Origin of the sequence: Mesorhizobium sp. LSHC412B00, assembly GCF_000503035.1 — a bacterium.
Lineage (GTDB): Bacteria > Pseudomonadota > Alphaproteobacteria > Rhizobiales > Rhizobiaceae > Mesorhizobium.
In genome coordinates this window covers 57,672-115,342 of sequence record NZ_AYWB01000017.1, presented here as the reverse complement: position 1 = coordinate 115,342, position 57,671 = coordinate 57,672, and the positions used below count along the sequence as shown (strand labels likewise).

Sequence of the window (57,671 nt, the reverse complement as noted above, 5' to 3'; positions counted from 1 at the left end):
GAAGCTCCGACTCCCCTTCGAACTCGATCGACCCGTGGATCGGGTCCTTGATCATCTTGGTCATGAAATCCTCCTCAGTCGAAAATTGCGTTATCTAAATCCAGTCATATTCTGCCAGCGAGCCGGTTTCACGCCGACGGAGAGTGAATGGCAGCGCCGACGGGTCGGACGCGGCGACGTCGCGGTCAAAATCGGCGCGACCGTAATTCCGCGGGTAGTATGAAAAGCTCTTGAGCGCGAAATAGGCGTCATCGTCCATGTACCTGCGGGCCAGCCGCTGGCTCGCGGCTTCCGCGGCCTCCGCGGGAAAGTCGGCGCTGAGGTGCATGGTCGTTATCCCGGTGGTGACCGCGGCAGTCTCGTCCACCGGCTGCGCACCGAGAGCGCGCCAGTTGTCGAGCAAAACTCCGGCCGTCTTGGGCGGACCGTAGGCGATGACGGGTCCGACCGACACCCCGGCGATGGAACCGGCGTGTGCGTCGAGCCAACTCGTCGTCTCGGCCACGGTCTCCTCGGTCTCGCCCGCATAAAGCAGCACGTTGACCTTCGCCATCACGCCATGCTTCCGGCAAGCTTCCAGCAATTCCGACGCCCGACGCAGATAGCGGTCGGGGTCGCCCGTCTTGTTCATCGCCAGGATCTGGCGGGGCGAGGCGGTCTCGAGGCCCAGATCGATCACCCGCAAGCCCGAGCCCGCAAGCGAGGCCAGCGTCTGCGGGGTCATGGCGTCGACCCTTGTCTCGGTGCGCCAGGCCATGTCGAGCCCGATCCTTGCAGCTTCGTCCGCCAATCCGGCCGCCCAACGCGCAGTGGGCATGAACATTGACGACTGCAGATAGGGCCGGATCTCCTCACCGCCGTATTGCTCGCTGACCAACGCCATGGATGCGGCCAAAGCGGCTGCGTCGCCCAACTTCTCGACCTTAATGTCCCGCTCCTCGCAGAAAACGCAGCCCATGCCGCAACCGCGCGACGCTTCCACGCTGGGCTGGTATCGGCGATAGCCGTCGACGAGCAGATGGTTCAGCGTGAAACCGGGCGTCGGCTCGGCTACACGCTTCAACACGGGACTTTCGGTCAGAAGCTGCTCGATGACACCTTCGCTGAGGCCCGGGGCCAGTACGTCTGCTTCGGGCAAAAGTCTCCGAAGCCATTCGGGATCGGGTCCGACGACCCACCGCCCGCCGACGACGATGCGGCATTCGGAGTCGACCTCCTTCGCCAACCTGCAGAACGCCTGTGCCCACGGCAACGCGTAGAAACTGGGGATGGAAACCATAAGCGGATAGATCGACGGAAAGCGACCGTTCTCCCGCAACCGGCGAAACACCTCCTCGGGATCACGATGCTCGCCGTGGAAGAGAGCGACGTCGTGACCGGCCAATTGCAGCTTGGTAGCCAAAGACAGGGCGCCGTAGTTCAGATACAGCTGCCGGCGGGCCAACGCGTGGTCGCGCTTCTTGGGCGAGAGCATGCCGGCTGAGACAAAATTGACGACGCTGGATCTAATCATTCGGACCGCTTCCAAAACTCCGGCAGCAGTACATAGGAGGGCGCAATGCCGTTTGTAAGTATCGAGGGCATCGACGGCAGCGGAAAGTCATTACAGGTCGAGTATCTGACCGCCTCGCTTCTCGCGATGGACTTGCAGGTTGTCAAGACCAAGGAGCCGGACGGCGGTTGGATCGGGGCGGGGGTACGGAGCATCTTGGTGGAGCCGAGGCCTAGCCGACTGTCGCCCCTTGAGGAGATGTTGCTGATATCAGCGGCGCGGGTGGACCATGTCAGAAGCGTGATCCGCCCCGCGCTGGACGCGGGTGCCTGGGTCGTCAGCGATCGGTTCCTGGACTCGACCTATGCGTTTCAGGTCTACGGCTCCGACGTTCCCGAGCAGTTGTTCACCCAGGTCGCCGAGGTCGTCGTCGGCGGAACCATGCCCGACCTGACCTTCGTGCTCGATATCGATCCGGCTGCCGCCCTTGAGCGGCGCTCTGCCCGCGGCGGCTCGGGCGGACCGGATCCTTCCGAGGCGACCAGGGACTTCGCGCGGATCCGCGAGGGACTGCTGACCGCCGCCAAGCGCGACCCCGGCCGGTGCCACGTTTTGGATGCGGCCCAAATGCCCGGCAAGGTTTCGGAGAGGATCCTGTCGGTGGTTCTACGCGCCGGGCTCGTCGACGCAGGGCGCCACGGTCGATACGGGTTGTGAGCGAAGCGGACGTGAAGGACTTTCTGGGCGGCTACAGAGAGCATCCTGCTCGAAGTCGACGCGGGCCTGCATAACCAAGCGCACCGTCGAGTTCTACGGAAAGACGGATCTCGGTTCCGCCGGAATACTTTTTGTCAACTTCGCCCGCTCGATCAACAATCGGGTCATCGACCTTTTCGACGACGCCGTCGTGCTGCTAGAAGCGCAAAAGGTGGCCTCCGCGTGTATCCTAGCGCGATGCCTCATCTCGATGATGTACGACGTGTTGCCAATTCACGCAGAGCGGCACCAACATTTCTTGGCCCTCAATTGGCTAAACGACAGCTTTGGTTGGTCGGCCGCCCAAAAGCCGCCATTCCGCTATCGGCCCCCAAACCAGGACGTTCGGTACGCCGACTCTTGATGTCGCCTTCGAGGCGCATTTCAGACATTCAGTCTGACCAAGCTTCAGCGAATAGCTGCTTTGCGCCTCAAGTCGGCCGTTCAGCAGAACTGGGTGATCTCCCGAAAGCTGACATCGCGGCTGTGGGCAAACCGCCAGAAGTGTGTTGGTCACCCTTGCTCAGGAGCCTGGAGCCTAGCGCGGCAAAGTTCCGCGACGAGGCACCACTCTTGGATGGTCTTCACCAGTGAGAAGTGGCACAGTGTCGACTGGTGTGACCTTGTGCTAATGGGCCGGGTCACCAGTAGTCGATCGGCGGATGTTGTCGGCAATCCAATCCTTGAAGACCCCAACGAGAGGGTCGCCAGACCGGTTCGGGGCCGTCAGCAAATAATAAGTTCCTAGCTCGACGTTGGTGTCGAACAGCTCGACCAGACGCCCACTTGCGAGTTCGTCGGCAGCCATCAGCGCGTTTACAAGGGCAATGCCCTGGCCGGCAAGCGCTGCATCATAGCTGATGCTGGCGTCCGACAGGCGTGGGCCAAGAAGGCGATGACTGAGGGGCTCGCCGACAGCTTCGAACCAATTGGTCCATTGCATGTGGTTGCCTTCGTGTAGTAGCGGCGACCTGGCCAATTCGGTCAGATCAGCCGGTATGCCATGCCGGTCGAGCCAATCTCGTCCAGCCACCGGAAACATGCGGGGCCTGATGAGGTGCATCGCACCCTGGGGAAGTCGCTCGAGCACGTTGAAGCCGATCGAGACGTCGGCCTCTGCGCGGGCGAAATCGGGTTTGCTATCGGTCGCGCGAAGCTCGATATCAGCGCCTTCTAATGCGCGTTCGAGGGCGGACAAGCGTGGTGTGAGCCAGCGCGTCGCCAAGCCCGCGATGCACCATATGCGTAACTGTCCGCGCTTGTGCGATGGGCGGAGTTCGTGTGCGGCATGGGCGATGGCCCCGAGGGCCCGGGACACGGTGGCGAGGAAGCTTTCGCCCTCGGCCGTCAACTCGACGCCGCGGGGACCCGCGCGGACAAGGGTGCGACCAAGCCAATGTTCGAGGTTTCGGACGTGGCGGCTAATCACAGTGTGGCTGACGCCGATGTCTTCGGCCGCTCTGCGCATGCTGCCTGTGCGCCCTGCGGCTTCAAAAGCACGCACCATGACCAACGGGGGAAGCCGGTGAGCGTGAGGGCTCGTTTCTGGGGATTTCGGTGCCATAGGGAAGTCCGAGTGGTGCTTCTGATGCACCACGGTAGTTCAATCCATCTGCTTTTCCTAGGTGCCGTGTTGGCCGTATTTTCTCAGCAGACAAGGGGTCTCCATGACAAAGAATGCTTCTCTCCATGCTCGTCGCGGTGCTGCCATTCCGCGCGGAATTGCCAACGCCTTCCCGGTCTATCCGCAGCGCGCGGAGGGTTCTGAGATTTGGGATGTCGAAGGGCACCGCTTCATTGATTTCGCCGGTGGCATTGCCGTGCTCAATACCGGTCACCGTCATCCCAAGGTGATGGCTGCGGTTGCTCGGCAGCTCGAAGCCTACACGCATACGGCCTTTCAGGTGCTCCCCTATGAGCCCTACATCGAGGTCTGCGAGCGCCTCAACGCCTTGGCGCCGTTCAGCGGCGACGCCAAGTCGGTGCTTTTCTCAACCGGTGCCGAGGCCGTCGAAAACGCCATCAAGATTGCCCGCGCTGCGACCGGCCGACCAGGTGTCATCGCCTTTGCCGGAGGCTTCCACGGCCGCACGACGCTAACCATGGCGCTGACCGGCAAGGTCGTGCCGTACAAGAAGAAGTTTGGCGTATCCCCGCCCGGCATCTATCATCTGCCGTTCCCCGCAGAAGACCAGGGGGTTACTGTTGCCGACACGATCAAGGCGATGGATTTCCTGTTCCGCGCGGATATTGATCCGACCGATGTCGCGGCTATCATCATCGAGCCTGTGCAAGGCGAAGGCGGCTTCCTCCCTGCACCGACCGAACTGCTGGTGGCTCTTCGCGCGACCTGCGACAAGCACGGCATCCTGCTGATCGCAGACGAGATCCAGACCGGTTTCGCGCGTACTGGCAAAATGTTCGGCATCGAGAACTCCGGAGTTGAGCCCGATCTGGTGACCGTCGCAAAATCGCTGGCGGGCGGATTCCCGCTGTCCGGAGTGATCGGTCGGGCGGCGATCACGGACACGGTCGAACCTGGCGGCCTAGGCGGTACTTACGCCGGCAGCCCGGTAGCTTGTGCGGCCGCACTTGCCGTACTCGATGTCATCGTCGAGGAGAACCTGCTGGAACGCGCCAAGATCCTCGGCGGCAAGATCAAGGCCGCTCTCGATGGCTTCGCAACGCGGAACAACGTCGTGCCGATCGCCGCAGTCCGCGGCCCGGGTGCTATGGTGGCCTTCGACGTCGTGAGGGAGCGAGGCGGCTTCAGGCCAGACCCAGATGCCACCAAGCGCGTGATCCAAGCGGCTTTGGCCGAAGGCGTGATCCTTCTTTCGTGCGGTGTTGGAGGCAATACGATCCGCATCCTAAACCCTCTGACCATCAGCGATGCCCTCCTCGACGAGGGACTTGCCATGCTCGGTAAGGCTCTTGCATCTGCCAATGTCTGATCGAGTCAAAATGCGCGCCCTCAACGATCCCAGCCTTCTGAAATCACAGGCGTATATCAACGGTGCCTACTCCGGCACGCCCAGCGTGAATGTGACGAATCCCGCCACCGGGGACGTGATCGGATGGGTGCCGAACCAAGGGGCGGCTGAAGCGACCGCCGCTGTAGATGCCGCTTCTGTGGCGTTCCACCCCTGGGCCGCAAGGACGGCAAAGGAACGCAGCGTCATTTTGCGCAAGTGGTTCGACCTGATTCTTGCCAACCGCCAGGATCTTGCAACCATTCTGACAACCGAGCAGGGCAAGCCTTTTGCCGAATCCTTGGGCGAGATCGACTACGCGGCGTCCTACGTTGAGTTTTATGCCGAAGAAGCCAAGCGCATCGCGGGCGAAGTGCTGCCGTCGCATCGTGCCGATGCCCGCATCATGGTGTTACGCCAGCCGATCGGAGTGGTGGCGGCAATCACCCCGTGGAACTTCCCCGCAGCGATGATCACCCGCAAGATTGCACCAGCGTTGGCTGCTGGTTGCACCGTTGTGGTCAAGCCGGCCCTTGAGACGCCGTTGACGGCGTTGGCACTGGCCGAACTCGCTCATCGTGCTGGCTTTCCGGCAGGGACCGTCAATGTCGTGACCGGCGATGCGCGTGCTATTGGCGGCGTGCTCACCAGCCATCCTAAGGTACGACTGGTCGGCTTCACTGGCTCGACACCGGTGGGCAAATTGCTGATGGCGCAAGCCTCCACGACTGTCAAGAAAGTGGCTCTCGAACTAGGCGGCAATGCCCCTTTCATCGTTTTCGATGATGCAGACCTGGACGCCGCGGTGGACGGTGCCATGCTGTCCAAGTTTCGAAATATGGGCCAGACCTGCGTATGCACCAATCGCATTTACGTGCAGTCCACGGTGCACGACGCCTTTGTGGACAAGCTGACATTACGCGTCGACGCCCTCAAAATCGGCGACGGGTTCAGCGAGGGTGTCAATCAGGGGCCATTGATCACTGAGGCGGCGGTCCGCAAGGTCGAGGCGCATATTGCCGACGCGCTTGCCAAGGGCGCAAATGTTGCCACGGGTGGCGGCAGGCATGCTCTCGGACACACCTTCTTCCAGCCCACGATTCTTACCGGCGTGACGGCAGAAATGACTTTGGCGCAAGAGGAAACCTTCGGCCCACTAGCGCCGGTGTTCCGCTTCGAGACGGATGACGAGGTCGTCGCAGCGGCCAATGACACAGAGACTGGCCTCGCGGCCTATTTCTACGCACGGGACGTGGGCCGCATCTTCCGTGTTATGGAGCGACTTGAATACGGCATGGTCGGCATTAACACCGGATTGATCTCGACCGAACTCGCACCCTTTGGCGGCGTCAAGGAGAGCGGCAACTCCCGTGAAGGATCGTCCCACGGCATCCTGGAATTTACAGAACTCAAATATGCATGCATGGGCGGACTGGCAGCCGAGTGACTTCGCCGTATGAAGAAGAAGACCGGTCGTGATCACTTGGCCGATGGGTGGCCGCGTGGGGGCCGCGGACTGACAGGTCGCCCACCGCCCATTGATATCCCACCATGATCCCAGGACGCGTTTTGTCAGCGATCTGATTCGCCGAGCGCGGGCGGCCGTCGGGATGCCGCTTGGTCGGTGCGGGTAAGGAGACGCTGACGAATGCCGACCGCAACTTCAGCCTCGGCGTGAGAACATTTTGCACGGACCCTCTAATCGACCTTAGCGAGGTGTGAACCACCTAGCCGGCGCTCACTTGGGGTCATCCCGTAGTACTCTTTGTAGCGGACGGCGAAATGTGACTGGCTGCAAAAACCACAAGAGTAAGCAATCTCGGCAATCGGAACGGGCGACGAGCTGCGCACAGAAGACGATCTCAAGAGGCGGTCCGCTTCGCGAAGTCGAAGCCTCAAGAGCTCGCGGCCGAACGTGGTCCCGTGTATCTGAAAGACTTTGTGGACGTAGCGCGGCGAAACCCGCAACGAGTTGGCCGCGTGCTCGGGAGCTAGGTCCGGGTCCCCGAAGTGGTATGAGAGGAAAGCCGAAAGCCGCTGGAACGTAACGTCGGACACAGCCGCCGTGGTGCTCTCGGGGATGTCGCGAACGTCACGAGTCTCCAGCATGAGGCACATCAGATCGAGAATGTTGTCTTCGGTGCGTTTCAGAACGCTGGCATCGAGCGACGGCACCATATGAAAAGTTTGCAGAGCCAATTGCGCTACAATGGGCACCAGACCTGCATTTGCTACGTCTCGACGCCCGTACCTATCGTCGAGGAAGGGAAGCCGCTCGCGGATGAAATTAGCAGGCACTTTGATTGTGACATTCTGTGTTTCGTTTCCGATTTGGGTCCAATAACCCTCGGAAGAATTCAGAATATACATTTCTCCAGGTCCAACGTCGGCTTCAATGCCACGTTGGCCAAAACGCTCGCGTTCCCTTGTTGGAAAGATGAATATCACATCTTCGGTATCGGTCGACTGATGGCGACGTACAGTTCGAACGGCATTGGCCGAGAATTTTGAGATCCCGATTTTATGAAGCTGCAAGGCAGTGAGGCTGCCCTCAAACGAGGCCGGATCCGTGGGAGTGCATTCCAGTGGGAAGTAGACTTCCTGCATGTAGTCGCACCAAAGCTGTGCGCTACGACCCTGTCTCGCCTCTCGAGTTGTGAACAATGTTTTGGTTAAAGGCTGCACGCTCCACTGCTCCCGCGCACGGTCAGCAACGGTAGTAGCAAGCCACACCCCAGGTCAAGCAAGTCGGGACCCTGCGGCCTTAATCCAGGCATCAATCGGCCGCGGGTCATCGCCAACGGTGCAGACCCACAGCGTGAAAAGCGTCGGCAATTCCCTTTTGATCCGTCTTGTCAATATCGAGACTTGAGGGAGGACGCAGCGCTGAGGTCTCGGCCGCAACACCTTCTGACAGCTCGACGCGCCCGGTCTTTCTTAGGTTGCGCTTTGACCCCCGGGCTGCCGACCTAAGGAACCCTGGGCCTTCCATGGGCGACGCCGCTTTACAGCGGTTCAAATCTGGTACCCTCACCAATTGCGTGCCTGGAGCCCGTGCGCCCTCGGAAAAGTCACCGTTCACTGTGGTGATATACGGTGCCCCCTCCCACTCCTATTCTCTGCAAAATTGACCTGCTGTGATGGCACCAGGCCAGAAGCATGCGGTGCCCAACTCTCGGGGTGCATCAATCAATCGTCACCTACCGCCTGAGGAGATAGTAGAATGCAGATCAAGCGCCCAGGACGCGAAGCCGGCGAGATCATGTTTGTCGGGCAGATCTGAGAGGCATAGCGATGCGCACCAGTGAGCACCGCATGACTGAGTTGAGCGACGTTTTCAAGCGACGTTTCAACGCTCGGCTCCTTGCAGATTTTACGGATGACGTCGTCGCGGCTTATCAAAACGCTCCGCTTGGCCCGCACGATGACAAAACCGCCAGGGTGGTTCGCGCCTTGGGCGGTGCCGCCATTGCTGACAAGGAGATCGTTATCTCGCTCGGCGCAAATGGGCCGTGGGCTATCGGGCGGATCGCCTTGGGCAAGGCCGGAAATTTTGTGCGCCTGGCGGATACTTTCACCAGCTACCAGGACGCGCTGAGAAGCGTCTTTTCAATACGCCACCAAGCATTTCTTGCGACTTTCAGATCTCCCGGTGAATTGCGCCTGAACGAGGGAGCGGGGAACAAGCCATGACGAGCCGCCCCCAGCAGATTTTTGGATACAGCGATAGGTTCGCGGCGCGGCCGGGTGAGGCGTTGTCCTTTCACGTCAGCTGTGAATATGTGGCAAATTATCAGGCGTCACTTGTCAGCCTTCGTCACGGCTTTACTGGACAGGCCGGCCCCGGCTTCCTGGAAACGGCGGTCCCGGCAGAGTTTGAAGGAACCTATCGCGGGGCGTGGTTCGCCTGTCAGCCTGGCTCCTATGTCGAAGTTCTCGACGAAACTGGTGTGCTGGGTGCCCCCGACGACTTCTTGATCGAGGCCCATATTTTTCCCACACTGCCTCAGGGGACGCGCTCCGGGCATTTCGGCGCCTACCATGTGACACAAAACTCGTTCGGCGAAAGTTCGGGTTTTCAGGCCGTACTGGGCAATTGGTCCGAGGCTACCCAATCCGGTTACGCCTTGGTCCTCGACGAGGGCAAACCGGCTTTCATCTGGAACGACGGCGTCGCCACAAACAAGCTATGTCTGGACGCCCCGGTCGAAGCCCATCAATGGTATAGGCTCAGGGTTCGGATCGTCGCCCGCGACGGCAAGGTCCACCTTGAGCAGACCCCAGTCAGCAACATAATGAATCGGTTCTCTGCCCTGGCGACCGGGCTGGCCCCGCAATCGGCTTCTGCGTCGACCTCCGGGCAGTGGTCGCTGAGCGAGGCGCCGTTCCGGATCGGTGCGTTGGCGCGGCGGGACGGATACCGGTGGCTCTCGGCCAACGCCTTCAACGGAAAGATCGGCGGCATCAAGATCTGGCGAGGCCAATCGGACCGCACGGGAGACCTCGTTGCGGCCTGGCATTTCGGGCGCAGCGACCGCGCCGACAGCCTGCTGCTTGACGACGTCATGGATCAATCACCCAACAAGCTCCATGGGCGCTGCTACAATGCGCCGACCCGCGGTGTTGCTGGGCACCGGTTTGCCGGTCTGATCGACGATTTCCGCCTCGCGCCTGATGAGTATGACGCCATCCACTTCCATGACGATGACATCACGGATGCGGAATGGCCGGCGGCCTTTTCGTTCAAGATCCCGGAGGCCCTGCCCAGTGGCGTCTATGCGGTCAAATTGACCAGCGAGGATGCCGAATATTACATTCCATTCTTCGTCCGAGCAGGGAAGAAAAAGGCCGACATTGCCGTCCTGTTCTCCACTGCGACCTATCTTGCTTACGCCAATGACAGAATTGCGTTCGAGGCGAACGGCGCCGAAATCATAGTCAGCCGCACGCCGATCATCGACCGCGCCGATCTAACCCTTCAGGATCATCCCGAATTTGGAAGGTCCTGCTACGAAATCCACAATGACGGCTCGGGCGTGGTGTTCGGTAGTGTGCGCCGACCCATACTGACCCTGCAGCCCAAGCATCGTGCGTGGTTCCAGGCGGAGGGCGTGTGGGGTCTGCCGGCGGATCTCTGCATTGTCCATTGGCTTGAGATCATGGAGCTCGGGTTCGATCCAATCACGGACGAAGACCTGGACCGCGAAGGTTTTGAGCTGTTGCAGGACTATAAGGTGGTGATAACCGGCAGCCATCCCGAATACGTGACACGCAACGAAATCGCCGCGATCGACCAGTTCTGCAGCCGCGGCGGTCGCCTGATGTATTTGGGCGGGAATGGTTTCTTCGCCACCGTGTCGTTCGACCCCGAACAACCGTCCCTGATGGAGCTCCGGCGCTCCGATGCTGGCACCCGTCCGCATCAGTCGCCGTTTGGCGATAGGCGCCACACCACGTCGGGTGAGATCGCGGGCCTTTGGCGCAACAAGGGGCTTCCTCCGCAACGTCTCGTCGGCGTTGGTTTTGCGGCGCAGGGGTTCGACCGTTGCACCTACTACCAGCGTCTGGAAGACAGCCATAATCCCATAGCCGGCTTTGTCTTCGAAGGCATCGGCGCCGACGAGCAGATTGGCGGATTCGGAATAATGGGTGGTGGGGCGGCCGGCGCCGAAGTTGACTGCTATCAGCCGGTCCTCGGAACGCCCCCTCAAGCACTGCTCCTTGCGACATCTGGCCCGCTGTCGGACGCATACCTGCTGGCTGCTGAGGAGGTTTATGAGTCCATTCCTGGAATTGGGGGCACGGAACAGCCGGGCGTTCGCGCGGACATTGTTCTTTGTCCGCTAAGCGGTGGCGGCGGGTTCTTCTCGGTAGGCTCGATCGCCTACACCGGCTCTTTGTCGCACAACAGCTATGACAATAACGTCGCACGAATGACCGGCAATGTGCTTCGCCGGTTCCTACGGCCGGAGCCACTCGACGTCGTCCTTAGAGAAGCTGCAATCGCATGAACGGGCCGCTCACCAAAATAGCAAGTTAGGTGAGAATTCGAGCAACCAAGGGGAACAAAAATGTCGAATCTGCAGAACCCAAACCTTTCAGGAATTTCGCGTCGCGACGTTTTACGAAGCGGCCTAATTGGAGGTGCTGGCCTTGCCTTCGCAGCGTCCTCGGGCCTGTCGGCCTTTGCTCAAAGCTCGGTTCCAAAACGAGGTGGCAATCTACGTGTTGCCTTTCTCGGCGCGACCCCGACCGAGACGCTGGATCCGCACGCGGGGGTGGTCCAGCAGGACTTCGCGCGCGCCCTCGGACTTTATGAGCCGCTGGTGGAAATGCAGGCGGATGCCAGCATCAAAAACGCTTTGGCAGAATCCATGGAGCCGAACGCGGATGCCACCGAATGGACCATCAAACTTCGCAGCGGCGTCAAATTTCACGACGGAAAGACGCTATCGGCGAAGGACGTGGCCTTCACCTTTCAGCGGATTGTCAATCCCAAGGCGCCGCTGAGCGGGGCCATTACCCTGGCGCCGCTCGATGTCGACAACATGAAGGTGGTTGACGATCTGACGCTCAAGATCCCCATGAAGGTGCCGTTTGCGGTCTTCCCAGAATGCATCTGTTCGGCGGTTTACTATGCGATTGTGCCGGAGGGGTTTGACCCGGCCAAGCCCGTCGGCACAGGCCCCTTCAAATTCCAGAGCTTTACACCGGGACAGCAAAGCACGTTCGTGCGATTTGACGACTACCATGGCGGTGGCGCATATATCGATACGCTTACGATCACGTCCTTCGCCTCCGACGTTGCGGCGTTCAACGCGCTGCAGAGCGCGCAGGTGGACGCGCTCGCAGCGGCCCCTCTCTCGCTGGTCCGCCAGGTAGGAGCCGGCGGCGCCATCAAGGCCCTGATTTCGGAGCCTGGGCAATGGACTCCGTTTACAATGCGTGTCGATCAACCGCCATTCGACAAGCCCGATGTCCGCAAAGCCTTCCGGCTGTTGGTCGATCGCAAGCAGATGATCGATATTGCCCTGAGCGGCTATGGCGAAGTTGGCAACGACGTCTTCTCCCGCTGGGACCCCTTCTATGACACTTCTCTACAGAGAACTCGCGACGTTGATCAGGCCAAGTTCCTGCTGAAAAAGGCCGGCGAGGAAAATTTGGCGGTCGAACTGGTCACATCTGACTTCGCTAACGGTGTTCCGCAAATGGCGCAGGTATTCGCACGACAAGCTCGAGACGCAGGCGTCACGGTGTCGGTGCGGCAGGTAACGCCGGACGTTTTTTACGGTGACCAGTATCGCCAGTGGAATTTTGCTCAGGATTTCTGGCTGCATTTTCCATACCTGCCCCAAATTGCTGAATGCCATTTGCCAGGCGCTACCTTCAACGAGACTCACTGGGGGAACGAGCAGTATATTAAACTGTATAACCAAGCCGTTGGGACAACAGACCCGGCTCTTCGGAAAGAGATTGTTCATGCTCTGATGAAAATCGACTTCGAAGAAGGTGGATATATCATTCCGTCATTCAACAAGATGGTAGATCTTTTGGCGAATAACGTGGAGGGACTCACGCAGGCTCGCACCGGTTACGCGATGGGACACTTCGGATGGAAGTCTGTGTGGCTATCGTGACGACACAGGAGAAATCAAGCGGAACGGCCAAAGCCCAGCATCAGTTACTGAGGTTTGCCGTTCGTCGTGTCTGTCTTGGCGCGCTAACGCTCTTCGCGGTCTGCGTTGTGGTTTTCCTGGCGACCCAAGTTCTGCCTGGCGACGCGGCGCAGGCGGTCCTCGGGCGCAGTGCGACGCCGGCACGCCTGCAGGAAATCCGGACTCAACTGCACCTTGATCAGCCTTTGATGATGCAGTTCTGGACCTGGGTTTCGGGAATCTTGACCGGCGATCCGGGTCGATCCCTGGTAAACGGTACACAGGTTTCGGCCTTCGTTTATCCGCGCGTAATCAACTCCGCCATGCTGCTGTTGTTGACATCGGCCGTCAGCTTCCCGGTCTCGATAATTCTGGGCGTGGTGGCAGCCTTGTACTCTGGCCGTTTCATGGACACCGGAATTTCCATCGTCGCCTTGTCGCTAGCGGCGCTGCCTGAATTTGTGGTTGGCATCCTCCTGATCCTTCTGCTGTCGACATCCGTGTTCCATCTCCTGCCGGCGGTTTCCCTGGTCCCACCTGGTAGTTCGGTCCTGCAAAACCCGATCATTCTTGTGATGCCGGTACTGACCCTCTCGGTGGTCTGCTTCCCGTATTTGTTTCGCATGACACGGGCGTCAGTGATTGAAGTTCTGGGGAGCGAATACATCGAAATGGCCCGGCTGAAGGGGGTCAGCACTCCAAGGCTCATATTCGTTCATGCATTGCCAAATGCACTTGCCCCAGTCGTTCAAGTTATAGCCCTTACCTTAGCCTATCTCGCTGGTGGCGTGGTGTTGGTTGAATTCGTTTTTGGATATCCCGGCGTGGGTCAAGGGTTGCTTGACTCGATCGTTGCTCGGGACATCCCGGTGATTCAGTTGATCGTCCTTCTTCTCGCTGCGGTCTACGTCCTTCTAAATCTTACCGCTGATTTGATCGCAGTGTTACTCACACCAAAGATGAGCGCTCACCAATGGCAATCGACTTAAACGGAAGAAGCGCACCGTCCATGATAGGCACGTGTTGGCGGTGGTTTCGCGATCTGAAAGCCGGCGCAGCCGGTCTGGTGATTGGACTTCTCATTATCGGCGGCGCCATCTTCGGCCCTTTTTTGGCTCCTGTGCCGCCCACTGATTTCGTCGGTTCGCCGTTTGACCTTCCCTCGCCATATGCACTCCTGGGAACGGATTTCATGGGCAGAGACGTATTTTCGCGCGTGCTCTCGGGTGGTGTACAGGTCCTCGGGTTGTCAGCCGTCGCGACGGTTGCCGGGGTACTCATCGGTACATTGCTGGGCATTATCTGCGGATATCTGAAAGGGAAAACCGACGACGTCATAATGAGGCTGTTGGACGTGGCGATGGCCTTTCCACAAACTGTTCTTGCGCTCCTGTTCGTTAGCATAGTCGGGCCAAAGCTATGGCTGATCGCACTTCTCGTCGCCGCAATCCATGCGCCGCAAGTTGCTCGCGTCATGCGCTCCGTGGCTCTTCGTGTATCGGAGGAAGATTATATCCGTTACGCCGAGGCGATCGGCGTGTCTACGACGCGGATTATTACGCGAGAGATCCTTCCAAATCTGGCCGCGCCCTTAATGGTTGAGTTGGGCCTGCGCTTTTCCTATTCGATTGCACTGATCGCCGGACTGGGATTTCTCGGTTTGATGGCGGATCCTTCCGTTCCCGATTGGGGAATGATGATCAACGAAAATCGAATTGGCCTCCTTTTGAACCCTTGGGCCGTCGCGGCGCCAGTGTTCATTCTTGCGGTTCTAACTATCGGAACCAACGTTTTTACTGACTCGCTGGCTCGGACGAAGCGTGGAATGCCCGCCGCGGATGTCGACGACACCATCAGCGATGAGATACTCGCCGATGGACAGGTAGCCGGCTTCGGTAATGGCCCTGGTGCGGGCAAGGAGAGGCTATGACTGTGCATCCCAGAGAAACGGACGGCCTTGGTACTGCTAGTCTAGCGCTAGAAATCAGCAATCTACGTGTGTCAGTCGCCGAAAGCGACGTGGACATCGTTCAGGGTGTTTCACTTGCGCTTGCCCCCGGAGAAATTCTGGGCTTGGTCGGAGAATCTGGCTCCGGAAAGACGACGGTGGGGCTCGCAGTCCTGGGTTATTGTCGGAAGGGCCTCACGATTGGCGGAGGGTCGATAAAGATTGACGGACAAGACGTCCTGTCAATGGGAGCCGGAGAGCTTCAGAAAGTTCGAGGGCGCCTCGTATCACTAATACCGCAGGACCCAGGTACTGCGCTCAATCCGATCCTTCGCATCGGAACCCAACTGGCCGAATGCTTCGATCAGAAGAACTCGGTCACGGAGGAAATGCTGCTGGAGCTGCTTCGTCTGGTGAAGCTGCCTGTATCGCCTGAATTTCTTCGCGCGTATCCGCACCAGCTCTCCGGCGGGCAACAGCAGCGCGTTGGCATAGCCATGGCGTTTGCAAACCGCCCGCGGGTAATCGTGATGGACGAACCAACCACGGGCCTTGATGTGACGACGCAATCCCACGTGCTCGACACCATTCGCAGTCTATGCAACGAACACTCCGTCGCGGCGATCTATGTGAGCCATGACCTTGCGGTTGTCGGAGCACTCTGTAACCGAATAGCTGTTATGTACTCTGGGCGAATTGTCGAAGTGGGAAGCACTTTACAATTGCTTTCTAGCCCAGCACATCCCTATACGCGGGCGCTAATTCACGCGGTGCCTGATCTAGACCGCAAATCCGCAGTTAGCGGCATCCGGGGCAGTGCGCCCGAGCCGTCTCGCCGTCCCAGAGGGTGCGCGTTTGCCCCGAGATGCGACGCAGCGGAACATCGCTGCACCACCTCAATCCCAGAGGCTACAGAAATCAGAAAGGGTCAGTACGTAAATTGTGTAAGGGCAGATGAGATTCAGGCTATCTCAACTCCGATTCGATCGATTGAGCTTGAATCCGCCGCCGACCGCCCAGTCGCTTTGGAGGTTATAGAGCTGGAAGCGTTTCATGGAAGCGCTCGGATACTCAAAGGGCTTTCCTTCAAAATTCGTCAAGGCAACTGTGTTGCCCTGGTGGGGGAATCGGGATCGGGTAAAACGACAACGGCACGTTGTCTGGCTGGGCTTCATCGTAATCAAAATGGCAAAATCATCTTCGATGGTAAGATGATACCCCCGCACGCCTCTCACCGGTCAGTCCATGCGCGTCGTCGGATTCAGTACATTTTCCAAAATCCGTACGCGTCCCTGAACCCGAGGAGAACAATCGGCCAGTCGGTGGCCATGGCGCTTGAACAGTTTGAGTCAACGTCGAGCGCAGAGATGCGTAGGCGCGTTCTTGCCTCATTGGATGAAGTGTCCTTACCCTCCGCATCCGCCAATCGATATCCGCATCAGCTCTCGGGGGGTCAACGACAGCGCGTGGCGATCGCACGCGCGTTGATAGTCGGCCCCGAATTGCTGATTTGTGACGAGGTAACCTCCGCTCTGGACGTGTCGGTTCAAGCCGTTGTGGTCGAACTACTTCAGCAGCTTCAGCGCGATCACAATCTCGCGATGCTCTTCGTCACACACAACCTGGCGGTGGCGAGCAATATTGCGCAGCATGTTGCGGTCATGCAGGGCGGGCACATCGTGGAGTTCGGTAGGGTTGAGGATGTCCTACGCGCGCCAGCCGCAGACGAGACACAAAGACTTCTAGCGGACACGCCTAGATTTGCATTTTCAATGGCCTAGCCCGGCCCTGCGCGTTCTGATCGAGCCACCTCAACTCGGTTTCCTGGTTGGAATGATATCGAAGCGTCGCTCGAGCACATCGCCCGTTTGACTGTGCTGCGCCGTGCGTAACTTTCTGCACTTGGCGAACTGATCAAGGACAAGTCTTGCGGCGACAAGATCGCGGCAAACTGAGACCATAAGGAGAATTCATGGACACTGAGTTGCTGATCGGCTCTAGCTTCGAACCAGGAACTGAGTTTGAGGAGACGATTTTTAACCCCAAGACCGGTGGAAGAATCATCGACCTTGCTGAAGCTTCTGAAGGCCAAATCGATGCAGCGGTCCATGCTGCTGAAAAAGCATTCAGCCGCTGGTCGCGCACCACGCCAGCCGAGCGCTCGGCTTGTCTTTTGCAGATCGCTGACGCCGTTGAAAGACATGCCGAAGATTTTGCCGCACTCGAAGCACTGAATTGCGGCAAGCCGATCAACTCGGTGCGCAATGATGAATTGCCTGCGATCATTGATTGCTGGCGCTTTTTCGCTGGCGCCGTCCGATCTATGCACGCGCCTGTGGCCGGAGAGTATCTGCCCGGCTATACCTCGATGATCCGCCGCGATGCAGTGGGTGTTGTCGGTTCGATAGCGCCGTGAAACTATCCTCTGATGATGATGGCGTGGAAGCTCGCACCAGCAATAGCTGGCGGCAATACAGTCGTTTTCAAGCCCTCAGAGCAAACCCCGCTTACCGCACTGAAGATGGCGCGGCTCTTGGCGGACATTCTTCCCGATGGCGTCGTCAACGTTATCCTTGGTCGCGGGGAAACGGTGGGAAATGCGCTAATCAATCACCCCAGCATTAGCATGGTGTCGATCACGGGCGACATCGGCACTGGGAAGAAAGTAATGCATGCCGCCGCCGCGACGATCAAGCGGACACATCTGGAACTTGGAGGGAAGGCTCCGGTCATCGTTTACGACGATGCAGATCTCGAGGCCGTGGTGCAGGGCATCCGTACGTTCGGATTTTACAACGCGGGCCAGGACTGTACGGCCCCGTGCCGTATCTATGTGCAGGATAGAGTCTATGATAATTTCGTCGCAGATCTGAGTGCTGCGGTTTCTACAATCCGCTACAATCAAAGTGACGACAACAGCAACGAGATTGGCCCCCTTGTCTCGAAGCGCCAACGGGACCGCGTCGCAAGTTTCGTTGAGCGGGCGGACGAGCAAAAGCACATCCAGGTCACCACAGGCGGTGCCACCAGTGGCGAACAAGGGTTCTTCTATCAGCCAACCGTTATTGCCGGTGCGACCCAGGACGACGAGATCGTGCGTCGTGAGGTCTTCGGGCCGGTCGTTTCAGTTACTCGTTTCACAGACGACCAACAGGCCGTGGAGTGGGCGAACGACAGCGACTACGGATTGGCCTCCTCGGTTTGGACAAGCAATATCTCCAAAGCGATGAGCGTCGCGTCGCAGCTCCAGTACGGTTGCACCTGGGTCAACGCCCATTTCATGCTCGCGACAGAAATGCCCCACGGCGGCGTCAAGCAATCTGGATATGGCAAGGATATGTCTATCTATGCGCTGGAGGATTACACATCAGTACGCCATGTGATGATCAAGCATTCGTGAGCAACGCGTTCCGGCGGTCAGTTCACAAAGTTTGGAAGCTGGCAGACCTTGATGCCTACCCCCAGTTCGGCGATCCGCCGGCTGGTCGTCGGATGCTCATGGCCCATGGTATTATCGAGCCACGCGACCAGACCAAGCGTGTGTCGAGCGCCTTCGGCGGGCCTATATTCGCAAGACCGAGGCCCGCTTTCGCAGGGCGGTTCCCGAAAGCCGCCTGACAGGAATCGGCCCCATTTCAGACCACTAGTCAGCCAACGAACAAACTTCGGTTGTAGCGCGAGGTTGGCGTCTATGAAGGCTTTTGCAGCATCATCGCTGGCCTCTGAAAAAACCTCAAAAATTCCTGTTGCGGCTTCTCCGCAATGCACTATCCCAAATTTTAGCAACTGGTGGGGGACCGCATGTACCGCATAAAGGCTGATACTGGAGAGATTCTCGTCCCGCACAGGTTCGCGGATACCACATACGGGGCGGCCGATCCGGCGCTTGGCCGGGAACGGCATCACATCGCGAATAGGGTGAAGGCAACGACGCTCGACGAACTGCGAACCTACTTGCGGAGAGGCTGGCCGATCTGGATGGAAATCAGGGGCACGCGGGATCGCCGACTAATTTCTGCCGACATCGTGGACGCCGAGCCACCTGCGCTCGGGGATGCTGTGCCTGCGGAGCCAGTGAGCCGACAGATTTCAATCGAGCGTGTTGTCAAACCTGCCCCTGCGCAAAAAGTACCGTGGCAAAACGCGCCGATTGCAAGCCATACAGAGAGGACCCTGGCATCATCGGGCAACGACAAAGACTACATCAGGCTCGTTCGGGAGATCTCGCTTGCCGAGCTTGCGGGCGAAATCGAGAATCCGCGCACGCTTCTGATGGGGTCGCACGTCTACAAATCGAAGCGGCTCGACATCGCATACGCACCGTTCGGCTACGTCAATGCTGGAGCGGACATCGTGATTGTCGGCATCACCCCTGGCCGCCAGCAAATGCGGGAGGCTCTTCTCGAGGCCAAACGGGCGATGGCGAGCGGAGCATCGCGCGAAGATATCCTTGCACGAGCGAAGGTGCATGCCAGCTTTGCTGGGGACATGAGAAAGAATCTCGTGAGGCTGATGGATGCCGTTGGCCTCAACGATTGGCTGGGGATTACGTCGACCGCAACCCTGTGGACCGTCGATAGCCAGCGTGCTCACTTCACGTCGGCGATCCGCTATCCAACCTTCGTCGATGGCGAGAACTACAGCCGCTCGCCTGACATGAACAAAGTCCCGTTCTTGTTCGACAAGGCCCGAGAGTGGCTCACCGAAGAACTCTCAGCTTTTCCCAACGCCGTGTTTGTCCCCATGGGAGATATGGTCTCGGAGGTATTGGCAAGAATTGGCGGCGAGGTCGGAGTTCCAGAGCGCAGAATTCTGACTGGGATGCCGCACGCCAGCGGAGCCAACAACGGCCCCATCGCATGGTTCTTGGGCGCACAGGGGGAAGAGAACGGTTGGCGTAGGCGCTATGTCGATATCCGGAATAAGGTGACCACGCTTGATCAGCGCCGAGGATACCATCCCGATTCAGGAGCAGCGCTTCAGAATTTCCCGAAATAGAACCTACCCGTCGGCTTGTCGTCCTTCATCCAGATCAGCGCCTGGGTCATGGAGTCGACCTGGTCGTCGTGCTTTCCGTGCGGAAATGCGAGCACCTCAAGCAGGAAGTCATCTCTCCAATGCGCGTCTTTCGGAAGATTGACGTTGCCGTTTTCGATCATTGCGGCAACACGTGACAGCCGGCTTTCCTTGTCGGTTCTGGCTTTTACCGGCGTGGTGCTGATGTCCTGGCTTTCCNGCGGCAACACGTGACAGCCGGCTTTCCTTGTCGGTTCTGGCTTTTACCGGCGTGGTGCTGATGTCCTGGCTTTCCGAGTCGGCGATGAGGCTTGAGCCGGAACCCGCATCCTCAATGAGGATGATGTCGGGGGAGTGCTCCAGAAGGGAGTTTTTCACCGCCTTGATGAGGTCTGGGTAAGCTGCCCGGACGCGGACGAGATCGAGGAGATAATAGTTGTTGTCGTCTTTGGCCCATGTCGTTCCGACGGAGTAATCGCTGGAGGGGTCGCCCTTAAGCGCGGTGTCCCAGCTTTGAACGATGGTCATCGACCGACGGTCGAACTGATTTGGATCGTAGTCGCGAAACCACACCCTCTTGACCATGTTGCCGTCCGGTGGGGCAGGGGATTGTTGGTACTGCGCGGAAAAATTGAGCGATCCTAATAGGCGCTTTAGACCGTCCAGTTCGGCGTNTCATTGCGGCAACACGTGACAGCCGGCTTTCCTTGTCGGTTCTGGCTTTTACCGGCGTGGTGCTGATGTCCTGGCTTTCCAAGTCGGCGATGAGGCTTGAGCCGGAACCCGCATCCTCAATGAGGATGATGTCGGGGGAGTGCTCCAGAAGGGAGTTTTTCACCGCCTTGATGAGATCTGGGTAAGCTGCCCGGACGCGGACGAGATCGAGGAGATAATAGTTGTTGTCGCTTTGGCCCATGTCGTTCCGACGGAGTAATCGCTGGAGGGGTCGCCCTTAAGCGCGGTGTCCCAGCTTTGAACGATGGTCATCGACCGACGGTCGAACTGATNTTGTCGTCTTTGGCCCATGTCGTTCCGACGGAGTAATCGCTGGAGGGGTCGCCCTTAAGCGCGGTGTCCCAGCTTTGAACGATGGTCATCGACCGACGGTCGAACTGATGTGGATCGTAGTCGCGAAACCACACCCTCTTGACCATGTTGCCGTCCGGTTGGGCAGGGGATTGTTGGTACTGCGCGGAAAAATTGAGCGATCCTAATAGGCGCTTTAGACCGTCCAGTTCGGCGTNGGGCAGGGGATTGTTGGTACTGCGCGGAAAAATTGAGCGATCCTAATAGGCGCTTTAGACCGTCCAGTTCGGCGTGTCCCAGACGCGCGGGGTGCAGCAAGTCGCCAAGCTTGCGATCGTGCCAGCGATTTACACTTGTCTGGACGCGTTCGTCCTGCTCGGCAATCGCCGACAGGTTCAAATGCTCCCAGCCGCCAGTCTCCAGAAGCACGCCTGCTAGGTCGTCGACATGCAATCTTTGCATGACAAGGACGACGGCACCGGCAGCCGGATTGTCGAAGCGCGACATCAAAGTCGTGCGAACCCAGTCGGCGCACCTATTGCGAGCCGATTCCGAATGCGCTTCATCTGCCTTCAAGGGGTCATCGATAATGATGATGTCGCCACCCCGGCCGGTTAGCTGACCACCGGTCGAGGTCGCCAGGCGTCCACCGCCGAGCGTGGTCTGCAGTTCATTTTCAGTGTTCTTGCGCGGGCTAACCTTGAAGGTCGGAAACATCGACCGGTACCAGGCGGTGTTGACGACCGTTCGAAAGTCGTTGGCGTGCTTGACCGCAAGTGGTTGAGCATAAGAGACGCAGATCATTTTCTTCGACGGATCGCGGCCAAGAATCCATGCCGGGAACGCGACCGCAGCGGGGGATAGAAGCAAGGCGCTCATTTCTGATTGGTGCCGCCCTTACGTCACTGTTCATGTTTTTCAAGAGATACGAAGTAGACTTCATGGCGACGACCAATGCTGAAGCTGACTTCGTTGTCAATTCGAAATACCGAAGTCACGTTTCGAGTATGAGCGACTCTTTAAAGCGGACTATAGGCGCCCGAGATCAAGCTGCGCGGCGCGGCGCCAACTTCAGTCAGGAGGTTATGGCTGACCGCGTTGGCCGCACGCCAGAGAGCATCTCGAACATTGAGCGCGGCAAACAACTTCCCAACATCGAGACGCTTGCAGAGCTTGCTCGCGTGCTCAACGTACCGCTGACGGATTTCTTCGAAGGTTTGGAAAAGAGACGCACAATTTCGCGCGAGCGGGCGGAACTGGAGGCCGAACTCCTCGAAACCGCACGCCAATTGGCACCGCGACTTGTCAAAGTTGCGGTGGAGCAGGTGAAGGCGCTGAGGCAATTGGGCTAGTGATTGAGCGAACAGCTCGATCTGTTATGCCAGGCTTCAGATTTGATCGACAACGCCTTTAGTGGCGCTTGATCCGGCCGTTCGATTTGCTACATGGAATTTTGGGCAGCAGGGGGTTCTCCGTTTCTTATGCGATGGGCATTCTTCAGCGCGTGGTTGGCGTTTGCGCTGATCTCGGGGCGCGCAGCGGCGGCGGATATTCAACTTATCGACTCCAATGGCACAGTCGATATCATTGGCGTTTCGGGCGAGATCGTTCAGGGCGATGCTGATCGCTTTTACGATCTTACGCTGAACCGCGGGCGTGTCCTCGTTCTCCTCCAAAGCCCCGGAGGCTTGATAGAGGAAGCGCTCCAAATTGGGGCCAGAATCCGTCTCAGCAGCTATGTGACATCGGTGGGTGCAGATGGAGAATGCTACTCGGCATGTGGTTTGATTTGGGTCGCTGGTGTTCGCCGCTATATGTCGCCCACCTCGAAGATCGGATTCCATGCGGCCTATACGGAAGAGAACGGCCAGTACAAAGAGAGCGGGGTCGCGAACGCCGAGGTCGGATCGTATCTGACCCATCTTGGACTTCGTATCGAAGCTATTCGCTTCTTCACGATTGCTGGGCCAACCGAGGTGCGGCTCCTTTCCTCGGAAAGTGCGAGAGCTCTCGGCATTGATGTTTTTGAACAGGACAGCGGGCAACTGAGCACCCCGAGTGACGCGCCGACTGCGGACGTCTTTGCCGATCGGTTCGTGTCCTACACGCTCTTGCAGTCACGCTGCGCGGAGTTTTTCCAACCAGACAAGGACGTTATCGATCGGGCTGTCAGGGAAGCCTTTGATGAAGGGAATCGCATTGCCGGTAAGGAGAACTGGATAGGCTTATGGACGCCGATGCTCGACGAGGTGAAGTCGGCACTAAAGAGCCGAGGAGCTCTCTTCGTCTGCTTGGAAACCGTTGCGTTCATGGCAGACCACCAGCAGCCAACCGGTATTGGCAGCCCAAGTTTCGATTGCTCGAAAGCGATGACGGCAACTGAGAACGCGGTGTGCTCTGACGACCACTTGTGGGCCAAGGACCGGGCAATGAATGCAATCTACCGATATATTCGGGGCTTCAACAATGTGAACGTTCGCAAATCCCTGCTAGCCAACCAACGCGAATGGCTACAGCACCGGAATGCGTGCGGTGGGAGCAGAGCCTGTCTCAATCGCTCCTACGACGACCGATTCCAGCTGATGAAGGATATCGACGTATCGGTGCCGGTGAATGGGCAGTGAGGTTCAAAGGCCCAAGTGGCGTTCGCCTGCCTCGGTCGTAAAACGCTCGTTCCTACACCTATCACAACTGGATGCTCGAATCTCTTCAATCTAAAGACAGAGATTCTTTGACCGCAGCTGGAAGGGCGATTTGGGATGGCCCGAAACGCTCATCGTGCTTACAGACACACCCAACAGCAGCCGAAAGCCAATATTGACACCGCCGCGCCTCACCCGGGTCTCCAGTTATTGCCAGTCCCTCATGATATCGATAACATGTTCTTGGTATCGGGTTCCGGAGGTGGTTCATGAAGGCGAATAGAGACCAGGTAAGCCGTTTGGCGAAGCGTGAAACGTTCGCGGCGCGAGCAACCGCCGGAGTGGCTTGATGGCCAAGGCAGTGTCCTCAACGTCCGGCAATAACCATGCGCCAACTATGGTTGACGTGGCCCTGCGGGCAGGTGTGTCCACCATGACCGTTTCACGCGCACTGAAAGAGGGCAGCCGGGTTTCCAAGGCGACACGGGAAAAAATCATGGTCGCGGTCAACGACCTTGGTTATGTGCTTGACCAGTCAGCCGGCAGCCTGTCCTCGCGCAAGACAGGGTTCGTTGCGGCTATCGTCCCGTCGATCAACAATTCCAACTTCGCTGATACCGCTCGCGGCATTACCGACGAGCTTGAAAGCACGGGGCTGCAACTTCTGCTCGGCTACACCGACTACACGGCTGAGAAGGAAGAACGGTTGATCGAAGCGATGCTCCGTCGGCGGCCGGAAGGCATTATCCTAACCGGCGGCGCTCACACGGATCGCGCCCGCCGCCTTTTGAAAAACGCCGGAATTCCAGTAGTCGAAACCTGGGAGTTGCCGGTAAAGCCGATCGATCAAGTGGTTGGGTTCTCCAACGAGGAGGCGATGGGGCTTCTCGTCAAGACGCTCGCCAGGAAGGGTTACCGAAAATTCTGTTACATCGGTGGCACGACCTCGCGCGACACGCGCGGCAGCCAGCGGCGCGAAGGCTTTGTCAGAGCCATTGAGGAGCTCGGCCTGCCGACCGGGCGCCTCGTTTCCTTTGGCGTGCCGCCGATATCCATCGAGCAGGGCGGCCAGGCCGTCGTCAGCATGCTGGAGCGTTGGCCGGACACGCAAGCCGTACTCTGCGTTTCGGACCTTTCGGCCTTCGGCGCACTGATGGAATGCAAGCGCCGGGGCATGCGGATCCCGCAGGATATCGCAATTGCCGGCTTCGGCGACTACGAGGTAGCCGCCTTTTGCCATCCCGGCATCACCACCGTGAATGTCGACTGCTACGGGATCGGGCAACAGGCCGCTCGCAGATTGATCCAGGTGATCCGAGGCGACGAGAAACGACACGGCCAAGAAATCGTGCTCACCGGCTATCGCGTCGTCGAGCGCGAAAGCACCTGAGTTCCTGCATCGATTCAAACGCAGCGAAGGGCAGCCCAATAGCGATGTTTCGCGAGACCATCACCCTCACGCATCACGGTGCTTTGAAGGCCGTTGCAGCCGGAGCAGCGCGCGCCGTCACGATGGGCGTGCCGCAATGTCTCGTGGTCGTCGATGCGAGCGGCGAAGTCCTCGCCAGCCTGCGCATGGATGGCGCGCGGTTCCTCAGCATGCGTACGGCGCAGGCGAAGGCGCGCACCGCAGCGTCAATAAACGCCGCTACCGGCGGCATGGCGTTCGAAGCGGCGCTCTCAGCCGGTATCACTTCGCAGGGCGGCGTGACCAATTTGCCCGGGGGCTTGCCGATCCGCTTCTGCGGGCGGCATCGGCGTCGGTTCGGGAACCGGCGATCAGGATTCGATGTGGCACGCGCCGCGCTGGCGGCGATTGGCGCCGACGTGATTTAAGGCGATGTGCCGATGCGCCTCCAGCGCAACCGAAGGATCTTCAGAACGCGATCTGAACCTTCATGGATTTGTTTCGGTCACCGGCGATGTCGAAAGCCGCGACAGCCTCGTCGAGAGGATAGATGCCGGTCAGCAGTGGTTTGACATCCACCCGGCGGTGATTGATCAGGTCGACCGCTAGGGCGAACTCGTCGTGGAAACGAAAAGTGCCGCGCATCTCGATCTCCTTGGCGACGATGAGGTTCTGCGGGATCGACAGATCGCCGCCGAGACCGAGCTGTATGAGCACGCCGCGCGGCTTGATCACATCGAGCCCTGCACGCACAGCGCGCTCGTTGCCGGAGGCCTCGAGCATCACATCGAAACTGCCCTTGTCGACATTGTAAGCGGCGAGCTTTTCGCCATTGGTCGCGACATTGATCGTACGGTCGGCGCCGATCTCCAGGGCCTTGGCCAGCACGGCGTCTATGACATCGGTGACGACGATCTCGCGCGCGCCGTGGACGCGTGCGGCAAGGATGCAAAGCGCGCCGATCGGCCCGCTGCCGGTGACCAGAACCCGCTTGCCGAGCAGCGAGCCGGCGCGGTTCATGGCATGCAGCGTAACCGCAAAAGGCTCGGCGAAAGCGGCCTCGTTGATGGAGATATGGTCGGCGATTTTGTGGCACTGCCACGCCTCGGCGACAAGGCGCTGGCGGAACGCGCCCTGTATATGCGGCATCGGCATGGCACTGCCATAGAAGCGCATGTTGAGGCACTGGTTCTGCATGCCTTGCAGACAGTAGCGGCAGGTATTGCAGGGACGGCTGGGCGAGATCGCGACGCGGTCACCAATGGCAAACGCGGAAACGCCGCTGCCCACGGCTTTCACCGTGCCAGCGACTTCGTGGCCGAGGATCATCGGTTCGCGCAGGCGGATCGCGCCGAAGCCGCCATGATTGTAGTAGTGCAGGTCCGAGCCGCAGATGCCGCCGGCTTCGACCGCGATCTCGACCTGTCCGTCGCCAGGGGAGCCCGGATCGGTCTCCTCGACCCGCAGGTCTTTTGCCGCATGGATGACGATCGACTTCATGATGGGATCCTTTCTCAGACGACCGGTGTCAGCAAGGCCTGTCCGCCGAAATGGGCCGCGAGATTGTCGCGAACGAGCTGACCCATGGCCTTGCGGGTCTCCACCGTGCCGCTGGCGTGGTGCGGTTGCAGCACGACGTTGGCAAGCTTCAGGAAGCGCTCGTCGATGGTTGGCTCGTTCCAGAACACGTCGAGCCCGGCACCCTTTATGGCACTGGATTCCAGGGCCGCGAGCAACGCAATCTCGTCGATCGTGCTGCCGCGCGAAATGTTTATGACAATACCGTCTGCTCCGAGCGCTGCCAGCATCGACGCATTAATCATGTGTTTCGTGCTTTCGCCGCCGGCGAGCGTTACGATCAGAAATTCGCTATCGCTCGCCAGTTCGAGCAGATCGCTGACGAACGTATAAGGAAGATCGTCGCGCTTGCGGTTGTCGAAATAAGAAATCGTGCAGTCGAATGCAGCGGCGCGCTTCGCCACCGCCGCACCGACGCGGCCCATGCCGACAATGCCCAGCCTTTTTCCACAGACACGCGTGACCAGCCCCATATTGCCCTTGCGCCAGCTTCCATCGCGCACGTAGGCGTCGGCCTGCGGGATTTTTCGCGCCACGGCGAGCAGCAGCCCGATGCCGATATCGGCTACGTCCTCGGTTAGAACATCAGGTGTATTGGTGACACGAATGCCATTCGCCTTGGCATAGGCAAGGTCGATGGCGTCGGTGCCTACGCCGTAGCAGGAAACGATTTCAAGCTGCGGCAGCTTCGCCATCAACGCAGCACTTGCGCCAAGCTCGCCGCGCGTAGCTATGGCGCGGATCGCGCCGGCGTGGCTTGAGAGCAGCGCGTCCTTGTCCTCGGACTGCCAAAGTTTATGGACGCGATATTTCGCTTCAAGATCTCCCATGTCCCAATCCGGATAGGGACCTGTCATCAAAATGTCGGTCACGGCGTCATCTCCTGTGCATTTTTCCAATTGACTATGTTATCGATAACATTCATGTCAATAGGGACTGGCGGCAGGTGCGTTGGAAATCGTGGCCGCTCCAGGAAACATTGCTCAGGAGGAGCGTTTGGGCAGTTCGTTGTTCGATTTGACCGGCATGCGGGCGCTGGTCACCGGCTCGGGGCAAGGGATCGGCCTGGCGCTGGCCGAGGGGTTGGCGCAGCACGGCGCCGAAATCGTGCTCAACGGACGCAGCGCCGAAAAAATGAAAACGGCTGCGGATGCACTGACAGTGAAGGGACATAAGGCCCATAGCGCCGTCTTCGACGTCACTGATCATGCAGCGGTGGCGAACGGCGTCGCGGAGATCGAGGCGACTATCGGCGCCATCGATATCCTTATCAACAATGCCGGCATGCAGTTCCGAATGCCGCTCGAGGATTTCCCCGCTGACAAATGGGAGGAACTCTTGCGCACCAACATCTCCAGCGTGTTCTTCGTGGGACAAGCGGTGGCGCGGCACATGATCCTGCGGCGGCGCGGCAAGATCATCAACATCGCCTCGGTGCAAAGCGAACTGGCACGGACGAACATCGCGCCCTATACGGCCACGAAAGGCGCTGTGCGCAACCTGACGCGCGGCATGTGTGCCGATTGGGCGAAGCATGGCTTGCAGATCAATTCCATCGCGCCGGGTTACTTCAAGACGCCGCTCAACCAGGCGCTGGTCGACAATCCCGAATTTTCGGCGTGGCTGACCAACCGCACACCGGCGGGTCGTTGGGGCGATGTCGGCGAATTGGTCGGCGCGGCGATCTTTCTGTCGGGACCGGCCTCATCCTTTGTCAATGGACACACGCTCTATGTCGACGGTGGCATCACGACCTGCCTTTGAACCCGCGCTCATCGTCGTGATGGGTGTCAGCGGCTGCGGCAAGACCAAAGTTGGCGTCGAGATCGCCGCGCGGCTTGGCCTTGCCTTCGTTGAAGGCGATACGCTGCATCCGCGCAGCAATGTCGAAAAGATGTCCGCGGGCATACCGCTTGCAGACTGCGATCGATTGCCTTGGCTGGATCTGGTCGGCGCAGCCTTGCGCCAGGCTCGTGAGGAGGGTCGCGGGCTAGTCGTCAGCTGTTCCGCGTTGAAGAAACCCTATCGCGATAGGCTTCGCGATGCGGCGGGCGAGTCGCTGGTTTTCGTATTCCTGGAGGGGTCGCATTCGCTGCTGCAAGCCAGGCTAGCCGCGCGCCGCGGCCACTTCTTTCCACCGGCGCTGCTCGACAGCCAGTTCGCCACCCTGGAGCATCCAGGCGACGAGCCGCTGGTGGTCACAGTGGACATCGACGCGCCTGTCGACACGATTGCCGATAGAGTGTTGCAGGGCCTGGGTGCACTTGGGGTCGACCCTGCCGGGATCAAGGAAGAAGGCACGTTGAAATGACGCAACCAACAAAAGTCGCCGTTGTCGGCGCCGGCATCATGGGGTCGGCGATCGCCACCCGCCTGATCGAGACTGGGCTAGCCGTGACGGTGTTCGATCTGGACAAGGTCAAGGTTGCAGCGCTGACTGCAAAGGGTGCGGCTGCGGCCGTGTCGGTTGCCGAAGCAACGCGGGAGAGCAGCTTCGTCATCCTCAGTCTCAACCATGCCAATATCGTGCGTTCGGTGGTGTTTGGCGATGGTGGTGTGGCGGCTGCGGCGTCGTCGGAAAAGCTGCTGATCGACATGTCTTCGATCGATCCCTTCGACACCGCGCAGATGGCCGGGAAGCTGTCTGCCGAGACCGGCATGAGATGGCTCGACTGCCCGCTTTCGGGCGGCGTTCCCGGCGCGCTGGCCGGCCGGCTGACCGTTATGGCGGGCGGTGAGGCGGCAGACTTCGAACACGCGCGCACGGTGATGCAGCATCTCTGCGCCAACTACACCTTGATGGGACCGAGCGGGGCAGGCCAGACGACCAAGCTGATCAACCAGCTCTTCTGCGCGGTGCTGTTTCAGGCCGTCGCCGAAGCGGTCAAGCTTGCTGAGGCCGGCGGCGTCGATGCGAAGGCAATCCCCGCGGCACTCAAGGGCGGGCGGGCCGACTCCAGCATTATGCAGGAGTTCATGGCAAAATTCGCTGCCCGCGATTTTTCGCCGACCGGCCGCATCGATAATATGCTGAAGGATCTGGATTCGCTGCAGGCCTTCGCGCTGAAAACCAAGACGCCGATGCCAATGACCGGGCAGGTGGTAGAGATCCACCGTCTGCTTTGCGCCGCAGGGCTGGGGCCAAGGGATTCGGCTGAGATGATGCTTCTGCTCGACGGCAAGACCAGTTGATTGGCTGGCCTGAATTTTCGTCGTCGCTTGACGCTTAGAAATGTTATCGATAACATCATTGGGGCGATCTTGGGAGGAACGCATTGTGACCGAGGAAAAACTGATCGAGTTCAAGTCGATTACCAAGGAGTTCGGCGGCACCCGCGCGATCTCCGACGTGTCGCTCGATCTGCACAAGGGCGAGATCCTGGCGCTGCTTGGCGAGAACGGCGCCGGCAAGTCGACACTGATCAAGACGCTCGCCGGCATCCACCGGCCGGACGGCGGCAGCATCCTGTTTCGCGGCGAGCCCTATCACCATCGTCCGCCGCAGCCGAACCACCGCCAGCCCGTCGCCTTCATCCATCAGGATCTCGGTCTCATCGAATGGATGACGGTCGGCGAGAATGTCGGCTTGGCCCAAGGCTTTTCGCTCCGCTCGGGGCTCATCGACTGGCGATCGACCGAGGCGAGAGCGCGTGAGGCGCTCAAGCTGGTCGGATGCGATTTCGATCCGACGACACGCGTTCAGGATCTGACGCGCACCGAAAAGTCGCTGGTTGCCATCGCCCGCGCCCTGGCCACCGAGGCCGATGTGCTGGTGCTCGACGAGCCGACAGCCAGTCTTCCCGCTGACGAAGTCGAGCGGCTGTTCGACGCCATCCGCCCGCTCAAGCAACGCGGTGTCGGTATGATCTACGTTTCGCATCGGCTCGACGAGATCTTCCGCATCGCCGACCGGGTCGCCGTGCTGCGCGACGGCAGGCTGGTCGGCCAGAAGAGAGTCGCCGATACCAGCCCGGACGAACTTGTCGAGATGATCGTTGGTCGCCCGGTGAACCAGGTTTTCAGCAAGGCTCAGACGCAGGCCGGCGAAACGGTGTGCACGGTCCGTGACCTGGTCTGCGCCGGTGCCGGCCCTGTCTCTTTCGACGTGCGCAAGGGTGAGCTGCTCGGTCTGGTCGGCCTTCGCGGCGCCGGGCAGGAACTGGTTGGTCGGACGCTGTTCGGGTGTCAGGTTTTCTCCGGCTCGGTGACGATCAATGGCGTTGTGCCCGACCTGTCGAGCCCGATCGCGGCAATGTCGGCCGGCGTCGGCCTCATCGCACGCGACCGGACCGAGGAATCGATAGCAGCCTCCTTGTCGATCCGCGAAAACAGTTTTCTCAATCCCGGCGCCGGTAAGCGTGGCCTGTTCTCGTTTTTGGCGCCCTACAAGGAGGCGGCGCTGGCGCGTGAGATCGGCGGGACGGTCGGGCTTCGCCCCAACGATCCTAACCTGCCGATCGAAGCACTGTCCGGCGGCAACCAGCAGAAGGTGATTGTCGGCCGCTGGCTGCACACCGACCGAAAGTTGCTGATCGCCGAAGACCCGACCGCCGGCGTCGACGTCGGCGCCAAGGCCGAGATCTACCGGCTGATCGGCCGCGCACTTGAAGCCGGCCTCGCCGTCGTCGTGGTGTCGACCGATTTCGAGGAGATCGCCCATATCTGCCACCGCGCCCTGGTGTTTTCACGCGGACAGATCGTGCGCGAACTCACCAGCAACGACCTGACCACATCCGCCGTGATCACCGCGGCATCGGCTTCGGAAGCCGCCTGATCTTTCTGGGAGCGAACCTCATGCAATCGATCGAATCCAGCGCACTCGAACCGACCCGTGGCGAAATGGCAGGCTTGTCGTTGGGGCAGAAAATCATCCGGCTGCTGCCGGTCTACGGGCTGGTGATCCTGACGGCGCTGCTGATCCTTTTGTTTTCGATCCTGCTGCCAAACACCTTTCCAACCCTGCTCAATTTGCGCTCGATCATCTCCGACAAAGCAATCATCGCGCTGCTGTCGCTGGCGGCGATGATCCCGATGGCTTCTGGCCGCATCGACCTCACCGTTGGGTACGGCATCGTGCTGTGGCACATTCTCGCCATCAGCCTGCAGACCATGTTCGGCGTTCCGTGGCCGCTGGCGGTGATCATCGTGCTGCTTCTCGGCGCTGCGACCGGCTTCCTCAACGGACTACTGGTCGAAGTTGCCCGCATCGACTCTTTCATCGCCACGCTCGGCACCGGCACCGTGCTCTATGCGCTGGCGCTCTGGCACACCGGCGGCCGGCAAGTGGTCGGCGTGCTGCCCAACGGCTTTTACGCCCTCAATGGCACGATGGTATTCGGGCTGCCTATCACCGGCCTTTATGTGCTGGCGATCGCCGCAGCACTCTGGATCATCCTCGAATATCTGCCGATCGGCCGCTACGTCTATGCCATCGGCGCCAACCCGAAGGCTGCGGCTCTGAACGGCATTCCGGTGCGCCGCTTCGTCATCGGTGCCTTCATCTCGTCGGGCTTCCTGACGGCGCTGACAGGCGTGCTGCTCGCCTCTAAGCTGCGCATCGGCCAGGCCAGCGTCGGGCTGGAATATCTGCTGCCGGCGCTCGTCGGCGCCTTTCTCGGTTCGACCACCATCAAGCCCGGACGCGTCAATGTCTGGGGCACGATGACCGGCGTTGTCATCCTGGCGGTCGGCATTTCCGGCATCCAGCAGTTCGGTGGCTCGTTCTTCGTCGAACCGCTGTTCAACGGCGTGACGCTGCTCGTCGCCATCGGCATTGCCGGTTACGCCCAACGCAAGCGCGGCGCGGCGAACAGGGCCAGGACCAAGACCGCAACGCAGCCCTCGAAGTGACCAGCCGAACCCATCCGGGAATAGTGGAATGAGCGACTACGAGATTCTGGACGACCGGTTCCGAAAGCTGACGATCGGGCATGCCAAGCTCGAACGGCTGTGGACCGGGAGCCGCTGGGCGGAAGGACCGGTCTATGTTCCGGCGGCAAGGCATTTGCTGTGGTCGGATATCCCGAACGACCGGTTGCTGCGCTACGACGAAAGCGACGGCTCGGTCAGTGTCTTCGAAACCCATTGCAACAATCAGAACGGCCATACGCTCGATCGTGAAGGCCGCGTCGTCGCTTGCGACCATCGCGGTCGACGCATCTCCCGGCTTGAGCATGATGGGCGATGGCAGTCGCTTGTCGAAGTCATCGACGGCAAGCGGTTCAATTCACCGAATGACGTGGTGGTCAAATCCGATGGGACGATCTGGTTCACCGACCCCGTGTACGGCATCGACAGCCACTATGAAGGCATGATTGCCCGACCAGAGATCGGCGGGTCCCATGTCTACCGGTTCAACGAAGCAACCTGCGAGGTGGGTGTCGTCATCACTGATCTGGTGCAGCCGAACGGGCTGGCCTTTTCGCCCGACGAGACCATCCTCTACGTGTCGGATACTGGCGCAAGCCATGTTCAGGGCCTGCCGCGGGCGATCAAGACCTATGATGTCGCCGCGGACGGACGCTCGCTGCGGTCGCACGGCACGCTCGCCGAATGCGAGGCAGGATTTTTCGACGGCTTCCGCGTCGATCGCGATGGCAACATCTGGGCCTCCAGTGCCGATGCGGTTCGCGTCTACGCGCCGGACGGGACGCTGATCGGGCGCATCCTGGTTCCCGAAATCGTCTCCAATTTGTGCTTCGGCGGTCCGAAGCGCAACCGGCTCTACATCACCGCCCAGACGTCGCTTTATTCCATCTATGTCAACGCGCATCCAGCCGGTTTGGGCCCGGTGGCTGGGCAAATCAGCCAGTGACTTGGCGCCCGAAATCGAGTTCCGGAAGACCAGACAATTTTTTTGAAACCAAGGGAGGTACCAACATGCAACGCAGAACATTTCTAAAATCATCCATCGCCTTGATGGCCATCACAATCGCTGCTCCGGTCCTGTTCGCCGGCCAGGCACGGGCGGACGCGATGGCCGACGCCATGGCGGTGGTCGAAAAATATGCCCAGAAGGTCACCGCCTGGGACGGCCCGGCCACCGGTCCGAAGGCCCAGCCGGGCAAGACGATCGTCGTGCTCGCCGGCGACCTCAAGAATGGCGGCATTCTGGGCGTCACCACCGGCGTCGAGGAAGCCGCCAAGGCGATTGGCTGGGAGGTCAAGGTGATCGACGGCGCCGGCTCGATCGGTGGCCGCACCGCCGCCTTCGGCCAGGCGATGGCTCTGAAGCCGAATGGCATCGTCATTAACGGTTTCGACGCCATTGAGCAGGCGCCGGCGCTGGAACAGGCGAAGGCCGCCGGAATCCCGCTGGTTTCCTGGCATGCCGGACCGGTGATCGGACCCGACGAAAAGAGCGGCGTGTTCGCCAACGTCTCGACCGACGCCATGCAGGTCTCGACGGCTGCGGCCGACTGGGCCTATGCCGACGCCAAGGGCAAACCCGGCGTCGTCATCTTCACCGATTCGACCTACGCCATAGCCATCGCCAAGGCCGACAAGATGAAGGCCGAAATCGAGCGGCTCGGCGGCAAGGTGCTCGAATATGTCGACACCCCGATCGCCGAGACCTCGCAGCGCATGCCGCAGCTGACCACCTCGCTCTTGCAGAAATACGGCGATGCCTGGACGCATTCGCTGGCGATTAACGACCTCTATTTCGACTTCATGGGACCATCGCTTGCCGCTGCCGGCAAGGCCGGCACCGACGCGCCGATCAATGTAGCCGCCGGCGACGGTTCGGAATCGGCCTATCAGCGCATCCGCGCCGGGCAGTTCCAGAAGGTCACGGTCGCCGAACCGCTCAACTTGCAGGGCTGGCAATTGGTTGACGAGCTGAACCGCGCCATCGCCGGTGAAAAATGGTCGGGCTATCTGTCGCCGCTGCATGTGGTGACGGCCGACAATGTCGAGTTCGACGGCGGCCCGAAGAACGCCTTCGACCCGGAGAATGGCTACCGCGATCAGTACAAGAAAATCTGGGGCAAATAGGCCACCGAGGAGGGCGCATCACCGATGCGCCCTCATCCATGCAGACAATCAGGAACTTCAACATGATCATCCGCTACGCCCTCTTCGAAGGTGAAATCCATGCCGGGCGTGAGAACGAATTCCGGCACTTTGTCAAGGAGAAGCTGGTGCCGCTGTGGACGCAATTTCCCGGGGCGCAAGAGGTTCGCGTCCTGGATGGTACCGCGCGTGACGAGGGTGCTCCCGTCTACGCAATGGCTCTCGCCATTCGCTATCCCGACATGGACACCTGCAACCGGGCGCTTCAGTCGGATGTGAGATTTCAAAGCCGCGACGTGACGGGGGAATTGCTGAAGATGTTCACTGGGCGCGTTCATCATCATGTCTTCGAGGCAAATGAGTATCCAACCGGCTAGATCGAGCACGGCGACGTCTCTGCCAGATCTCGCAAACGCCCCCGGCATCTACATCGCCAGAACGTTCAAGTTTGAAGCGCCGTTCTGTTTGGATTTCCCTGTTGGGCCACGATCATTTCGCTGTTAGCCCGCGCAGGGAATCCCTTACTAAGGCATTGAATCTGCGCCGAGATTCCGGCGCAAATTCGCCTTGAGCGCGCGGAAAATCGCCGAAATTCGCTGTTTTCGGCGGCTAACAGGGAAAATCAGACAGAGACTGGTTCGCCAATGACTGCCAGCACCACCAGTTCATTATGTATCAATACCTTACGCCTAATTATTTGAGTTTGAATTGAGCGTTATCGGGTAAATCTATGGCTTCTGGGCAAAATGGTTTTGGGGCCTGTTCTTCAATTTCTCCGTCTCGTTGATGGCACCTGTCACACCTAACTCAAGCCCCCTGGGTTCGAAAGACCCTGCAACGATTGCGTGCGGCAATCGGCGGCAATGACGTGCAATTAGGCGGGTTCTGAACTCGGCCGCAGTCTCAAAATGCGCTTGCCAGTTCGGTTGATCTGTGCGGATCTGGCAGCCAATTCCGACAGAATTCTCTTCCCCAGCCCGGACAGGTAAAGGCTGAGGAAATCATGAGAATGGTAATCGGTAATGTCCCCAACCGCATCGTTTTCCATCGGTCGTGCTTTGAAATAGATCTCAATCGCGACCGCGACGGCGCCGTGTACTTGACGCCGGTGCAGCTCAAGGCGTGGTGAGAGCCGCCACCAATCGAAGTCCTCGAGGTCTCCTTTCGGGTGCATGACGCGTTTTTCCACACGTGGGCTCGACCCCTACTTGGGTGAAGTGTCGGAAACGCAGCGTACTCCTTTCAACGGGCAAGAATTGCAGCGGAATCCGACGCGGGCAACCGAGCGTTCAGATTATGTCAGCCCTGCGCGCCAATTGTTCGCTTGTCATCACGGATTGCAGGTGGTGCCGAATATCCCGCAGCAGCCCGGTGACGCTCCGATTGTGCCGTTGGATGCAAGTGAAAAAAACTACCGGGCAATCAAAGCAGACATTTCTGGACTGTTTGCCGACCGGGGCGGAGTTTGGTGTAACGCTTGAACTTCAGCCAGGACCGAAATGGCCTTACCGTCCGATCCAGATCACGACGCCCGCGAAACACTTCGACTGATCGGTCCCGATCCGCAAAATTGGGTGCCGGATCGGGAGGGCATCGACCACAATGTCTTTGTCGTTGGCGGCGGGCAGACGGGCGCGACCTTCGCCTTCGCGTTGAGGCGGGCCGGCATCGGCAAGGTCACGGTCATCGATGCGGCGCCGGATGAGGGCAAGGCCGGCATCTGGCTCACGCATGCGCGGATGAACCGGCTGCGAACACCAAAGGGCCTGCCGGGACCGGAACTCGGCCTGCCGGGCCTGAGCTTTCAATCCTGGTACGAAGCGCGCCATGGTGCCGAAGCCTATGCAGGCTTCGACCGCATCGCGCGGACGGATTGGGCGAATTACCTGAAATGGTATCGCGACTTTCTCGGCATTGGCATTCGCTACGGCACGCGTCTCCTTCGCATCGAGCCGGCTGACGGGTATCTTCGCCTCCACCTCGATGCCGGCGGCACGCCATTGATCGAAACGGCGCGGAAGATCATTCTGGCCAATGGCTTTGGCGGCAGCGGCGGTCCAATGATACCGGCGGTGCTCGCTGCTCTGCCCCAGGGCTTTGTCGCACACAGTTCTGCAGCAATCGATTTTGCCTCGCTCAAGGGCAAAGCGGTCGCTGTCGTCGGGTCGGCGGCTTCGGCATTCGATGCGGCGGGGACAGCCCTTGAGGCCGGCGCGCAATCGGTGCGCCTGTTCGCGCGGCGCACCAGTATCGCCAGCGTGCCGATCAACCGCGTGCGGGGTTGTCCCGGCGCCTATGACAACTATCCGCGCTTGCCCGATCCGGTGCGCTGGCGCCAGGCACTGCGCTTCCGCGAGGCCGGTTCGACGCCACCGCCCCATGCCGTGGAGCGGGTGGTGCGGCACAAGAATTTCCACCTGCATCTCGGTGCCCCCTGGACGAATGCGGATATCGACGGCGGCAAGGTCGTCACCGACATCGGCGCCGAGACGTTCGCTTTCGACTTCGTCATCGCCGGCACCGGCTATTTCGCCGACCCGACGCGCAAGCCGGAATTTAGCGATTTCGCCGCCTCGATCCGGCTGTGGCGTGACCAATACGCGCCGGCGGAAGGCGAACTGGATGAATTTTTCGGCGCCCATCCCTATCTCGGCCTCGGCCATGAATTCCTCGAGAAAGCGCTGGGGGAGGCGCCGTTCCTGAGGAACATCCACGTCTTCAATCCAGGCGGCTTCGTCAGTTTCGGCCTGCCGATAGGCGATGTTCCGTCGATCAGGCGCGACGTGCCGGCTGTCGTCGCCCGCATCAGCCGCGATCTCTTCCTTGCCGATCTCGACAGCCATGAGAGCCGCATCACCGGCAGCCATCCGGCCGAGTTCGGGGAGGAGGCCTACGCCTCTGCCGTCTGGCGGCCGGCACAGACCATTGCGGCGGAATAGACGCATTCCATGGACAAACGCATGACCTTCAGCCCTGACCTTTCCGACCCGTTCGTCGCCACGGCGGTCGAGCTGCGCACCATCTTCGATCGCGATGCGGTGGCGCGCGACAAGGCCGGTGGACGACCGGTCGAGCAGATCCGCCTGCTCAAGGAAAGTGGACTGCCGTCGGCGCAGATTCCCAAAAACTATGGCGGCAAGGGCGCGCCCTGGCTGTCGGTGCTGCGCGTCGTGCGCGAATTTGCCCGCACCGATGGTTCGCTAGCCCATCTCTACGGCTACCATCATCTGCCGCTCAACGGCGTGTTGTTTCGCGGTACGGACGCGCAGAAGGACCAACTGCTGACACGCTCGGCCCGCGAGAACTGGGTCTGGGGCAATTCCGGCAACGCCATGTCGAAGACCTCTACGGCCAGGCGCAACGGCTCGGGCTGGATCCTGAACGGCTTCCGGCCGTTCTCTTCCGGCTCGCACATCGCCGACTATATCCAGGTGGCATGGGAAGACGGCCAGGACCGCCTGGCAGCTGCGATCCCGGCCGATCGTGAAGGTATCGTCATCGAGGATGACTGGGATGGCGTCGGCCAGCGGCAGACGGGTTCCGGTAAAGTCACGTTCAAGGATGTGCATATCGGTGATGACGAACTGATCGGCTCGCCCGCCGTGCCGCTGACGCCGTTCCAGACGCTGATTTCACTCTTCCAGCAGGCGGTCCTGCTCAACCTCTTCGTCGGCAGCGCGCAAGGAGCGCTGAGCGAAGGCCGCGACTATACGGTCTCGCAATCGCGACCCTGGGTCTATTCCGGCTATGAGAACCACACCGACGATCCGTTCGTTCAGCGCAAATATGGCGATCTCTATATCCGCACGCTGGCTGCCGCCGAACTCGCCGATGTGGCGGCGCGCAGCCTCGATGCCGCCTATGGCAAGGGCGAGGCCTTGACCCTGGAGCAGCGCGGACAGACGGCGATCGACCTTGCCACCGCCAATGTCTATGCCGGGCAAATCGGTCTCGACGCATCGAGCGAGGTCTTCGAGGTGATGGGCGCCCGCTCGGCCACCAAGGCCAATGGCTATGACAGGTTCTGGCGAAATGTGCGCACGCACACGCTGCACAACCCGGCCGAATACAAGAAGCGCACCATCGGCACCTGGTTGCTGACCGGGGAATTCCCGGTCGGCGGGTTGTATCGCTGAGGAGGCGCGGAAAATGGCCAGGCGCAAGGACAAGCTCAAGCTTGGAGCGTTTCTTCTCTTCACCGGCCACCATGTGGCGGCATGGCGCCATCCACAGGCGGCCGAGGGGACCAGCCTCGGCGACTATGTCGAACTGGCCAGGCTCGCGGAAGCGGCCAAATTCGATGCGATCTTCTTTGCCGATGGCGTCGCGGCGCGGCTGAGCAATCTCGAGGCTGCCAGCCGCAAGGCGCATAGCGGCGTCTATCCGTTCGAGCCCATTACGCTGCTGTCGGCGCTGTCGGCGGTGACCACCAACATCGGCCTGATCGCCACGGCTTCGACCAGCTATTCCGATCCCTACAATCTGGCCCGCCAGTTCGCGTCGCTCGACCATCTGAGCGGCGGGCGCGCCGGCTGGAACCTCGTCACCTCGTCCGATCCGGATGCGGCATTCAATTTCGGCCACGATACGCATATCCAGCACGGCGACCGCTACGATCGCGCCGAGGAATTCGCCGATGTCGTGCTTGGGCTGTGGGACAGCTGGGAGGATGATGCCTTCCCGCGCGACAAAGTGAGCGGGCGCTATTTCGACAAGGAGAAGCTGCATGTGCTGAACCACAAGGGCCAGCACTTCGAGGTGCGCGGTCCGCTGAACACGCCGCGCACGCCGCAAGGCCATCCGGTCGTCGTCCAGGCGGGCGCGTCCGGCCCCGGCAAGGAGCTGGCGGCGCGCACCGCGGAAGCGATTTTCGCCGCGCAGATCACGCTCGATGAAGCCACCGCCTTCTATGCCGACGTCAAGGGCAGGCTCGGTAAGTACGGCCGTTCAGAGGATGATCTGAAAATCCTGCCAGGCATCTTTCCGGTCGTCGGCCGCAGCGAAGCCGAGGCGCAGGAAAAGTTCGAACAGCTGCAGGATCTCATCCAGCCGGAAGTGGGCCTCGGTCTGGTCTCGGCGCTGGCCGGCGGCTTCGATCTCACCGCCTATCCGCTCGACGGGCCGGTGCCGGAACTGCCGGAGACCAATGCCGGCAAGAGCCGGCAGGCGCTGGTCATCGATCTGGCGCGGCGCGAGAAGCTGACGATCCGGCAGCTCTATTTGCGCATCGCCGGCGCTCGCGGCCACTGGCAGGTGGTCGGCACGCCACAACAGATCGCCGACACGATGGAAGAGCGCTTTGAGAATTACGGCGCCGACGGCTTCAACATCATGGCACCGATCATGCCCGGCGGCTTGAAGGATTTCATCGAGTTGGTGGTGCCGGAACTGCGCCACCGTGGCCTGTTCCGTCGGGAGTATGAGGGCAGGACCTTGCGCGACAATCTCGGCCTGAAGCGGCCGGCAAACCGTTTTTCGCGGCATGCCGCTGCGGCGGCGGAATAGGAATGAGCCGATGGCGCGAGACACGCTCTTTCTCATCCAGCCGGGTTTCGCCGACCCAAAGCATCCGGGCCAGACCTTCGTCTGCCCCTATTCCAACAAGGTCGAAGGGCTGCTCGCAGCCTTTCCCGATCTTGCCGCCAGGCTGGACGTCGAGCGCGTGCCGTTCGCAAGGCCGAGGGGTAAGGTGATCGATACCCTCGGCGAACGCCACCAGTCGCTGCCGGTGCTGGTCGTCGGCGGTGATCCGCCAGCCGACCTACCGACCGCCAAGGGCAAGGTCTTTGCCGACGACACAAGGCGCATTCTTGCGCTGCTTGCCGAGCGCCACGGCTTCCCGCATCTGCATGAGTGACCTGATGAGCTTCGATCCCGATACCTCCAATCCATGGGTCGCCAAGGCGGTCGAGCTGCGCGACATCTTTGCCCGCGACGCGGTCGAGCGCGACCAGCTTGGCGGCAGGCCCGTCGAACAGATCCGCCTGCTCAAGGAGAGCGGCCTGCTCAGTATCGTCATTCCCAAGGAATTCGGCGGCGCCGGCGAACCCTATTCGACGGCGCTGAAGATCGGCCGCGAGTTCGCCAAGGTCGACGGCTCGATCGGCCACATCTACGGCTACCATTTCAGCGCGCTGATCGCCGCAAGGCTCAATTCGGACGAACCGCGCTCAGCCGATCTGCTGCGGCGTTCGGCTGCGGGCGACTGGTTCTGGGGCAACACCGGCAACAGCTTTTCCAAGACGCTGTTCGGCCGCAAGGATGGCGAGTGGACGATCGTCAGCGGCTTCAAGCCCTTCGCCTCCGGCTCGCATGTCGCCGACTATCTTTCGACCTCCTGGGAAGACGAGGTCAGCGGCGAGCGGAAGTTCGCGGCCATCCCGGCGGATCGTGAGGGCATCACCATTCTCGACGACTGGGACGGCATCGGCCAGACGCAAACCGGCAGTGGCAAGGTCGCCTACAAGGATGTTAGGATCCATGACAACGAACTGGTGCGCGGCTGGGTCGACGCGTCGCTGCCGATCCGCACCATCGGCCCGCTGCAGCAGCAAAGCGTGCTGCTCAATGTCTTCATCGGCACCGCCCAGGGCGCACTGCTAGCGGCACGCGACTACACGCTCAACAGCTCGCGACCGTGGATGTATTCCGGCGTCGAGCGCCACATCGACGATCCATGGATCAAGCGGCAATATGGCGAGCTCTGGGTCAAGACGCGGGCGGCAACGGTGCTGGCTGATCGCGCTGCGGCGGCGATCGATCATGCGATCGCGCGCGGCAAGGCGTTGACCGAGCAAGAGCGCGGGGAAGCGGCGGTTGCAGTTGCCGCGGCCAACGTGCTGGCCGGCAATGTCGCGCTCGAAGTCACCGCCGAGATCTTCGAGGTGATGGGCGCGCGCTCGGCGGTGCGCAAATACGGCTTCGACCGTTTCTGGCGCAATGCGCGCATCCACACCTTGCACAACCCCGCCGAATACAAGGCCCGCACCGTCGGCACCTGGTATCTGACTGGCGCCTATCCCGAGCCCGGCGTCTTTCGATGAGCGGCCGACAGCTCCACCTCAATGTCAACATCCTGCACGCCGGCTTCTCGCCGGCGGCATGGCGGATGGACGGGGTCGACCCCTATGCCGCCTTCACCGTCGACCACTATGTGCAGGTGGCGAAGATCGCCGAGCGCGCCAAGCTCGACGCTATATTCTTTGCCGATCAGGCGGCAATTTCGGATCGCATCGACTATCGGCCGATTACATCGCTGGAACCGACCATCGTGCTGGCGACGATAGCCGCCGCGACCGAGCGCATCGGCCTGATTGCGACGGCATCGACCAGCTTCAACGAGCCCTACAACATCGCCCGTCGTTTCGCGACGCTCGACCATGTCAGCGGCGGGCGCATCGGCTGGAACATCGTGACCACGGCCGATCCCGCCTCGGCCCGCAATTTCGGCCTGACCGGCGCGATAGATCATGGCGGGCGCTACGAGCGGGCCGCCGAATTCACCGAAATAGTCAAGGCGCTGTGGGACAGCTGGGAGGACGATGCCTTCATCGGCGACGTCGCCAGTGGGCGCTTCGTCGATGCCGCCAAGGTTCACGCCATCGAGCACGAGGGGCGCATTTTTCGGTGCATGGGCCGCACAATGTGCCGCGCTCGCCGCAAGGGCATCCGGTGGTCATCCAGGCCGGCGGTTCCGATGACGGCAAGGAGCTCGCCGCGCGCCACGCCGAAGCGGTGTTTTCCGCGTCGCAATCGTTCGAGGAGGCGCTCGCCTACGCAAAGGAGCTGAAGGCCCGGGCTGTCGCCCGTGGCAGAAGCGGCGGCGTGCCGCTCAACCTCGCCGGTCTGGCTACCATCATCGGCAGCACCGAGGCGGAAGCGGAGCGGCGGCAGGAAGAACTGTGGGACCGCATCCCGCTCGACTACAGCCTGACGCGGCTGTCGGGCGTGCTCGGCATCGACCGCGAGCGGCTGAGGCTCGACGAGAAGCTGCCTGACGTCATCCCCCTGCCGCCCAACGGCGGCCACACCTTCTTCAAGGCCACGCTGGCACTTGCCCGCAACAACGATTTCACCGTTCGCCAACTGATCCGGGCGCTCAACGGCAGTACCGGCCACCGCACCGTTGTCGGCACGCCGGAGCAGATCGCCGACGATATCGAAAGATGGTTTGTCGCCGGCGCCGCCGATGGCTTCAACCTGATGCCTGACGTGCTGCCGACCGGGCTGGAAGTCTTTGTCGATACGGTCGTGCCGATCCTGCGCCGGCGCGGCCTGTTTCGCAGCGACTATGAAGGGCGCACGCTGCGCGACCATCTCGGCCTTATCAGGCCTGAAAGCCGTTTCGCGCCGCAGCCACACAAGGCGTCAGGGTTGCTCGGGGCCACCCATTGAACGATCATCAAACGATAACGGCGCGGAAGGTACCGCCATTGACCTCCACGCCCGACAAAAATACAGGCCCGACAATGAGCGCTGATCCCGAATTTCTCTGGTACATCCCGAATCAGGTCGATCCCGGTCACCGCGGCGAGCCGGCCGTCGAGGACCACAACAGCCTGGAGACGCTGACCAGCCACGCAAAGGCGCTTGAGGAACACGGCTGGAAGGGCGCGCTGATCGGTACCGGCTGGGGTCGGCCCGACACGTTTACCGTCGCCGCCGCGCTCGCCGCGCGGACCACCTCCTTCGAGCCGCTCATCGCGATCCGCCCGGGTTACTGGCGGCCAGCGCACTTCGCATCCGCGGTCGCCACGCTCGACCAGCTGACCCGCGGTCGCGTGCGTATCAACATAGTGTCGGGCAAGGACAACCTCGCTGCCTATGGCGACAGCGAAGGCGAGCAGAACCATCGCTATGCCCGCACCAGAGAGTTCATGCGGCTGGTTCGCAGACTTTGGACCGAAGAGAACGTCACCTTTGCCGGCGAGCACTTCAAGGTCACCGGGTCTACCGTCATGCCCCGCATCCCTGTCCGTGGAAACCGTCGCCATCCCAGGCTCTATTTCGGCGGCGCGTCGGAGGCGGCCGAGCGCGTCTCGGCCAGCGAGGCCGATGTCCAGCTGTTCTGGGGCGAGCCGCTCGACGGCGTCCGGGAGCGGATCGAGCGGCTCAAGGCCTTGAGCCGGGAACTTGACCGGGACCTCCCGCCTCTACAATTCGGGTTGCGGGTCACCACGCTGGTCCGCGACACCACCGGGCAGGCCTGGGCGGACGCCGAGGCGAAGGTCGCCGAAATGGCAAAGGGCCAGGGCGCCGGCTGGAATGATCATGGTCGGGCGGTAGCGGTAGGCCAGCAGCGTCTGCTCGATCTGCACACGCGCGGCGAGGTGCTGGACGACAATCTCTACACTGCGCCGGGCAAATATGGCGGCGGCGGCGCCGGCACCACCTGGCTGGTCGGCTCGGCCGCCGACGTGGCCAGTTCGCTCGGCAAGTACCGGGATCTGGGCATCACGCATTTCGTGCTCTCGGACACGCCGTATCTTTCCGAGATCAAGCGGCAAGGCGACCAGTTGCTCCCGCTATTGCGCAATAGGGTCCAAGCCGCGTTTGTTGAATGACGTGGGGTTGTCAGAACACCGAACGAGCCAGATCGCCAAATAGGGACGACAATGCCACAGCCAGCCGCTTTCAGCATCCGCCCTTCCGACGCCGACCTGCGCGGTGAAGCAGCACTAAGGCGGCGTTACCGGGCGCCGCAAGAGGCGAACACTGCAAACTGGAACGAAGCCCTCGAGGCGATCCTTTCACATCGCTCGGTCCGCAACTATCTCGCCAGGCCTCTGCCCGAAGGGACGCTCGAACTGATCATCGCTGCCGCCCAGTCGGCGCCGACCTCGTCCAATCTGCAGGCGTGGAGCGTCATCGCCGTCGAGGATCCGGCGCGCAAGGCGCGGCTTGCCGGACTGGCGGCGGTCAATCGCCATATCGAGCAGGCGCCGTTGCTGCTGGTTTGGCTGGCCGACCTGTCACGGCTGCGCGCCATTGCCGAGGCAAACAGCCGGGCGGGCGAGGGGCTCGATTATCATGAGAGTTTTCTGCTGGCCGTGATCGACGCAGCACTTGCCGCGCAGAATGCCGTGGTGGCAATCGATGCGCTCGGGCTCGGCTCCTGCTACATCGGCGCCATGCGCAATCATCCTGAGGCCGTGGCGCAAGAGCTCGGCCTGCCGCCGGAAACCGTGGCGGTGTTCGGCCTGACCGTTGGCTGTCCCGATCTCCTGGCTGCGACCGACATCAAGCCCAGACTGCCGCAGCGTGTTGTGCTGCATCGCGAGCGCTATCAGTCAGGCTTCGATCAGGACGATCTCGCAGCGTACAACCTGACGCTTCGCACCTTTCAGCAAGAGCAGTCGATGCCCGTTGTCGACTGGACCGAACTGATGTCGAACCGCATCGGCAGCACTGCGGCGCTGAAAGGCCGTGATCGCCTGGGTGATGCGCTCAAGGCGCTGGGCTTCAAGCTTAAATAGCCAAGGCTATTCGGCGGCAACGATGGCGATGCGCGCCGGCAGTGCTGCCGGCGGTGTGAAGTCGAGTGCGCCAACCCTTCGCGCCTCAGCCTTCAGCCAGCCATGGAAGCGCTCGACGGTCGCGAGCTTCGCCTTGTGTGGCGTCGTCGCGAAGTAATAGGAAAACTCGACCGGCTGCGGCGAGCCGAAAGGGCTGACCAGCCGCCCTGCCGCAAGGTCAGGCTCGGCCAGTCGGAATTTGCCGAGACCGATGCCCTTGCCGGCAACCGCGGCGTCGAGTACCAGCGAGGACTGGCTAAGCCGTATGCCGCCGTCGACAAGGCGGCCGGACAGGCCGTTGGATCGCAGCCAGCCCTTCCAGTCGGGGCAACTTGGATCGCGCTCCGGCCCGTCCTCATGCAGGATCGGCGCGTTACGCAGCCCTTCCGGTCCACGGAAGAGGCCGTGCGTGCGGGCAAATTCGGGGCTGCAGACAGGCAGCACCGCTTCCGAGAACAGCCGTTCCGTGATGAGGCCGCTATAGGCGCCCGAGCCGTAGCGGATGACACAGTCGATATCTTCGCTGGCAAAGTCGGCAAGCCTTGTCGATGCATCGACCAGTACTTCGAGTCCGGGCACCGCCTCACGCAGCGCGTCGAGGCGCGGGATCAGCCNTGATCGGCGCATCCTCCTCGTCGCCGGAAATACGCGCGACCGATTCGACAACGACGTCGAAAGCCTCGGTGAGCCCGGGCATCAGCGCCTGACCGGCCGAGGTCAGCAAAAGCTCGCCCCGGTTGCGCTGGAACAGCGGTTGCCCCAGGTGATCCTCCAGCTGGCGGATCTGCTGGCCGATGGCGGCGGGCGTGACATGGAGTTCTTCCGCCGCTCGCGTAAAGCTCAGATGGCGGGCGGTTGCGACAAAGGCGCGAAGCGAGGTCAGCGGCGGAAGTCTCGCCAGCGTCGGTCGTAGCTTCCTCGGTTTGGCGCGAATGACATCAACCATGAGGCGCATTCAACACGTTCGGACCCGGCGCGACGAGGGCGGGCTTTGCGCCAAAGCGCGCGGCGGAAAATTTCGTTTGCCGCAGCGTCGCGCCAGCGGGAACGGAAATCTAAAAAATCGCAATGTCTACTATTCTTGTAGAAATAAGACGGGCAGCACCGATTTGGGTGTCGGTCGGCTTCGCAGGCCTGGAATGAACCAGTCGTGCAAAGCGGCGCTTTCGGCCGACGATAGAAAATCATTCTTCCGGTTTTGCGCGACGGCAGGGATCATTGCGTCGAGGCGCCGGAGTGCGTTCGGCCGCCGGATGCAATCCGTTTTCCGGAGCCCAAGACCATGTCTGTCAATCGTCGTCATTTCAACCAGCTCTTGCTGCTTGGGGGTGCGAGTTTCGCATTGCCCGGCCTTTCCTTTGCAGCCGAAGGCACGCCCGTTCAGGGCGGCACGCTCAACTGGGCCTACTATCCCGATCCGACGTCGCTGATCGCCATCAACACCTCGTCGGGCACCGGCCAGGCGATCGGCCCCAAGGTGAATGAAGGCCTGCTTGATTTCGCCTACGACCTCACCCCGAAACCGCTGCTGGCCACGGAGTGGTCGATCAGCGATGACGGCCTGCGCTACACCTTCAAGCTGCGCCAGGGTGTCAAGTGGCATGACAGCAAGGACTTCACCTCGGAAGATGTTGCCTTCACCATCTTCCGGCTGAAGGAGGCGCATCCGCGCGGCCGCATCACCTACCAGAACGTGACAGCGGTCGAGACGCCCGATCCGCACACCGCCATTGTCGTGCTTTCGAAGCCGGCGCCCTATCTGATCACGGCGCTGAGCAGTTCGGAATCACCGATCGTGCCGAAGCATGTCTACGAAACGTTCAAGCCGGCAGAACAGCCCAAGCTGGAACAGACGATCGGCACCGGCCCCTTCGTTCTCAAGGAATGGGTGCCCGGCAGCCATCTGATCTTCGATCGCAATCCGAACTATTGGGATGCGCCAAGGCCTTACCTCGACCGCGTCGTGCTGCATGTCATTCTCGACCCGGCGGCACGCTCGGCGGCTCTTGAAACCGGCGAGATCGATATCGGCGCCAATCCCGTGCCGCTGGCCGATATCGAGCGGCTGAAGGCCAACCCCGCTTTGGTCGTCGACACCAACACCTATGCCTATTCCGGCCCGCAGCAGCAATTGTTCTTCAACTACGAGAACGAAATCCTGACCAAGCGCGACGTGCGTCTGGCCATCGCCCACGCGATCGACCTGCAGAAGCTGGTCGACATTGCGCTCTATGGCTATGCGCAGGTATCGCCAAGTCCCATCAGCACGGCACTGCCCAAATGGTATGACCCCAGCATCAAGGCGCGCGAACCCGACCCCAAACTGGCGGAGAAACTGCTCGACGATGCCGGCCATCCGCGCGGCGCCGACGGCACGCGCTTTAAGCTCCGGCTCGCCTACAACGCGTTCCTGCCGGCGTCCTATGCCGATTTCATCAGGCAGTCGCTGGCAGTGGTCGGCATCGACGCCGAGATCCTGAAGCTCGATCTGTCGACGTTCCTGAAGACCGTCTACACCGACCGCGCCTGGGACCTGGTGGTTGAGTCGCTGTCGAACACCTTTGATCCGACGCTCGGCGTCCAGCGCGCCTACTGGTCGAAGAATTTCAAGATCGGCCTCGTCTTCTCCAACGCCAGCCACTATGCGAACCCCGAGGTCGACCAGATCCTCGAAGCCGCCGCAATCGAGCCCGACGAAACGAAACGGCGCGAGCTCTGGTACAAGTTCCAGCACATCATCCATGACGACGTGGTGTCGGTCGACCTCGTTGCGGCCGGTGCCCAGATTGTTGCCAACAAGAAGGTCAGGGATTTCTCACCCGGAGCGCAAGGCATCAACAACAGCTTCGCGCAGATCTGGCTCGCGCCAAACGCATAGGCGCTCGGATTGCCTTGCCTTGGATCGGTGCGTGAAACCACCGATCCCGACTTTTCCCCATAAAGACAAATCGCGCAAACGCGGAGTACCGACCATGACCATCAACCGACGCTTGTTCAATCAGTTCCTGCTGCTGGCCGGCGCGAGTACCGCCCTACCTGCCGGGGCCTTTGCCGAAGACGCCAAGCCGGTGGCGGGCGGCACGCTCAATTTCGTCTACTATCCCGAGCCCAACCAGATCGTTTCCATCAACACCAGCGCCGGTGGACCGGCCACCATCGGGCCGAAGATTTTCGACGGCCTGCTCGCCTACGACTACGACCTCAATCCAAGGCCGCAACTGGCCACCGAATGGTCGATCAGCGATGACGGGCTCGAATATGTCTTCAAGCTGCGGCCGGGGGTGAAATTCAGCGACGGCCATGATTTGACATCGCAAGACGTGGCCTTTTCGATCTCGCGGCTGCGTGAAGCGCATCCGCGTGGACGCATCACCTTCCAGAATGTCACCGACGTCGACACGTCGGATCCGCATGTGGTGAAAATCAAACTGTCTAAACCGTCCGCCGCGCTGATCTCGGGGCTGGCCGCGACGGAATCGCCCGTCGTGCCCAAGCACATCTACGAGAAGCTGAAGCCGGCGGACGATCCGTCCTTCGAGCAGATCATCGGCAGTGGACCGTTCGTGCTCAAGGAATGGGTCAAGGGCAGCCACATCATCGTCGAGAAGAACCCGACCTATTGGGATGCGCCAAAACCCTATCTCGACCGGATCATCTTCCGCTTCATCACCGATTCCGGCGCGCGCGCCGCGGCACTCGAGACGGGTGAAGTCGACATCGGCCCGAACCCGGTGGCGTTTGCCGATCTGGAGCGGTTCAAGGCGTTGCCGCAGTTCGTCGTCGATAGCACCGTCTTTGCCTATAGCGGCCCGCTGCACCAGCTGATCATCAACCTGGAAAACCCGATCCTGAAGGAGAAGAAGGTCCGTCAGGCAATCGCGCATGCCATCGATCTCGATGCGATCAATGCCATCGTGTTCTACGGCTATGGCCAGGTGTCGCCGACACCGATCAGCGTCGTCAACAAGAAGTATTTCGATCCCGATGTGAAGGCGGCGACCGTCGATACGGCGCTGTCGGAAAAACTGCTCGACGAGGCTGGCTTCAAGCGCGGAGCGGACGGCATCCGCTTCAAGCTCAGGCTCACCAACAATCCCTACAATCCGTGGGGCTATGCCGACTTCCTCAAACAGGCACTGGCCAAGATCGGCATCGACGCCGAGATCCAGAAATTCGACTTCGGCACCTATGTCAAAACCATCTACACGGATCGCACCTGGGACCTGTCGACGGAATCCTGCGGCAACATCTTCGACCCGAGCGCCGGTGCGCAACGGCTCTACTGGTCGCAGAACATCAAGATCGGACTGCCATTCTCCAACGGCGCGCACTACGAGAACCCTGAGGTCGACCGGCTGCTGGAGGCCGCATCGGTGGAGCTTGACGAGGCCAAGCGCAAGCAGCTGTTCTTCAGGTTCCAGGAGATCATCGCCGACGAGTTGCCGATCATCAATCTGATCGCACCGCCGACCATCATCATTGCCCGCAAGACCGTCAAGAATTACGCGCCGGGTGCTGAAGGCCTGTCGGCCAGTTTCGCAGACGCATATATCGATCCGAACGCCTGAACCCGGCGGACATCAGCAAGAAAAGGGGCCGCGTCTCGACGCGGCCCTTTTCGATTCTATTGTCTTGAGGTGCAGAACGGTCAGGCCAGAGCACGCAGCCTTGGGCTGGAGCCGACCAGAAGGCCGGCAAGGGCGATGGCTTGCGCTAGCTGTTCGCCGATGGAACTCGATTCCCAGGCGACGCCGCGCAGCGGATGGCCGATGGCAAACAGATTGCCGTGGGTCCTGCCGTCGCCGGAAATCACCTGGCCGTCATGCGTGGCGTCGATGCCGAACCCGGTCGCATGCGGCCTGACGATGCCGTTCTCCAGCAGGCTCTGGACAAACGGATCGGCGATCCGCCGCCAGTCATGCTCCTGATGGCCCCGGCAGTTGACGACACCGTCGAAACGCAGCCGTTCGACCGCGCCGCTATCGCGCCAGCGGATCTCGGCGACAATGCCGCCGGCTCGCGGATGCAGTGCCAGCACCCGTCCGGCGCCGCCCGCCCAACGGCCTTGGCTTTGCGCCAGTGCGACGCGCTCAAAGCTCGGCGGCGCCGCTCGATGCGCGGTGACGTCCCAGAAAGCGCGCAGATGGCGTGCGAACTTCAGGCGCTCCTTGTCGGTAGCGCCTTGCCACAGAGCCAGGATCCACGGCCGGATCGTCAAAGGCAGCCCTTGCCAGTCCAGCCCGGCGGCCTCGATGGCCCGGCGTTCGGCCTTTACCAAGGCAAGAAGCGCCCTCGTGGTTTTCGGCAGCGGCCGCCCGGTAAGAAAATCGCGCCACGCTTCGGTATTGCGCCGAGGTTCGACGATCTGTCCGCGCCGCGACACGACGCGATAGCTGCCCTTGAAGCCGCGCGCCTCCATGCTGGCGACGACGTCGACCATGCTGAGACTCGAGCCGATCAGCAGCAATTGCCTGCTGCCGGCAAGCCGGTCGAGCGCCGCCGGATTCCAGGGGTTGGCGACATAGCGGGGATCGCCGACGATGGCTGCTTCCGTGGCGGACGGCTCGCTCTGGAACACGCCGGTCGCCAGGACGACCTCATCGGCCAGCAATTGCTGGCCATCGCTGGTGCCGACGCAGACACCACATGGACCGGTCAGCATGTCTATTGCCGAGGCGTTGATGTGGCGCAATGAGGAACGCCCGTCCGCGTCTTTGGTCGCTCTCGTCAGTTCGGACTGGACATAGCTGCCGAACAGCCAACGCGGCGGACTGGAGTCCGGGACATCTGCGGGCGGCGCCCAGCCATGCTCCGGCCCATTCGCCATGAGCCAGCGAACGAGATGATCGGGGTCATCAGGATGCAGCGAGAAGATGCGCGCCGCGCCATTGACCAAATGTTGCGGGTCGATGGTGCTGTAGGCGACGCCGCGGCCGAGCTCGGCCCGGCGCTCGATGATGGTGATTGCCAGCGGCTCGGTCGAACGGTCGAGCAGCTTGATCGCGGTAACCGCGCCGGCAAAGCCGCCGCCAATGATGATGATTGAACGAGGGATCGAGCGCGAAGTGCTGATTAAAGGCTGGGAGGACGGGGTATGAAGCATCAAGGACCTTTGTGACGCCGACGGTGCGTGGCTCTAGCCGATCACTGCGGCGGCGACCATCGTGCTGTGCCCCAACCCGATGTCAAAAAACAATAATTGCCAGTCGGCGAAAGGCATTCTTTCGCGCAGTGGGGTTGGCAGGCGCTAGAGATGAAAACCATAGCGCGACCAGCCTGAGAACGCCACGAGAGCCGACCATGACTGAAGATCGAAAGATGAGGCTTGGCGCCTTTGTCCGAGGGCCTGGCCATCATGTCGCCGCTTGGCGCCATCCCGATGTGCCGGCCAATCCTGGCCTGAGCTTCCAGCACTATGCAGACGCCGCGCGCTCCGCCGAGCGCGGCCTGTTCGACATGGTGTTTCTTGCCGACAGCCTCAGCGCGCGCAATGGCGAGCAGCCGATCGAGACTTTCGAACGCACCGGCCATGTCGTGCATTTCGAGCCGCTGACGCTGTTGTCGGCGCTCTCGACCATCACGCGGAGGATTGGGCTGGTGGCAACCGCCTCGACCACCTATTGGGAGCCGTTCCACCTGGCGCGGCTGTTTGCCTCGATCGACCATCTGAGCGGCGGCAGGACAGGCTGGAACGTCGTCACCTCGGCCGACGCTCCGGCGGCGGCGAATTTCAGCCGCGACCAGCATCCCGTTCATGCCGACCGCTACGACCGCGCCGAGGAGTTCGTCGCCGTGGCGCAGAAGCTGTGGGACAGCTGGGACGACGATGCCTTCGTCGCCGACAAGGTTTCGGGGATCGCCATCGACCGGCATGGCATCCATGCGCCTGACCATGTCGGCCGGCATTTCCGCGTCAAAGGCCCGCTCAACGTCGCCCGCCCGCCGCAGGGCCACCCCGTCATCGTCCAGGCCGGTTCGTCCGATGCTGGCCAGCATTTTGCGGCGCGCACGGCGGAGGTGGTCTTCACCGCTCATCCGACCATCGACTCGGCGCGGGGTTTCTACAGCGAGCTGAAGGGCCGGCTGGGGTCGTTCGGCCGCTCCGCCGACAGCTTGAAGATCATGCCCGGCGTCTTCCCGGTCGTTGCGCCGACGCGCGCGGAAGCCGAAGACAAGTTCGACGCCATCCAACGGCTGGTCGATCCGGTGGTCGGCGTGGCGCTGGTTTCCGGACTGCTCGGTGGCGTCGATCTTTCCGGCCATCCGCTCGACGGGCCGTTGCCGGAACTCGGCAGTTCCGATGCGGTGAAGAGCCGCCTGAAAGTCGTTTCCGAATTGGCCGCGAGCCGGAACCTGACGATCCGGCAATTATATCTCGCCGTTGCCGGCGCGCGCGGCCATTTCCAGATCGTCGGCACGCCAAAAGATGTCGCCGACATGATGGAAGAGTGGTTCACCGGCGGTGCGGCGGACGGCTTCAACGTCATGCCGCCGATCCTGCCAACGGGCCTCACCGATTTCGTCGATCTCGTCATCCCGGAGCTGCAGCGGCGCGGCCTGTTCCGCACCGCTTACGAAGGCAGCACGCTGCGCGAGAATCTCGGCCTTGCGCGTCCGGTCCGTGGCGTTGCCGAACATCAGCAGAGGAAGGCCTCATGAGCGCGAGCACGATCGATTGGAAAATTTTTCGCCAATGGCTGGCCGATGGCGAGGAACTGGCGGTGCTGGATATCCGGGACAGAGCGGCAGTCGGATACGCGTCGCCGCTGTTTGCCACCAATCTGCCGGCGGATCACGTCGAAGCGGAGATCGACCGCTTCATCCCGCGCAAATCGGTGCGCACCGTGCTGGCCGATGACGGCAGCTGCGTTGCCGAGCAACTTGTCGAACGGTTGTCCGGGCATGGTCGCAGCCAGCTTTTCGCACTGGCCGGTGGAATTCCTGAATGGACGAAAGGCGGCGTGGACGGCTTGCCGACCTTCGACACGCCGGGCGTCGATTTTTCGCTGGCGATCCGCGACGAGAAGGGAACGCCGGTCATCACCGTAGACGAACTTGAAGCGCTCAAAGGCCAGGGCGCCGACGTGGTGATCCTCGACAGTCGAACGGTGGCGGAGTTCGACAAGGACCATGTGCCGGGCGCCATCAGCGTGCCGGGCGCCGAACTGGTGCTGCGCTTCGCCGACCTGGTGCCGTCGCCGGAGACGCAGGTGGTCGTCTCCTGCGCCGGCCTGCCGCGCGCCATCATCGGCGCGCAGACGCTGATCGACGCCGGCGTGCCCAACAAGGTCGCCTATCTGCACGACGGCACCAAGGCGTGGCGCGAGGCCGGCCTCGAGCTGGAAACCGGCAGGACCGCTGCCTATGGTCCGGCCAGCGAGGACGCCAAGCGTTTCGCCGGGGAGCACATCGCAAAGCTTGCCGAGGGCGACGGTTTTCCGCGCATCGATGCGGCGACGGCCGCAGCCTGGGCGAGGGACGACAAGCGGACAACCTACCTGCTTGACGTGCGTACGCCGGAAGAGTTCGCCGAAGCGCATATTCCGGGGTCGATCACGTCGGAGGGTGGGCAGTTGCTCGGGGTCGCCTATCGCACCATCGCCGTGCGCGGCGCCCGCATCGTGCTGATCGACGATCTGCTTGGCGTCCGCGCGGCGACGACGGCGCACTGGCTGCAGCGGCGCGGCTTCGAGATCGCCATCCTCTTGCACGACTTCCAGTCGGCGAGCCTGGTGGAAGCGGCGTAAGGTAGGAGCACTGTCAGGCGATTTTTCGGGCTGCTATTCGGCGGCTTCCTGTTGACGGCGGCGGCCTGAGAGCACGTTCTTCTGCATCGCCGTCAGCGAAGAACGCACGGCTTTGGCGCCGTGCTCCAGCAATCTGGCCTCGTAGTGCGACAGTGCCTGGAGAAGCGGCTTGTCGCCGCGTTTGGCGGCCACGAGTTCGGGCACCAGCAAGCCGGCGTCGTAGATCGCGGTGTTGCCGCCGAGCGCGCGGAAATAGGTCATGGCGTGGATGGCGTCGCCAAGCAGCGTGACCCGTTTCGTCGGCCATGGATCGACAGGCTCGGAGCTGTGGACATGCAGCAGCGCCACTGTCGACGGATCGGTGTGGCGGATGAGGTTGAGGATCTCCGGATGCCAGTGGCCGATCTTCGAAACCAGCAGGTCGAGCAGGTCGGCACCGGAGAGCTTTGCCAGCATTTCATCCGTGGCCAGCTCGCCCTTTTCGTATGCGGTGTTCCACCAGACATAGCTGGTGGTGTTGTTGAAATGGAAACCGGCAATGTCCTTGTGGGTGTCGTCGTCCAGCCCGATCAGCCCATATCTACGATAGGCCTCGACATTGACGCGATGGCTGGTGACCATCAGCCCGTGACCTTCCGACGGCCGGATGCCGGCATTGTAGTCGAGCAGCAGCGGCGAGATCTGGTGAAGGGCTGCGGCATGCAGCGTCATCTTGCCGGCCAAGCGCCTGACGCCGGTGTCGAAGCTTCGCGCATGCGGCACCAACTGCTGGCGCACGCGCGAGCGGGCGCCGTCGGCGCCGACCAGCACATCGGCATGGATTGTCGAGCCGTCCTCGAAATGCGCTGTTACCGAACCGTCCGGCTGCTCCTCGTAGCGTGAAAAGACCTTGCCATGGCGCACGACACCGTCGAGGCCGGACAGCAGCACCTGGCGCAGCGTGATGCGGCTCACCGACTTTTCGATATGCGTGTCGTCAACCTCGCCCTGCGCATTGCCGCCACCCCAGGCATCCTCGCCCAAGGTTTCGAAATTCTCGTCGAGCAGGATGTTGCGGTCCGGCGCCTGGCCGAGCGTGGCGACAAAGGCTTCGTAGAGTTCCGGCGGCAGATTGGCGATCAGCGAATCGATGCCGCGCTGGCGGATGCGCAGGCGGAAACCCTGGACATAGTCGGTGCGGGCGCGATCCTTCTCGAAGACGGCGACGCCGATGCCGTTCTTCTTCAGGCCCTGCGCCAGTGTCAGGCCGCCAGGGCCTCCACCGACGATGGCGACTTCGACATGTTCGGATGCCATGACGCCGCTCACCCGACCGCCTTGAGCCTGGGTTTGACAGCAACAGCCGGCGGCTCGGCTACCTGAGGGGCAGCGTGGCGGCTGAGCGCCGCTTTGGCGGCGATCGTGCGGATCATGTGGTTCTGTGGTGCATGCGAGCGCGCGGTCAGCGTATCGCGATGGTGGCGCTCGAGCTGGAAGTCTCTGTTGAGGCCGGGATTGCCGGCAAGCTCCAGCGCCAGCGAGGTGACGGCAACGGCATTGTCGATGACGACATGCCTGACCGTCATGCCGTCGGTGCCGACCGGTCGGCCGGCATCGACATCTTCGGCGAGCGAACGCAGCAGCCGCGTGCTGGTCGCAAGCCGAACCTCGATGTCGCCCAGCCCCGCCTGGATGTGCGGCACCGTCGATAGCGGCGCGCCGAGGCTCGCCGGCGCGTGCGTGGTGACGAAGGAGGCCAGCCGGTCACGGGCCGCGCGGGCCGCACCATGGTAGACAGCGCCGATCAGCGAAAAGAAGAACGCTGTCGGCCCTTCTTCACGCCTCAGCGGTTCAGACGCCGGCTGTGCCTCGGTAATGTCTTCGGCAGGCACCACGACATTGTCGAGGATGACATCGTCGCTGGCGGTGGCCCGCATGCCGGCGGCATTCCATGTCTTTTCGACGCGCAATCCCGGCGCATTGGTCGGCACCAGGAACGAGGCGAGGCGCGGTTGCGGCTCGTCGGTCAGCGCCAGCAAGTTCACCCATTTCAGAATGGGAATGCCGGTGACGTAATTCTTGTGGCCGGATATCCGCCAGACATTGCCGTCGCGCCGGGCAATGGTTTCGGGCGGCTTGCCATGAGCGGGCGAGCCGATCCCCGGCTCGGCCTGCGCGGCGTTGATCAAAGCAGGGCCGAGGCGGCCGGCCTCGACAATCCGCTGCACCAGATGGCGCGGCCATTTGCCGGATTTCCGCAGCGCGTACTGGCTGTTGTAATGCATGGCCAGCACCAGCGCCGTCGACGGCTCGCCACGGCCGATCTCGGCGATCACTGCCTGGGCTTCCATCAGCCCGCCACCGAGGCCCCCATGCTCGCGCGCCGTCACCAGGCCAAGCAGCCCGGCCTGGTGAAGCCGGTCGAAATTGGCGAACGGAAAATCCCCGGTCGCGTCGTGATGCGCGGCGGTCAGCGCGAAGTCGTTGGCAAGGCCGGCTGCCGTGTCGAGGAGTTGTGGAAACTCGGGAATGGTCGAGGTCATGAAGCTGGCTTCCTCTCAGGCGGCGGCGCGAATGGTCACCAGATCGAGCGGCCGGCGATCGACCCATTTCTCGACGTCGAAATCGCTGGCGAGAAAACCCCAGTCGCACAGGAAATCCTTGTAGTGGGAAACCGCCGCGATGAGCTCGGGCTGCAGCCCGAGGCCGAGATGTTTGTGGACATCCGGACCGTTGGCCGCCAGCACCTGCTCTTCGGTTGCGCCGGATTCGCGGGCAACGAAGCGCCGCGTCTCGTCGGGATGCGCCTCGGCCCAGGCGCTGGCGCGCAGGATCGTCTCGATCAGCCGAGCGACCAGATCGGGGCGTTCTTCGGCCAGCAAATCGTCGACGGTCAGCACGCGCGGCGAACCGGAATTGATGCGGATATTGGGCTCCGGGTGGAAGCCGAATTCGGCGACCTGGATGGCGCCGATCAGATTGGCGACATTGATGCCGGCCGTGCCCTTGACATAGATGGCGTCGACCTCGCCACGGATCAGGGCTGCTGCCTCCTCGCCATAGGCCTGCTTGCGCTTGAGGCCGAACAACGATGGCCCTTCCTGGCTGTCGAGCACACTGTCGGTCAGCGCGATGTCGACGATCTCGACGTCCGCATGGCTGAGGCCCTCGAGCGACAGCGCCGATACCAGGCCCTTCAGCGCCGTCGCCCGCATGAAGTCGACAATGCCTTCCGGACGCCGGGCGATGCCGAACCGGCGGCCTTTCAGATCCCAGGTTGTTCTGATGCCGGTGCCGGGCAAGGTGATGATCGCCTGGAACTCGTCCGTCCAGGTGATGCCGACGAGGCGCGTCTTGCGCCCTTCGGAGCGGGCACGGATCGGCGGCACGTTGCCGCCGTGGCGAAACGACCAGTCGAGCGTGTGGTTGAAATGGCTCTGGCGGATGTCGCGGTTGGGCGAGTCGATGATCGATTTCAATTCGATCCCTTCCTTGCGGAAGGTTTCGTCGAGAAGCCCGAGTTGTGCCGCAAGTCCGACAGGCGTCGGCACCGGGCAGCGTGTGTACCAGATTTCGGAGATCGCAGTCGTGGTCATGATTGCTCCTCAGGCGTTGCGCAGGCCGGCCTGCTTCATCAGCGGCAGGATGTTCTCGCCGAAGAATTCGAGATCCGGCTTGAAGTCGAAGAAGGACAGTTGCAGTCCGTCGATGCCGGCGTCCTTGAGCTTGACGAACTGGTCGACGATCTGCTCGGGCGTGCCGATGAGATAGATGTTGCCGCCGACCTTGGCGTAGGGATCGTCACGGCCTTCTCGACCTTTCCAGGCCTGGGCGTCGCTGTTGAAGGTCTGGAAGCCTTTCGGCGTGCGGCTGTCGGCATGGGCGACGATCTGGTCGGCGACCGCCCAGGCTTCCTTCTCGGTCG

General features: G+C 61.3%; 50 protein-coding genes and 3 pseudogenes (2 of these 53 cut by a window edge). 36 read left to right on the top strand and 17 right to left on the bottom strand.

The window, feature by feature from the left end; translation table 11 throughout:
* Together X757_RS140940 and X757_RS140945 are read right to left on the bottom strand one after the other, a co-directional pair.
* On the bottom strand, positions 1–64 hold the start of the coding sequence (locus X757_RS140940) for an HD domain-containing protein (protein ID WP_023727433.1). It extends 1,370 nt beyond the left edge of the window; the window shows 64 of its 1,434 coding nt (coding positions 1–64); it begins with the start codon at positions 62–64; the stop codon falls past the left edge of the window.
* A gap of 30 nt (positions 65–94) precedes the next feature.
* Entirely contained in the window at positions 95–1,513 is a 1,419-nt protein-coding gene (locus X757_RS140945) for a radical SAM protein (protein WP_023727432.1), read from the bottom strand.
* Positions 1,514–1,558: 45 nt separating this feature from the next.
* On the opposite strand from X757_RS140945, the gene tmk reads away from it, so the two are divergent.
* Positions 1,559–2,209, top strand: coding sequence for a dTMP kinase (gene tmk / locus X757_RS140950; protein WP_023727431.1), 651 nt, complete (start codon positions 1,559–1,561; stop codon positions 2,207–2,209).
* 667 nt (positions 2,210–2,876) lie between these two features.
* Here tmk and X757_RS140955 read toward each other — a convergent pair.
* Positions 2,877–3,812 (bottom strand): LysR substrate-binding domain-containing protein, encoded by a 936-nt coding sequence (locus X757_RS140955; protein ID WP_245275112.1) that lies wholly within the window; start codon positions 3,810–3,812, stop codon positions 2,877–2,879.
* A 103-nt stretch (positions 3,813–3,915) separates the two neighbouring features.
* On the opposite strand from X757_RS140955, the gene gabT reads away from it, so the two are divergent.
* Complete coding sequence (gene gabT / locus X757_RS140960) at positions 3,916–5,202, top strand: 4-aminobutyrate--2-oxoglutarate transaminase (RefSeq protein ID WP_023727429.1); 1,287 nt, start codon at positions 3,916–3,918, stop codon at positions 5,200–5,202.
* A 10-nt stretch (positions 5,203–5,212) separates the two neighbouring features.
* Entirely contained in the window at positions 5,213–6,667 is a 1,455-nt protein-coding gene (locus tag X757_RS140965; protein ID WP_023727428.1) for an NAD-dependent succinate-semialdehyde dehydrogenase, read from the top strand.
* A gap of 251 nt (positions 6,668–6,918) precedes the next feature.
* Here X757_RS140965 and X757_RS140970 read toward each other — a convergent pair whose 3' ends face one another.
* Complete coding sequence (locus X757_RS140970; RefSeq protein ID WP_023727427.1) at positions 6,919–7,827, bottom strand: helix-turn-helix domain-containing protein; 909 nt, start codon at positions 7,825–7,827, stop codon at positions 6,919–6,921.
* A 708-nt stretch (positions 7,828–8,535) separates the two neighbouring features.
* Between X757_RS140970 and X757_RS140975 the strand changes: the two genes are divergently transcribed.
* From X757_RS140975 to X757_RS1000000165880, 8 genes and pseudogenes are all read left to right on the top strand, one after another.
* The gene (locus tag X757_RS140975) at positions 8,536–8,913 is read left to right on the top strand and encodes a hypothetical protein (RefSeq protein WP_156929743.1); all 378 of its coding nucleotides are present in this window, start codon (positions 8,536–8,538) and stop codon (positions 8,911–8,913) included.
* Positions 8,910–11,231, top strand: coding sequence for a N,N-dimethylformamidase beta subunit family domain-containing protein (locus X757_RS0134915; protein ID WP_084014403.1), 2,322 nt, complete (start codon positions 8,910–8,912; stop codon positions 11,229–11,231). The genes X757_RS140975 and X757_RS0134915 overlap by 4 nt, the downstream gene beginning before the upstream one ends.
* 60 nt (positions 11,232–11,291) lie before the next feature.
* Positions 11,292–12,857, top strand: a complete 1,566-nt coding sequence (locus tag X757_RS140985) for an ABC transporter substrate-binding protein (protein ID WP_023727423.1) — start codon at positions 11,292–11,294, stop codon at positions 12,855–12,857.
* A complete protein-coding gene (locus X757_RS140990) occupies positions 12,845–13,864 on the top strand; it encodes an ABC transporter permease (protein WP_023727422.1) in 1,020 nt (339 codons plus the stop codon). The genes X757_RS140985 and X757_RS140990 overlap by 13 nt, the downstream gene beginning before the upstream one ends.
* Positions 13,849–14,805, top strand: coding sequence for an ABC transporter permease (locus X757_RS140995; protein ID WP_198018670.1), 957 nt, complete (start codon positions 13,849–13,851; stop codon positions 14,803–14,805). Before X757_RS140990 ends, X757_RS140995 begins: the two co-directional genes overlap by 16 nt.
* Positions 14,802–16,604: an ABC transporter ATP-binding protein gene (locus X757_RS141000; RefSeq protein WP_023727420.1), complete on the top strand. Its 1,803-nt coding sequence runs from the start codon at positions 14,802–14,804 to the stop codon at positions 16,602–16,604. The genes X757_RS140995 and X757_RS141000 overlap by 4 nt, the downstream gene beginning before the upstream one ends.
* 191 nt (positions 16,605–16,795) lie before the next feature.
* Positions 16,796–18,223 (top strand): annotated as a pseudogene (locus X757_RS01000000165305) (gamma-aminobutyraldehyde dehydrogenase).
* 401 nt (positions 18,224–18,624) lie between these two features.
* Positions 18,625–19,821, top strand: coding sequence for a uracil-DNA glycosylase family protein (locus X757_RS1000000165880; protein WP_023727419.1), 1,197 nt, complete (start codon positions 18,625–18,627; stop codon positions 19,819–19,821).
* Here the strand turns inward: X757_RS1000000165880 and terL are convergent.
* From terL to X757_RS1000000169795, 3 genes are all read right to left on the bottom strand, one after another.
* Complete coding sequence (gene terL, locus X757_RS1000000169800; RefSeq protein WP_084569753.1) at positions 19,803–20,000, bottom strand: phage terminase large subunit; 198 nt, start codon at positions 19,998–20,000, stop codon at positions 19,803–19,805. The two genes, X757_RS1000000165880 and terL, sit on opposite strands and share 19 nt — an antisense overlap.
* Positions 19,930–20,424, bottom strand: coding sequence for a hypothetical protein (locus X757_RS1000000169460; protein ID WP_156933482.1), 495 nt, complete (start codon positions 20,422–20,424; stop codon positions 19,930–19,932). Before X757_RS1000000169460 ends, terL begins: the two co-directional genes overlap by 71 nt.
* Positions 20,333–20,755 (bottom strand): hypothetical protein, encoded by a 423-nt coding sequence (locus tag X757_RS1000000169795; RefSeq protein ID WP_373432855.1) that lies wholly within the window; start codon positions 20,753–20,755, stop codon positions 20,333–20,335. Before X757_RS1000000169795 ends, X757_RS1000000169460 begins: the two co-directional genes overlap by 92 nt.
* A 1,051-nt stretch (positions 20,756–21,806) precedes the next feature.
* Here X757_RS1000000169795 and X757_RS0134895 point away from each other — a divergent pair.
* From X757_RS0134895 to X757_RS01000000165290, 4 genes and pseudogenes are all read left to right on the top strand, one after another.
* A complete protein-coding gene (locus X757_RS0134895; RefSeq protein ID WP_198020081.1) occupies positions 21,807–22,217 on the top strand; it encodes a helix-turn-helix domain-containing protein in 411 nt (136 codons plus the stop codon).
* A gap of 93 nt (positions 22,218–22,310) precedes the next feature.
* Positions 22,311–23,489, top strand: coding sequence for a lysozyme inhibitor LprI family protein (locus tag X757_RS1000000165875; protein WP_156933481.1), 1,179 nt, complete (start codon positions 22,311–22,313; stop codon positions 23,487–23,489).
* 415 nt (positions 23,490–23,904) lie between these two features.
* Positions 23,905–24,897 carry a LacI family DNA-binding transcriptional regulator gene (locus tag X757_RS141010; RefSeq protein ID WP_023716360.1) on the top strand — a complete coding sequence of 331 codons (993 nt, stop codon included), beginning with the start codon at positions 23,905–23,907 and terminating at the stop codon, positions 24,895–24,897.
* Between the two features lie 38 nt (positions 24,898–24,935).
* A pseudogene (locus X757_RS01000000165290) lies at positions 24,936–25,343 on the top strand (heme-binding protein).
* A gap of 40 nt (positions 25,344–25,383) precedes the next feature.
* On the opposite strand, the gene X757_RS141015 reads toward X757_RS01000000165290, so the two are convergent.
* Both X757_RS141015 and X757_RS141020 read right to left on the bottom strand, forming a co-directional pair.
* A complete protein-coding gene (locus X757_RS141015; RefSeq protein ID WP_023716361.1) occupies positions 25,384–26,415 on the bottom strand; it encodes an L-idonate 5-dehydrogenase in 1,032 nt (343 codons plus the stop codon).
* A 14-nt stretch (positions 26,416–26,429) separates the two neighbouring features.
* On the bottom strand, positions 26,430–27,350 hold the full coding sequence (locus X757_RS141020; RefSeq protein ID WP_031198705.1) for a 2-hydroxyacid dehydrogenase: 921 nt from the start codon (positions 27,348–27,350) through the stop codon (positions 26,430–26,432).
* A 169-nt stretch (positions 27,351–27,519) separates the two neighbouring features.
* On the opposite strand from X757_RS141020, the gene X757_RS141025 reads away from it, so the two are divergent.
* The 8 genes from X757_RS141025 (at position 27,520) to X757_RS141060 (ending at position 34,883) form a co-directional block, all read left to right on the top strand.
* On the top strand, positions 27,520–28,257 hold the full coding sequence (locus X757_RS141025) for an SDR family oxidoreductase (protein ID WP_031251557.1): 738 nt from the start codon (positions 27,520–27,522) through the stop codon (positions 28,255–28,257).
* Entirely contained in the window at positions 28,226–28,804 is a 579-nt protein-coding gene (locus X757_RS141030; protein ID WP_023727412.1) for a gluconokinase, read from the top strand. The genes X757_RS141025 and X757_RS141030 overlap by 32 nt, the downstream gene beginning before the upstream one ends.
* Complete coding sequence (locus tag X757_RS141035; protein ID WP_023716365.1) at positions 28,801–29,685, top strand: NAD(P)-dependent oxidoreductase; 885 nt, start codon at positions 28,801–28,803, stop codon at positions 29,683–29,685. Before X757_RS141030 ends, X757_RS141035 begins: the two co-directional genes overlap by 4 nt.
* An 85-nt stretch (positions 29,686–29,770) precedes the next feature.
* Positions 29,771–31,267, top strand: coding sequence for a sugar ABC transporter ATP-binding protein (locus X757_RS141040; protein ID WP_023716366.1), 1,497 nt, complete (start codon positions 29,771–29,773; stop codon positions 31,265–31,267).
* A 20-nt stretch (positions 31,268–31,287) separates the two neighbouring features.
* Positions 31,288–32,343, top strand: coding sequence for an ABC transporter permease (locus X757_RS141045; protein ID WP_023716367.1), 1,056 nt, complete (start codon positions 31,288–31,290; stop codon positions 32,341–32,343).
* A 28-nt stretch (positions 32,344–32,371) separates the two neighbouring features.
* Entirely contained in the window at positions 32,372–33,307 is a 936-nt protein-coding gene (locus X757_RS141050; RefSeq protein WP_023716368.1) for an SMP-30/gluconolactonase/LRE family protein, read from the top strand.
* A 104-nt stretch (positions 33,308–33,411) separates the two neighbouring features.
* Positions 33,412–34,488, top strand: coding sequence for a substrate-binding domain-containing protein (locus tag X757_RS141055; protein WP_373432856.1), 1,077 nt, complete (start codon positions 33,412–33,414; stop codon positions 34,486–34,488).
* A 62-nt stretch (positions 34,489–34,550) separates the two neighbouring features.
* Positions 34,551–34,883, top strand: a complete 333-nt coding sequence (locus X757_RS141060; RefSeq protein ID WP_023716370.1) for a hypothetical protein — start codon at positions 34,551–34,553, stop codon at positions 34,881–34,883.
* Between the two features lie 497 nt (positions 34,884–35,380).
* Here X757_RS141060 and X757_RS141065 read toward each other — a convergent pair whose 3' ends face one another.
* Entirely contained in the window at positions 35,381–35,695 is a 315-nt protein-coding gene (locus tag X757_RS141065) for a hypothetical protein (RefSeq protein ID WP_031251556.1), read from the bottom strand.
* Positions 35,696–35,714: 19 nt separating this feature from the next.
* On the opposite strand from X757_RS141065, the gene X757_RS1000000168185 reads away from it, so the two are divergent.
* From X757_RS1000000168185 to X757_RS141100, 9 genes and pseudogenes are all read left to right on the top strand, one after another.
* Entirely contained in the window at positions 35,715–35,987 is a 273-nt protein-coding gene (locus tag X757_RS1000000168185; protein ID WP_156933480.1) for a hypothetical protein, read from the top strand.
* A gap of 18 nt (positions 35,988–36,005) precedes the next feature.
* A complete protein-coding gene (locus tag X757_RS141070) occupies positions 36,006–37,445 on the top strand; it encodes an NAD(P)-binding domain-containing protein (RefSeq protein WP_023727411.1) in 1,440 nt (479 codons plus the stop codon).
* Positions 37,446–37,466: 21 nt separating this feature from the next.
* On the top strand, positions 37,467–38,642 hold the full coding sequence (locus X757_RS141075) for an acyl-CoA dehydrogenase family protein (RefSeq protein WP_023670851.1): 1,176 nt from the start codon (positions 37,467–37,469) through the stop codon (positions 38,640–38,642).
* Positions 38,643–38,655: 13 nt separating this feature from the next.
* Entirely contained in the window at positions 38,656–40,011 is a 1,356-nt protein-coding gene (locus X757_RS141080) for an LLM class flavin-dependent oxidoreductase (protein ID WP_023727410.1), read from the top strand.
* Positions 40,012–40,021: 10 nt separating this feature from the next.
* On the top strand, positions 40,022–40,363 hold the full coding sequence (locus X757_RS141085; protein WP_023727409.1) for a DUF3088 domain-containing protein: 342 nt from the start codon (positions 40,022–40,024) through the stop codon (positions 40,361–40,363).
* A gap of 4 nt (positions 40,364–40,367) precedes the next feature.
* Positions 40,368–41,549 (top strand): acyl-CoA dehydrogenase family protein, encoded by a 1,182-nt coding sequence (locus X757_RS141090; protein WP_023727408.1) that lies wholly within the window; start codon positions 40,368–40,370, stop codon positions 41,547–41,549.
* A pseudogene (locus tag X757_RS01000000165285) lies at positions 41,546–42,900 on the top strand (LLM class flavin-dependent oxidoreductase). Before X757_RS141090 ends, X757_RS01000000165285 begins: the two are co-directional and overlap by 4 nt.
* Before the next feature lie 74 nt (positions 42,901–42,974).
* Positions 42,975–44,069 (top strand): LLM class flavin-dependent oxidoreductase, encoded by a 1,095-nt coding sequence (locus tag X757_RS141095; protein WP_023727407.1) that lies wholly within the window; start codon positions 42,975–42,977, stop codon positions 44,067–44,069.
* Between the two features lie 51 nt (positions 44,070–44,120).
* Positions 44,121–44,981, top strand: a complete 861-nt coding sequence (locus X757_RS141100) for an NADPH-dependent oxidoreductase (RefSeq protein WP_023727406.1) — start codon at positions 44,121–44,123, stop codon at positions 44,979–44,981.
* 6 nt (positions 44,982–44,987) lie between these two features.
* Here the strand turns inward: X757_RS141100 and X757_RS01000000165280 are convergent, their stop codons facing one another.
* Both X757_RS01000000165280 and X757_RS1000000169140 read right to left on the bottom strand, forming a co-directional pair.
* Positions 44,988–45,647 (bottom strand): LysR substrate-binding domain-containing protein, encoded by a 660-nt coding sequence (locus X757_RS01000000165280; RefSeq protein WP_245275111.1) that lies wholly within the window; start codon positions 45,645–45,647, stop codon positions 44,988–44,990.
* Positions 45,604–45,966: a LysR family transcriptional regulator gene (locus tag X757_RS1000000169140; protein WP_245275110.1), complete on the bottom strand. Its 363-nt coding sequence runs from the start codon at positions 45,964–45,966 to the stop codon at positions 45,604–45,606. The genes X757_RS01000000165280 and X757_RS1000000169140 overlap by 44 nt, the downstream gene beginning before the upstream one ends.
* A 336-nt stretch (positions 45,967–46,302) precedes the next feature.
* Here X757_RS1000000169140 and X757_RS141105 point away from each other — a divergent pair, with 336 nt between their 5' ends.
* Both X757_RS141105 and X757_RS141110 read left to right on the top strand, forming a co-directional pair.
* Positions 46,303–47,898, top strand: a complete 1,596-nt coding sequence (locus X757_RS141105; RefSeq protein WP_023727405.1) for an ABC transporter substrate-binding protein — start codon at positions 46,303–46,305, stop codon at positions 47,896–47,898.
* Between the two features lie 94 nt (positions 47,899–47,992).
* A complete protein-coding gene (locus X757_RS141110; RefSeq protein WP_023727404.1) occupies positions 47,993–49,588 on the top strand; it encodes an ABC transporter substrate-binding protein in 1,596 nt (531 codons plus the stop codon).
* A gap of 80 nt (positions 49,589–49,668) precedes the next feature.
* On the opposite strand, the gene X757_RS141115 is transcribed toward X757_RS141110, so the two are convergent.
* Positions 49,669–51,123: an FAD/NAD(P)-binding protein gene (locus tag X757_RS141115; protein ID WP_050593973.1), complete on the bottom strand. Its 1,455-nt coding sequence runs from the start codon at positions 51,121–51,123 to the stop codon at positions 49,669–49,671.
* Between the two features lie 197 nt (positions 51,124–51,320).
* Between X757_RS141115 and X757_RS141120 the strand changes: the two genes are divergently transcribed.
* Positions 51,321–52,679 (top strand): LLM class flavin-dependent oxidoreductase, encoded by a 1,359-nt coding sequence (locus X757_RS141120; RefSeq protein ID WP_023727402.1) that lies wholly within the window; start codon positions 51,321–51,323, stop codon positions 52,677–52,679.
* Positions 52,676–53,767 carry a rhodanese-like domain-containing protein gene (locus X757_RS141125; protein ID WP_023727401.1) on the top strand — a complete coding sequence of 364 codons (1,092 nt, stop codon included), beginning with the start codon at positions 52,676–52,678 and terminating at the stop codon, positions 53,765–53,767. The genes X757_RS141120 and X757_RS141125 overlap by 4 nt, the downstream gene beginning before the upstream one ends.
* A gap of 33 nt (positions 53,768–53,800) precedes the next feature.
* On the opposite strand, the gene X757_RS141130 is transcribed toward X757_RS141125, so the two are convergent.
* The 4 genes in view from X757_RS141130 to X757_RS141145 are tightly spaced (at most 15 nt apart) and all read right to left on the bottom strand, a layout consistent with a single transcriptional unit that may run on beyond the window.
* Complete coding sequence (locus tag X757_RS141130) at positions 53,801–55,063, bottom strand: NAD(P)/FAD-dependent oxidoreductase (protein ID WP_023727400.1); 1,263 nt, start codon at positions 55,061–55,063, stop codon at positions 53,801–53,803.
* A gap of 8 nt (positions 55,064–55,071) precedes the next feature.
* Positions 55,072–56,289: an acyl-CoA dehydrogenase family protein gene (locus X757_RS141135; RefSeq protein ID WP_023727399.1), complete on the bottom strand. Its 1,218-nt coding sequence runs from the start codon at positions 56,287–56,289 to the stop codon at positions 55,072–55,074.
* Between the two features lie 15 nt (positions 56,290–56,304).
* The gene (locus X757_RS141140; protein WP_023727398.1) at positions 56,305–57,342 is read right to left on the bottom strand and encodes an ABC transporter substrate-binding protein; all 1,038 of its coding nucleotides are present in this window, start codon (positions 57,340–57,342) and stop codon (positions 56,305–56,307) included.
* Between the two features lie 9 nt (positions 57,343–57,351).
* Positions 57,352–57,671, bottom strand: partial view of an LLM class flavin-dependent oxidoreductase gene (locus X757_RS141145; protein WP_023727397.1) — the final stretch only. The gene runs 865 nt beyond the window's last position; the window shows 320 of its 1,185 coding nt (coding positions 866–1,185); its start codon lies beyond the right edge, outside the window; its stop codon occupies positions 57,352–57,354.

Bases quoted from the DNA above. Each gene is read 5' to 3' on its own strand.
- X757_RS141055 (WP_373432856.1), top strand. From the start codon at position 33,412: ATGGCCATCACAATCGCTGCTCCGGTCCTGTTCGCCGGCCAGGCACGG.
- X757_RS141140 (WP_023727398.1), bottom strand. From the start codon at position 57,342: ATGACCACGACTGCGATCTCCGAAATCTGGTACACACGCTGCCCGGTG.
- X757_RS141030 (WP_023727412.1), top strand. From the start codon at position 28,226: ATGTCGACGGTGGCATCACGACCTGCCTTTGAACCCGCGCTCATCGTC.
- X757_RS1000000165880 (WP_023727419.1), top strand. From the start codon at position 18,625: ATGTACCGCATAAAGGCTGATACTGGAGAGATTCTCGTCCCGCACAGG.
- tmk (WP_023727431.1), top strand. From the start codon at position 1,559: ATGCCGTTTGTAAGTATCGAGGGCATCGACGGCAGCGGAAAGTCATTA.
- X757_RS141095 (WP_023727407.1), top strand. From the start codon at position 42,975: ATGAGCGCTGATCCCGAATTTCTCTGGTACATCCCGAATCAGGTCGAT.
- X757_RS1000000165875 (WP_156933481.1), top strand. From the start codon at position 22,311: ATGGAATTTTGGGCAGCAGGGGGTTCTCCGTTTCTTATGCGATGGGCA.
- X757_RS141000 (WP_023727420.1), top strand. From the start codon at position 14,802: ATGACTGTGCATCCCAGAGAAACGGACGGCCTTGGTACTGCTAGTCTA.
- X757_RS141035 (WP_023716365.1), top strand. From the start codon at position 28,801: ATGACGCAACCAACAAAAGTCGCCGTTGTCGGCGCCGGCATCATGGGG.
- X757_RS141120 (WP_023727402.1), top strand. From the start codon at position 51,321: ATGACTGAAGATCGAAAGATGAGGCTTGGCGCCTTTGTCCGAGGGCCT.
- X757_RS140965 (WP_023727428.1), top strand. From the start codon at position 5,213: ATGCGCGCCCTCAACGATCCCAGCCTTCTGAAATCACAGGCGTATATC.
- X757_RS141025 (WP_031251557.1), top strand. From the start codon at position 27,520: ATGCGGGCGCTGGTCACCGGCTCGGGGCAAGGGATCGGCCTGGCGCTG.
- X757_RS141020 (WP_031198705.1), bottom strand. From the start codon at position 27,350: ATGACAGGTCCCTATCCGGATTGGGACATGGGAGATCTTGAAGCGAAA.
- X757_RS141105 (WP_023727405.1), top strand. From the start codon at position 46,303: ATGTCTGTCAATCGTCGTCATTTCAACCAGCTCTTGCTGCTTGGGGGT.
- X757_RS140945 (WP_023727432.1), bottom strand. From the start codon at position 1,513: ATGATTAGATCCAGCGTCGTCAATTTTGTCTCAGCCGGCATGCTCTCG.
- X757_RS141075 (WP_023670851.1), top strand. From the start codon at position 37,467: ATGACCTTCAGCCCTGACCTTTCCGACCCGTTCGTCGCCACGGCGGTC.
- X757_RS140970 (WP_023727427.1), bottom strand. From the start codon at position 7,827: ATGCAGGAAGTCTACTTCCCACTGGAATGCACTCCCACGGATCCGGCC.
- X757_RS140995 (WP_198018670.1), top strand. From the start codon at position 13,849: ATGGCAATCGACTTAAACGGAAGAAGCGCACCGTCCATGATAGGCACG.
- X757_RS141115 (WP_050593973.1), bottom strand. From the start codon at position 51,123: ATGCTTCATACCCCGTCCTCCCAGCCTTTAATCAGCACTTCGCGCTCG.
- X757_RS141010 (WP_023716360.1), top strand. From the start codon at position 23,905: ATGGTTGACGTGGCCCTGCGGGCAGGTGTGTCCACCATGACCGTTTCA.
- X757_RS141110 (WP_023727404.1), top strand. From the start codon at position 47,993: ATGACCATCAACCGACGCTTGTTCAATCAGTTCCTGCTGCTGGCCGGC.
- X757_RS140985 (WP_023727423.1), top strand. From the start codon at position 11,292: ATGTCGAATCTGCAGAACCCAAACCTTTCAGGAATTTCGCGTCGCGAC.
- X757_RS141135 (WP_023727399.1), bottom strand. From the start codon at position 56,289: ATGACCTCGACCATTCCCGAGTTTCCACAACTCCTCGACACGGCAGCC.
- X757_RS0134915 (WP_084014403.1), top strand. From the start codon at position 8,910: ATGACGAGCCGCCCCCAGCAGATTTTTGGATACAGCGATAGGTTCGCG.
- X757_RS141100 (WP_023727406.1), top strand. From the start codon at position 44,121: ATGCCACAGCCAGCCGCTTTCAGCATCCGCCCTTCCGACGCCGACCTG.
- X757_RS141125 (WP_023727401.1), top strand. From the start codon at position 52,676: ATGAGCGCGAGCACGATCGATTGGAAAATTTTTCGCCAATGGCTGGCC.
- X757_RS141090 (WP_023727408.1), top strand. From the start codon at position 40,368: ATGAGCTTCGATCCCGATACCTCCAATCCATGGGTCGCCAAGGCGGTC.
- X757_RS141080 (WP_023727410.1), top strand. From the start codon at position 38,656: ATGGCCAGGCGCAAGGACAAGCTCAAGCTTGGAGCGTTTCTTCTCTTC.
- X757_RS141050 (WP_023716368.1), top strand. From the start codon at position 32,372: ATGAGCGACTACGAGATTCTGGACGACCGGTTCCGAAAGCTGACGATC.
- X757_RS141085 (WP_023727409.1), top strand. From the start codon at position 40,022: ATGGCGCGAGACACGCTCTTTCTCATCCAGCCGGGTTTCGCCGACCCA.
- X757_RS141070 (WP_023727411.1), top strand. From the start codon at position 36,006: ATGGCCTTACCGTCCGATCCAGATCACGACGCCCGCGAAACACTTCGA.
- X757_RS141130 (WP_023727400.1), bottom strand. From the start codon at position 55,063: ATGGCATCCGAACATGTCGAAGTCGCCATCGTCGGTGGAGGCCCTGGC.
- X757_RS141060 (WP_023716370.1), top strand. From the start codon at position 34,551: ATGATCATCCGCTACGCCCTCTTCGAAGGTGAAATCCATGCCGGGCGT.
- X757_RS0134895 (WP_198020081.1), top strand. From the start codon at position 21,807: ATGGCGACGACCAATGCTGAAGCTGACTTCGTTGTCAATTCGAAATAC.
- X757_RS140975 (WP_156929743.1), top strand. From the start codon at position 8,536: ATGACTGAGTTGAGCGACGTTTTCAAGCGACGTTTCAACGCTCGGCTC.
- gabT (WP_023727429.1), top strand. From the start codon at position 3,916: ATGACAAAGAATGCTTCTCTCCATGCTCGTCGCGGTGCTGCCATTCCG.
- X757_RS140955 (WP_245275112.1), bottom strand. From the start codon at position 3,812: ATGGCACCGAAATCCCCAGAAACGAGCCCTCACGCTCACCGGCTTCCC.
- X757_RS141045 (WP_023716367.1), top strand. From the start codon at position 31,288: ATGCAATCGATCGAATCCAGCGCACTCGAACCGACCCGTGGCGAAATG.
- X757_RS141015 (WP_023716361.1), bottom strand. From the start codon at position 26,415: ATGAAGTCGATCGTCATCCATGCGGCAAAAGACCTGCGGGTCGAGGAG.